The following is a 57145-nucleotide window of genomic DNA, read 5'->3' on the forward strand; positions in this document are numbered from 1 at the left end:
CCGAAGTTCAGCAGCCGCACCTGGTCGGCGGAGAAATCGACCACCCGCGCTCCGCGCAGCAGCTTCCCGACCGACGGCACCACGCCGCGCGGCATCGGCAGCCCGACCCGGCCCGCCCGGCGGATCGCCTGCGACAGCGTGAGCACGCCTTCCGAAGCGACGTTGAACACGCCCGGCCGGTCCTCCAGCGTGGCCATTTCCAGCACTGACAGCGCGTCTGACCCGTGCAGCAACTGCAGGCGGGAGTCGTAGCCGAAGACCGTCGGCACGACCGGCAGCGAGAAGTACCGGGCCAGCACGGTGTCGACCTCGGGGCCGATGATGTTCGCGAACCGCAGCAGGGTGATGGTCAGGTCCGGGCGGCGGCGGGCGAGGCCGCGCACGTAGCCCTCCATCTCGACCGCATCCTTCGCGTAGCCGCTCGACGACGGCGGGATCAGCTCCGAATCCTCGGTGAACACCGCCTGCGAACGCGCGCCCGCGCCGTACACCGCCGCGCTGGACTTCACGACGAGCTTGCGCACCTTCGGCGCGCGCTGGCACGCCGCGAGCAGCCGCATCGTGCCGATGACGTTGACTTCCTTGACCGCCGCGCGCCTGCTCGGCCCGGCCGGATGCGCGGTGCACGAGGTGTGCACGACCGTGTCCACCTCGGCGCTGCTGATGACCTTCGCGATGAGCGGATTGCGGATGTCGGCGCGGACGAACTCGGCGCGGCCCATCCGCTGCTGGATGTCCTTGGCAGGCGGGGCGGTGTCGACGCCGATCACCCGCTCGAGATCCGGATGGGCGCCGAGCCGGGCGAGCAGCTTCCCGCCCAGGTCGCCGGCGACCCCGGTGACGAGCACGATGTTCGAGGCCATGGAACTCCCTGATCGGCAGCAGTGTGCAAGACGGAGTGATCACTCGGGGTGCGCGAACCTGCACTCGCTGGAAGCATCGCGCTGATGCGCCTGCCATGTTACCGGCCCCGGACGCCCTTCTGACCAGGGCTTACCTGGTTTTAACAACGACGTCCGGATTGCGATACGCGCCTCACTCGATCGGGCGTAGGAGAGTCCGAACATGAGTGTGGCCCGTCCAGAGACTGGACGGGCCACGAAACCTCAACCGCGCGGACGGCTTACTTGCCGGCCTTGCGCCGCTGCACGCGCGTACGGCGCAGCAGCTTGCGGTGCTTCTTCTTCGACATGCGCTTGCGGCGCTTCTTGATCACGGAACCCATGGGCGCTCCTCTTGGTCGTCGGTCACGCTGCCCGGCGCAGCGTCCAACGGGTGGAGCGCACAGGCACGAGCGGTTTACCAGGTTACTAGCGTCCCGGCGCGGACCGGTCGGCGGGCATGGTCTGACGCATGCCCGCCGTCGGATCAGCCCACGTCGAAGTACGCGCCCTGCAGATACTCGTGCACCGCTTTTTCCGGCACCCGGAAGGACTTCCCGACTCTGACCGCGGGAAGTTCGCCCGAATGCACCAGGCGGTACACGGTCATCTTCGAGACCCGCATCAGCGTGGCCACTTCGGCGACTGTCAAAAACTGGACCTGCCCTACCGCGGGCAAATCCTCCCTCTTGTTCGGCGACATGTTTACCGCGTCCTTCGACACGTGTCGCGCCACGAGGCTTCCCCACCTGTGGTATCGACACGCACGTGCTCTTCCGAGGGTAGCGGGACAGGTGGGACTCGTGCGACGCCTGTCACCAGGATGGGCCCTCACCAGCGGCTTCGCGTAGCCCGGACGGCGCAGCAGTGTCCGGTTTGCCCGAATAGCCGGAGCGTGCCGCTACGCCATCGACGACACTGAACGGACCAGCGGCCCTGCCGGACCGCCTCTCGGTCACCGCGGCGAAGCACCGCCGCCCGCCCCGAGACGAGCACGACACCTCGGTCCGACAAAGCGAACCACGCCCCAGGAGAGCGATCAGCTCTCGTGCGCCCGCCCCAGCTCCTCCGAACGATCACGGGCAGCCTCGATCGCATCGAGCAGAGCCGCACGCACCCCGTGCTTCTCCAGCTCCCGGATCGCGTTGATGGTGGTCCCGGCCGGGGACGTCACCGCCTCGCGCAGCAGCACCGGGTGGTCCTGGCCCTCGGCCAGCATTTTCGCCGCGCCGACCGCCGACTGGATGATCAGCTGTCCGGCCAGCGCGCGCGGCAGGCCGAGCAGGATGCCCGCGTCGATCATGGCCTCGACCAGGTAGAAGAAGTACGCCGGACCGGATCCGGACAGTGCGGTGACCGCGTCCTGCTGCCGCTCCGGCACCTCGACGACCTGGCCGACGTGCGACAGCAGGTCCTTGACCGTTGCGACGTGCTCAGGCGTCGCGTGCTTGCCGGGTGAGATCGCGCTCATCGCCTCGCCGACCAGCATCGGGGTGTTCGGCATCACGCGGACCACCGGCACTCCCGCAGCGAGCCGGCGTTCGTACAGCGCGGTCGGCAGTCCCGCGCACAGCGAGACGACCAGCGACGCCGTCCCGAGCAGCGGGGCCAGTTCGTCCAGCACCGGCTCGATGTCCTGTGGCTTCACCGCGACCACGAGAATGTCCGCGCGCCGGGCCGCGTCCGCGACGGTCGCCGCTTTCATGCCCGGGTAGCGCGTCTCCAGCTCACGCGCCCGCTCCTCGTACCGCTCGGTGAAGAGCAGGTCGCCTGGCTCGTGGCCGCCGTTGAGCAGGCCCGACAGCAGGGCTTCGCCGATCTTTCCCGCACCCAGCACCGCGATCACACTCATGCGGCCAGCGTGCCAAACGCGGCTCAGCCGCCCGGTGCCGGGGCGAGCGCCAGCTGCCGCACCTGCGCGACGAGCCTGCCCTGCGCGTCCACGACGGTCGCGTCCGAGTCGAACCACGGCTCGTGCACCGAACGCGATTCGACGAGGATCCGCAGCCAGCCGGGGGCCGGACGGGTGCGCAGCAGCGAGGTCATCTGCACGGTCGGGGCCCAGCCGTGCCTGCCCAGGTTCGCCACCACCGGCGGGTTGAGGTCGCCTGCCAGCAGAGCGAAGTACACGTCGGGCTGGCCGGTGCGCGGACGCGCCCACATCCGCAGCCGGGGCGGGTCGCCGGTACGTCCGGACAGGAATCCCGCGGTCGCCGGATCGAGGCGCACGTCGCAGGCGGCAGACAGGTGGAACGGGCCCTCCGGGGTGTCCTTGCCGAGCTGCGGCGCGCTCGACGGCGGTTCGGCGGGCATCTGCGGCAGGTCCGTCCATTCGGAACGGCGCATCGGCAACCGGCCGACCGTGACCCTCGCCTCGACGCAAGCGCGGCCGCGCTGTTCGAGCGACACCGCGACCACCGAAACCCGGCGGCCGACCTTGCGCACGTCCGCGCGCAGCAGCACCGGGCCGAGTGCGGGCGCGTGCAGGAATTCGGTGCTCACCGCGAGCGGATCGACAGTCGCGTCCCCGCGCTCGTGCAACGCGGCGGCGGCGGTTTTCGCCAGCAACGCCACCAGAAACCCGCCGTGCGGATGAGCCCCGATCGACCATTCCGCACGCAACGTCGCGGTGAACGTGCCGTCCCCGAGCGACCGCACTGAGGTGGCCCCGTCGAAGGCGGTCGCGGTGTCGTCGGCCGCGCTCACGGACGACCGGCCACGGCGATACGGCGCGTGGAACCGGGTCCGGCGAAATCTGGAGACGGCGATGGCAACGAGGTCACGCCCGCACTTTACGGTGCGCGGCCGCCTTTGCGAGCCGAGCCGGGCAGGGACCGCCCGGACAGCCGAGCAAGATCACCCGCGGATCATTGCCCCAGATGCAACCGGGCGAACAGCAGTGCTTCGGCCAGCGCCCGGGCCCGCGACGCCGCTCCGGTGGCGTGCCGGGTGTTGACTTCCAGCACTACCTGGCCGGAGAAGCCGTCACTGACCAGCTTCTCCAGCAACTCGGCACACGGCTGCCCGCCATGCCCGGGGATCAGGTGCTCGTCCTTCGGGATCCCTGTCCCGTCCGCCAAATGGACGTGGCTCAACCCCGCCCCCATCCGGTCCGCGAGCGCCAGCGCGTCCATCCGCGCCGCGGCCGAATGCGACAGATCCAAGGTGTAGTGCCGGAATCCGACGTCCGTGGGATCGATCGACGGCCGGAACGCCGACACCCGGGCGTCGCGGGAACCGCCGGGCGGGCGGACCTTGAACATGTTCTCCACCGCGACGTCCACGCCGCTGGCGTCCTCCAGCTCGTCCACCAGATCGCCGAACGCGTCGCCGTACCGGCGCTGCCAGCGAAACGGCGGATGCACCACGACCGTGCGCGCGCCGAGTTCCAGCGCGGCGTCCACGGAGCGGCGCAGGCGCACCTCCGGATCCGGCGACCAGATCCGCTGCGTGATCAGCAGCGAAGGCGAATGGATCGACAGCACCGGCATCCCGGTGCGCCGCGACCAGCGCCGGATCGCCGAGACGTCCTGGCTGATCGGATCCGCCCAGACCATGACCTCGACGCCGTCGTAGCCGAGATCGGCGGCCAGCTCGAAGGCCGCGCCCGCGCGCAGCGGCCACACCGAGGCGGTGCTCAGACCCACGGGGACGGGCGCGCTCTCACTCACGCGCCCATCCTGCCCCAGTGCCCTCGGCGGCGGGCTACTTGGCCACCAGCAACAGCGCCGCGGGCGACACCGTCACCACCAGCCCGACGAGAATCGCCAGCAGGGTCGTCTGCAGGTCCTCGGCGCGGCGGATCTTCCGCACGATCCAGACCAGCGCGACGATCACCAGCAGCGCGCCCACGAGCGCGGCGGGCGCGAGGTTGACCCACAGCCAGTTGAAGCCCAGCCACACAGCGGCGCCGCCGACGACGCCCAGCGCGAGCTGTCCGGCCAGCGTCAGCCACTGCTTGCCCGCGGACACCGCGGGTTCCGGTTCGGCTTCGGCCTCCGGAGCGTCCTCGGCGACGGCTTCCTCGGGGTAGTCGTCGTACTCGTCGCCTTCGGCGTAACCCTCGGCGTGCTCGTAGCCCTCGGCCTGCTCGTACCCGTAGCCGTCGTCGCCCTCGAAATCCGGCTGGCCCTCGGGGTAACCGGACGGCTCGGCGAACTCGCGCTCGTATTCGGCCAGGTCGTCCTCGACCGAGTCCTTGCCGCCCGGCGCGAACGGCATCGGGGCCGGGTAGCCCGCGGTCGGCGGGCCCGCGTCGTAGTCCGCGGCGGCGGGCGGGTACTCGTCCTCGTAGCCGTCGTCGACGTAGTCGTCCTCGGCGTACCCCTCGGCCGGTTCCGGCTCCGCGCCAGCGGGCGGGACGGCCGGCATCATGCCGACCTCGGTGTCTTCCAGCTGTTCCGCCTGACGGCGCTGCCGCCAGCCGGCGAGACCCGCGGGCGGCGCGTCTTCGGCGACGCCATCGGCGGGCGGGCCGTCGATCGCGTCGAACTGCTCGGTGTGCGGCTCCTGCTTCGGCACCGGACGGCGGGCCGGGGCACGCCGCGGCCGATTGGGCGCCGCGGAGGCCGGGAACGCGCCGCTCGCCATCGGGGTCGCGGGCGGTTCCGGGGTGTCGCCGTCGAGACCGTCGAGGCGGGCGGCCAAGCCGCCGTCCTGCGGCGGAGGCGGCGGAGCTTGCGGGGCCGGGCGACGGCGGACCGGCGGCACCGCGCCGCGGGTCTCCTCGTCGGCGGCCTGCGGACGCGGCGGACGGCCGCGCGGCGGAACCGGCATCTGCCCGGATTCCTGCGGCGGCGCGGGCGGGCGGACGTAACCGGAGTCCTGCGGCGCGGCGGGACGCAGGTAGCCAGTGCCCTGCGGACCGGCCGCGGGCGGCGCGGGACGGGCGAACTGGCCCGACTCCTGCGGCGGCGCGGGCGGGCGCACGTAGGCCGAATCCTGCTGGCCGTTGGCGGGCCGCGGGTACTGCCCGGACTCCTGCGGCGGAGCCGGGGGACGCACGTAAGCCGAGTCCTGCTGGCCATTCGGCTGCGGAGCCGGGTACTGCCCGGAGGGCTGGCCGTTCCTCGGCGGCGGCCCGGATTCCTGCGGCGCGGGGTACTGCCCCGAAGGCTGCTGCCCAGGACGCGGGTACTGGCCCGATTCCTGAGGCGCGGGCGGGCCGGGCCGCGGGGCCGCGTCCGGACGGCGGCGGCCGCCGGGGGGACGCGAAGGAGGCGGCGGGGTGCCGCCCTCGGACGCCACCCGGTCGATGATCGCCTGCGGTCCGGTGTCGGTGAGGCCCGAGCGCCGCGGGGCGGCCTCGTCCTCGTCATCGGCCGCCCTGCGCCTGCGTCGCCGTCCGCCGTCGACCTGCTGCCCGTGCTGGGCGAGCAGTTCGGCCACGGTCTTCTGGGGCTGGTCGCCGCCGGTCTGGTCCGTCATACCGTGCTGTCCAAAGCGCGCTCGGGGTTGGTTGTGGTCACTCGGGCACACCTGCCTCCGGAGCCGCGCGCAATCGACACCGTGCAGTGCATGTCCGTCACCTCTTCACCGTGCCTGGTCTTCGTCGGCCAAGTCCAGTCCGCTGCTGTCACCGGTCCTCCCCGCTCGCCGAAACGCCGGCGATCGCGGTCCCAGTTTCGTCCGCGCCGTTGGCGTGGTCCAACCGCCGCAGGATGACGCCCTCTCGCAGCGCCCAGGGGCAAATCTCCAACTCGGTGAGGGAGAGCGCCCGCATCGCGGCCTGCGCCACCAGCGCGCCTGCCACGAGCTGATGCGACCGGCTCCCGCTGACGCCTTCCAGCTGGGCCAGATCCGCGGCGGTCATCCGCGAAATGAAGGCGATGAGCTGGCGAAGGGCAGTGTCGGTGAGCGTACGGCGCACGCGGGGGCCCGCCGCCGAGGGGGCCGCCCCGGTCAGCCGGGCGAGCGAGCGGAACGTCTTGGAAGTCGCCACGACCCGGTCCGGAAGACCCTGTCCGGCGACCTTCTTCGCGAGCCCGGCGAGCTGGTCCTCGAGCCAGGCCGACGTCGCGACGACCTCGGAGCGCGTGGGCGGGTCGTGGCGGAAACGGGTGCGGGTGGTCCGCCCGGCTCCCAGCGGAAGCGACTCCGCCAGTTCGGGCTCCTCGTCGCGGCCCATCGCGACCTCGAACGAACCGCCGCCGATGTCCAGCACCAGCAGTTTCCCGGCCGACCAGCCGTACCACCGGCGCACCGCGAGGAAGGTGAGCCGCGCCTCGTCCTCGCCGGAGAGCACACGCAGGTTGACGCCGGTCTCGGCGCCCACCCTGGCCAGCACCTTCGCCGAATTCTTCGCCTCGCGGACCGCGGACGTCGCGAACGCCAGCACGTCCTCGCAGCCGAGCCGCGCGGCCGCGGCCTTGGCCGATTCGACCGCCCGGACCAGGCCGTCCTCGCCGGGACGGCTCAATTCGCCGGAGCCGGTGAGCTGTTCGGCCAGCCGCAGCATCGTTTTCTCGGAGTGCATCGGGGTCGGGTGGGCGCCACGGTGGGCGTCGACCACGAGCAAGTGGACGGTGTTGGAACCGACGTCGAGTACCCCTAGGCGCACGAGGATTCAGCGTACCGGTCCCAGTGCCAGGTCTCGAAACTGTAACCAACTCCACTCGGATCGACACCAACTCAGCGTGCGCGAACCGGCACGGTGTGCGCTGAAACCCGGACAAAAGCCGTGAAGGACTCCTTGCGGGAATCAGATTCCCGCAAGGAGTCCTTCACGGACGGAGCGAAAGGGCGGCTCAGGTCTCGAACTTGTAGCCGAGCCCGCGCACGGTCACCAGGTGCCGCGGCGAACCCGGGTCCGGCTCGATCTTCGAGCGGAGCCGCTTCACGTGGACGTCGAGCGTCTTGGTGTCGCCGACGTAGTCCGCGCCCCACACCCGGTCGATCAGCTGGCCGCGGGTGAGCACCCGGCCGACGTTGCGCAGCAGGTACTCCAGCAGGTCGAACTCCTTGAGCGGCAACGAAACCTCGCCGCCGTCCACAGTGACCACGTGCCGTTCGACGTCCATCCGCACCGGACCGGCCGACAGCACCAGCGGCGCGAGTTCGCCGTCGCTGCCCGGCTCGCCGCCGCGGCGCAGCACCGCGCGCACCCGCGCGATCAGCTCGCGCGCGGAGTACGGCTTGGTCACGTAGTCGTCGGCGCCGAGTTCCAGCCCGACGACCTTGTCGATCTCGCTGTCGCGCGCAGTCACCATGATCACCGGCACCGCGGAGCGCTGCCGGAGCTGCTTGCAGACGTCGGTGCCGCTCATCCCGGGCAGCATCAGGTCGAGCAGCACGATGTCGGCGCCGTTGCGGTCGAACTCTTCAAGCGCCTGCTGGCCAGTCACCGCGACAGCCGCGGTGAAGCCCTCCTTGCGCAGCAAGAAGGCGAGCGGGTCGGCGAAGGACTCTTCGTCCTCGACTATGAGAACCCTCGTCACAGGTTTCCTCCATGGTCTGGGCTGGAGACTTCCTGCCCGGTTGCCACGAGCCGGGGTGTCCGCTCGGGGGTCTTGTCCGGCCGCGCGGGCGCGGCCTTGCGTGCGGTGTCGGCGGGTTCGGTGCGCACGTGCGCGGGGATGCGCAGGGTGAACGTCGACCCGGTGCCGGGACGGCTCCACAGGCCGACCGAACCGCCGTGGTTGGCCGCGACGTGTTTCACGATCGCCAGTCCGAGCCCGGTGCCGCCGGTGGCGCGCGAACGCGCCTTGTCCGCGCGGTAGAAGCGCTCGAACACGCGCTGCTGCTCGTCCTCGGCGATGCCGATGCCGCGGTCGGTCACCGCGATCTCGACCATGCCGTCGGCGAGCCTGCGCGAGATCGACACCGGGCTGCCCGCCGACGAGTACGCGACGGCGTTCTCCAGCAGGTTCGACAGCGCGGTGACCAGCAGCGTCCGGTCGCCCTCGATGAGCAGGCCGCTCGCCGTGTCGGTGGTGATGGTGATGTCGGCGGATTCCGCGGACAGCGTGGTGCGCCCGAGCGCCTCGCGCACGACGGCGTCGACCTCGACCACGTTGAGGTCCGGCAGCCGTTCGGCGCCCTGGAGGCGGGACAGCGCGATGAGTTCGGTGACGAGCTGGCCGAGCCGGGTGGACTCGCGCAGGATCTTGCCGCCGAAGCGGCGGACCTCCTCGACGTCCTCGGCGGCGTCCAGCACGGCCTCGGTGAGCAGCGCGATCGCGCCGACCGGGGTCTTCAGCTCGTGGCTGACGTTCGCGACGAAATCGCGGCGGACCGCCTCCAGCCGGATCGCCTCGGAGTGGTCGACGGCCTCGACGACGGTGAACCCGTCGCCGAGCGGCCGGACCTCGCCGAGCACCGCCTCGGGCTGGCGGCGGCCGCGGCTCTCCAGCGGCGAGAGGTCGACCTCCATCGGCTCGTCGGTCTCGACCACCTGCTCGGCGGCCTTGCGCGCCCGCGGATCGGCCTGGTTCACCCGAACCAGGCCGAGCTCGTACGCCCGCGGGTTGTGCAGCACGAGGTCGCCGAACCGGTTGAGCACGATGACGCCGTTGTTGGAAGAGCGGATCAGCCGTTCGAGCAGCTCCGCGACGGTGGGGCCGGTAGGCCGGGCCGCCTCGCGCCGGGCGCGCGCCCTGGCCGCGAGGAAACCGGCGACCGCGCCGACGACAAGCGCGCCGATGGCCGTCAGCAGGACAACAGGCGTGGTCACGGGGGAATCGTAAGCATCCCGGTAGCCTTCCGGCCTAGTCCTGGAAGCCCTGTCGTGAGGCGAGTGACACCTGAGGGGTACATATTCGCCTCGGGGTCAGGCCCCGTTCACCCGATCGAGATGTTCCGGCCAAATCGACGCGCTCGGCCTTCAGCGCATTTCAAGGGTCTTGAGGTCCTCGTCGGTCAGTTTGAGCGCTGCCGCGGCGACGTTCTGTTCCAGGTGTGCGGGGTCACTCGTACCGGGGATCGCCAGCACGTGCGGGCCCTGCGCGAGGGTCCACGCCAGCCGCACTTGAGCGTCCGTCGCCTCGTGCCGCCGCGCAACCTCGGCGACCCGCTCGCCCGCGTCGGACTGTCCACTCGCGACCGCGAAGAACGGCACGAACGCCACGCCCTGTTCGCCGCACCGCCGCAGCAGTTCGTCGTCCTCGCGGCGGGCGGAGAGGCCGTACTGGTTTTGCACGCACACCACCGGCGCGATCGCCTGCGCCTCGGCGAGGTGTTCGGCGCTGACGTTGGAAATCCCGAGCTCGCCGATCAGCCCCTCGGTGCGCAATTCGGCCAGTGCGCCGAAGTGCTCGGCGAGCGAGCCGGTGCCGCGGTCGAGACCGGTGCCGATGCGCAGGTTGACCACGTCGATGTGGTCGCGGCCGAGTTCGCGCAGGTTCTGCTCGACCTGGCCGCGCAGTTCGTCGGGACGGGCGAACGGCCGGAACTGGCCGGTTTCGTCGCGGGACGGGCCGACCTTGGTGGTCAGCACGAGGTCGTCGCCGTACGGGGCGAGCGCGGCCTTGATCAACGCGTTGGCCGACCAGGTCGTGCCGAAGTAGAACGCGGCGGTGTCGATGTGGTTCACGCCCAGTTCCACAGCGCGACGCAGCACCGAGATCGCGCGGTCGGCGTCGATCGGCGCGGCCGGGTCGAGCGAACCGCCGAGCCGCATCGAACCGAAGCCGAGCCGGTTGACGGTGCGCGAGCCGAGCTGCCAGGTGCCCGCGGCAGCGGCGGGAAGTGTCGTTTCGGTCATGTCTCCAGCGTGCTTCGCGACCGGCCGCCGCGGCGGGTTTGGCAGCAAGCTGCCAACGCGGGAACACTGGACGACGTGCCCCGAGCCGAGGAAATCGCGAACATCCGCGACGAGCGGGAACTGGTCGAACGCGCCGGCCACCTGCTCGCCGGAGCCGACGAGTTCGCCTGCGCCGCGAACGACTTGCACACCTGGTCCGCGATGCAGAAATTCGCCAGGGAGCTGCCGAAGGAACGGAAACTCCGGGTCCGCAAGGTCTACCTGGCGCGGGTCATGCTCGACCCGGCCGGCGCCGAGCACTTGCGGACGCTGCACGAGCTCGGCGCGGAAGTCCGGATCAGCGACCACGAGATCAACGAGACGATCCTGCTCGACGGCCGCGTCGCCATCCTCGCCGCCGGTCCCGGCTACAACGTCGTGACCGCACCGGATCTGGTGCGCGGCATCTCGTCGCTGTTCGAGGCCGCCTGGCGCTCGTCGACTGCGATGGAGGCGTACGAGACGCGGTTCGCCGAATTGCGGCAGTACACGCCGCAGCTGCTGGACCTGCTGTCTTCCGGTTCCACGGACGAGAAGGCGGCCCGGGCGATGGGCGTCGGGCTGCGGACGTACCGTCGGCGGGTGGCCGAATTGATGGATGTTCTGGGTGCGACGTCGCGGTTCCAAGCGGGTGCTCTCGCGAGGGAGGCGGGCCTGCTGTGAGGCGCGCTGTGCTCGCCGCGGCCTTGCTCACCGCGGGATGCGCCGCGTCCCAGCAAGCCGCGCCGCCCGCGTCTGCTCCCGCTCCCGCGAATGTGGCCTATGTGGACGCCAAGGCGACCAGCGACGCGGTGTCCGGCGTCAAAAAGGCCGTGGAGACGGCGTTCAGCTACGACTCCACGAAACCGGACGAGGTCGCGAAAACCGAGCAGGAGTACCTGACCGGCGGGGCTCGCGCGCAGTTCGACAAGACCTTCGCCGAGGTCCGCACCGAGCCGGTGACCACGCAGACGCAGGTCATCGAGACCGGTCTTGCCGAGCTGACCCCGGAGCACGCGCGGATGCTGGTGGTCGCCGCGCAGCACAGCAAGCGCCCCGACGGAGCCAAGAACCAGAGCGTCGCGCTGATTTTGGTCACCGCGGGCAAGGCGAACGGGCACTGGCAGCTGGAGGATCTGAACTTCGACCCGCGCGGCCAGCTCACCGCCGCCCCGAGCCCCGCGGGCGGCCTCGCCGCGGCCCGCGACGCCGCAGTCGACGCGGCTGTCCGGGACGGCGGGATCCTGATGACCATCGATCCGAAGGACATCGACGGCGGCTACGCGAAGTGGGAAAACGTGGCCGCCGAACCGCTGGCGTCGCAGTTCCGGCTGACCCGGCAGGAGACCATCGACAGCATCCGCAAAACCGGGAAGAAGGCGACCTTCGGCGCGGATTCGACCGCCGCGCTGACCGAACTCAGCCCGGACGGGACGAAGGCGGCGGCGGTGCTGTCGGCGTTGGTAACGACGAGCGGCGGCCAGAACCCGGGGGAAAACCGGCTGCCGGTCCACCTGGACCTCGTCCGGCAGGGCACGGAGTGGAAGGTGTCCGGAATCAAGGCGTTTTCCAGCGAGGGCTCGTGAGCGGCGATCGCGGTTAGAACCGCGACGAACACTCACGACCCCCAACCCGCGCAAGCAGCCCTGCCCGACCCCGCCGGACTGCGGCCTGCCCGGCCGTGCGCGTGAGGGGCATCGCCGGCGAGAACCGGCGACGCCCCTCACGAAAACACAAGCGGCAGAGACCTCAGCGGCCCTGGTTCGCCACCGCGGCGGCGGCTTCCTTCGCCGCCTCCGGGTCGAGGTACTCGCCGCCCGCCTTGACCGGCTTGAGGTCCGCGGTCAGGTCGTAGCGCAGCGGGATGCCGGTCGGGATGTTCAGCGCGGCGATGGCGTCGTCGGAGATCCCGTCGAGGTGCTTGACCAGCGCGCGCAGCGAGTTGCCGTGCGCGGCGACCAGCACGGTGCGGCCGGCCCGCAGGTCGGGGACGATCGCCGACTCCCAGTACGGCAGCAGCCGGGCCACGACGTCCTTCAGGCATTCCGTCAGCGGGGCCTGGTCGCCGAGGTCGGCGTACCGCGCGTCGCCCGCCTGGCTGAACTCGTCCTTCGGGTCGATAGCCGGCGGCGGCGTGTCGTACGAGCGGCGCCAGAGCATGAACTGCTCCTCGCCGAACTCGTCCAGCGTCTGCTTCTTGTTCTTGCCCTGCAGCGCGCCGTAGTGCCGCTCGTTGAGCCGCCAGTCGCGCTTGACCGGGATCCAGTGCCGGTCGGCGGCGTCGAGGGCGATGTTCGCCGTGCTGATCGCCCGGCGCAGCAGCGACGTGTGCACCACGTCCGGCAGCAGCCCCGCCTCGGCGAGCAGCTGCCCGCCCTGGCGGGCTTCGCGCTCGCCGGTCTCCGAAAGGGGCACGTCCACCCAGCCGGTGAACAGGTTTTCCGCGTTCCACGTGCTCTGTCCGTGCCGCAGCAGCACCAGGGTCCCAAGTTCGGCCATGGGCACCAGCCTGCCAGAGCGCGCGAGCGCTGCCAGTAGTGCGTCCACCCCTCTACCCAGAGTGCGTTACCCGGAAGTAACACCTTCACCCGGCACGCAGCCGGGTTGCCGACAAGCAGGCCAAAGAGTGCAAGGCGCTGCACACTGTTATCCCCGTGAGTGAATTTCACTCGAACGGAGTAACCAGTAGTCTTGTGATTACTGGTCGACATCTGACAGGTTGGGCATGTCCCGCTCAGCCGGATTCCACGCACTCCCGGCTGATCACGGGCAGTGACCGCGGCTCGTCTCCCCCCTGCCGAGCCGCGGCCCGCCGGCCCCGTTGGCATCCCCCTCGTCACCGGGTCCAGCAGGCGGGACCTGCAGCGGGACGGCTCGAGATCGCGACTCCCCCCTCCCTCGAGCCGTTCCGCCAGCCCCTCACTCCGCGGGCTTGGCCCGGTGCCGCCGCCGGAACCACCAGAACACCGCGCCCGCCGGAATCCCGAACGCGATCAGGAACGGCAGCGCCGCGCCCAGCACCCGCACCAGCCCGTTGCAGAACGCGACGAACGCGTCCCATCCCCCGGACAGCCCGGAAAAGAAGCCGCCCGCCGGTGCCGCGGGAGCCTCCTGCTTCGTCACCGACAGCGACACGGTCGCCATCGCGACCTGCCCGGCCAGCGAAGCCTGCTGCCGCTCCAGCGATTCCAGCGTGGCCTGCCTGCTGGTCAGCTCGCTCTCAACGGACGCGATTTCGGACACCGATTGCGCCTTCGCCAGCAGCGCGCGCATCCGGTCGACACTCGCCCGCTGGGTCGCCAGCCGCGCGTCCACGTCGACCACCTGCGCGGTGACGTCCTGCGCGCTGATCTCCCGCCGCTTCACCTGGCCGAGGCCGCTGAGCTGGTCGAGCACGCCGTCGAGTTTCTCCGCGGGCACCGCCAGGGTCAGCGACGCGGAATCGTCCGTCGCGCTCTCCTGGCCGGGATATCCGCCCGCACCTGTCGCGATCGCCTTGGCGCGGGACAGGACGTCATCGGTCTTCGGCGTGGTCAGTTCCAGCCGTGCGCTGCGCGCCAGCTTGCGATCGGTCGCGCCGGGCGCGGGCACTGACGCCTGCGCGTTGCCCTGTTTGGGCGCAGCCCCCTCCTGCTGCGGCGCGGATGCGACAGCCGACCTCGCCGAGTCCGCGCTGGTGCCGCCGCTGCATCCGGCCAGCAGCACCAGCGCGGCGCCCGCGAGCACGCATCTCCATCGAGTCCGCATTCCGGTCTCCCTCCAGTCGTCGGCGGTGAGACGAAACGACGGGGGAAAGCCGTTGCACGGAATCGGTTACGACTCGGTCAACCCCGGTTCGTGCCCTCCGGCGGGTTCGGCGAGGTGTTTGAACGCCTGGAGGTTCGCCAGCGATTCGCCGCGCGAGACGCGCCAGTCCCATTCGCGCTTGATCGACGTGGCGAACCCGATTTCCAGCAGGATGTTGAAATCGCCGTCGGCGGCCTCGAGCACCTGGCCGAGGATCTTGTCCAGTTCGGACTCGGTCACCGTCTCCTTGCCGAAGCGGCCGACCAGGTAGATGTCGCCGAGACTGTCCACTGTGTAGTGCACGCCGTAGAGCCGGGCGTTGCGCTGCAACAGGAACCGGTACACATCCTCGTGCCGCTCGTCCGGGCGGCGGCAGACGAACGCCTCCACCGAGAACGCGTGGTCGCCGTCCACGAGCCAGCAGTTCGTCTGCAGCTTCTTGGTTCCCGGCAACGTCACGAAATAACGGCCTTCGCCGCGACGGTCGTACTTGAGCCCACTTGAGTCCAAAGTGGACTTGATAGTCGCGTCAAGGCTCACACTGCCACCTCCGCCCGCAGTTCCAGCGCCTGCCGGAACGCTCTGGTCGCTTGAGCATAGATGTCGAGCAAGGAATCCGTGGTGCGCCGCCAGGAAAACCGCTGCGCGTGCCGCACCGCGTTGGCCGCGAGTTCGGCCCGCCGCTGCGGCCGCAGCGCGACCGCGGCGAGCGCGTCGGCCCATTCCGCCGCGCCGTGCGACGGGACCAGCAGTCCGGACACCCCGTGCGGCACCGCGACCGGCAGCCCGCCGACCTCCGCCGCCACCACCGGCGTCCCGCACGCCTGTGCTTCGAGCGCGACCAAACCGAAGGATTCGTTGTAGCTCGGCACCGCGACGACGTCGGCCGCGCGGAACACCGTGCGCAGCTTCAATCCGGTCTGCGGCGGCAGGAACCGCACCTGCTCGGCAATGCCCAGCGACACCGCCAGTTCACGCAACGCCTGCGGCTGCTCCAGACCGGTGCCGGACGGTCCGCCGACCACCAGAACCACCAGCCGCGACGCCAATTCCGGCCGTCGTCGCAGCATTTCCGCCGCCGCGTGCAACAGCACGTCCGGAGCCTTGAGCGGCTGAATCCGTCCGGCGAAAGCGAGCACAACAGCGTCCGGGGACAGGTTCAGCTCGCGACGCGCGTCCAGCTGCGAGCCGGGTGTGAACCGTTCGAGGTCGACACCCGGCGGCACCGCGTGCACCGCATGAGTGGCGGCCCCGTAGAGATCGACCAGCTGCCGAGCCTCGACCTGCGTGTTCGCGACAAGGCAATCCGCCTCGGCGACCACCTGTTCCTCGCCCATCACACGCGTCCGCGGCTCGGGTTTGTCACCCTCGGCGAGCAGCGCGTTCTTGACCTTGGCCAGCGTGTGCGCGGTGTGCACGAGCGGCACGCCCCACCGGTCGCGAGCGAGCCAGCCGACCTGCCCGGACAGCCAGTAGTGCGAATGGATCAAGTCGTAGTAGCCCGGCTCGTGAAATGCCTCCGCGCGCAGCACGCCCGAGGTGAACGCGCACAGCTGCGCGGGCAGCTCGTCGCGCGCCAGCGGCTCGAACGGCCCGGCCGGCACGTGCCGCACCGTGACACCGGGGGCCAGTTCGGCCAGCGGCGGCTGCTCCGACGAGGTCGCCCTCGTGAAGACCTCGACCTCGATTCCGCGCCGCGCCATCTCCTGCGCGGTCTGGCTGACGTACACGTTCATCCCGCCGGCGTCGCCGGTGCCCGGCTGCTCGAGCGGGGAGGTGTGCACGGACAAGACCGCGATCCGGCGCGGCTCAGCGATGAATCCCTTGAGGGTCACCTGGTCACTCCTGCTACTCGGCTGCGTCCCCGGCGAACCGCCGCAGCACGGAGTTGAAGTCCTCCGGCTCCTCGACGAACGGCAGATGCCCGGCCTCAACGAACCAACGCAGGACCGCCCCCGGAATCTTCCCGGCCGAATACTCTGCCGCCGAAGGATCCACCACCCCGTCGGCCGAGCCGTGCACCACGAGGGTCGGTTTGTCGACCGCGGCAAGCACCTCACCACTGCCGATGTCCCGCCGGAACAGCGCGCCACGCACCGCGGGCGGCACCGAAAGCGAGCTGCCGAGCATCGCCTGGGCGTACGCGCCGGGCACCTTCGGGCTGGCCTGGGCACGGGTGAACTCGACCAGCGCGGGGATCGCCGCCTCAGCGTCGTCCGAGAGCGCCGCGGGCAGCGCGGCCCGCATGATCGGCCCGGTCGCGCCGCCTTCGCGGTTGCGGCCGATCTCGGTGATCGCGCCAACCAGCACAATGCCGCCGAGCCGTGCGGTGCCGTGCTCGCGCAGGTAGTCCGCGATCACCAGCCCGCCGTAGGACCAGCCGACAACGATCGCGTCCGGACCGGCGAAGTCGAGCACCGCGGCGAGATCTCCGGCCCACTGCGCGGGATCGTCGTAACCGTCCGACGGGACGTCGGAGCCGCCGTGCCCGCGCAGGTCCATCGCGACGAGCCGGAACTGCTCGCGCAGCGCCGGGTCGGCCAGCTGAGCGGACCAGGCAGCGGCGGACTGGGCCCAGCCGTGCACGAAGACGATCGGACGCGCGTTCTCCCGGCCCTCGACGCGCAGTGCGATCCGCACGCCGCCGGCCCCGGTTACCTCAGTGTTCACTTCTACTTGTTAGCAGACGGCCAGTGGATCACTTCACGGCCGAGAGCGACTTCCAGGTCGACCAGTCGTAGAACCAGTCCTTGACGTCGGAGTTGGTCGGGCTGCCCAGCCGCGAGCCGGTGACCTCGACCGGGTCGCCGATCATCGCCGTGTCGAAGTAGGCCTTGGCGTCCGCCTCGAGCAGGTTGACGCAGCCGTGCGAGTTGTTCGTCTTGCCGATCGCGGCCGCGTTGTCCTGGTTCTCGTGGATGAACTCGCCGTGGTTGGAGAACCGGCAGGCCCACTTCTTGTTGACGTTGGTGTAGCCGTAGCGGGCGTTGTCGAACACCGCGTGCGGCTCCTTCGACATGATGATGAAGGTGCCGTTCGGAGTGTTGCGCTGGACGTCCGAGTCCAGGCCGTTGGAGCACGGGTAGCTCGCGCTCTCCGCACCGCCGCGGTAGACCTTCATCACATGGTCCGGGGTGTGGATCTTGACCACCTGGTTGCGGCCGATCTTGAACTTGGTGCTGACGTCCGATTTCACGTAGACGCCCCCGCCGAGGTCCACGCCGTACAGGTTCGCCTCGACCTCGACGGTCGTGTTGGCCGGCCAGTACTCCTTGGGCCGCCAGTCCACCTGGTTCGCCGACAGCCAGGCCCACGAGCCCTCGACGTCCTTGCTGGTCTTGACCTTGAGCGCCTTCTCGACCGCGGCCCGGTCCTTCGGGGCGGCCCCGTTGAACTTCACGCTGATCGGCATCGCGACCCCGACCTCGGCGTCGTCGCCGGGGTTCAGCGTGGCGCGCACCGTCTTGGAGGGGCTGACCGTGGCGAACGACCCCTTGAGCTCGGCGGGCCGCTGGTCGGTGCCGGTCGCCTTGGCCGCGTAGTTGTAGGTCTTGCCGTAGCCGAGCGGTTCGGAACTGGTCCAGGACAGGCCGTCGGGGGCGATCTCGCCCTTGATCTCGTCGCCGCCCTCGTTGGTCAGCTTGACCTCGGTGAGCTTGCCTTCGGTGACCTTCACCACCACCGGCTCGCGCACGCTCGCGTCCTTGGCTCCGACTGCCGGGGTCGCGGTGAGCTTCGCCACCGGGGCGACCGGCTTGCCGCCGTTGTCGCCGCTTCCGCCCTGCGGCACCGCGGTGCCGTCGTTGCTGCCGCCCGAGCACGCGGCGGCCAGCGCCGCCGCACTCGCCGCGGCGACGACCTTGAACACCGTACGGCGCTCGATCACGGTCCTACCTCCACTTGTCCCCCGCACCGGCCTCTCCCACGCACAACAGCGCCGGTGAGCGATTCGACGTTACCTGCGAACCGGAAATTCCTCTCCATCCCGCAAGACGTTTCACCCGGTGCCCGGTTGCTGCCGGTTTCTTGTCGATTGGCTCACCCGGGTTACCCCGGGAACCTCACAACGAACAGTTGATCAGCAGCGGTTCCGGGTGAAGCCGCACACCGAACCGGGCTTCGACGCCGTCGCGGACCTCGCGAGCCAGCGCGAGCAGGTCCACGGTGCTGGCCCCGCCGCGGTTGGTCAGCGCGAGAGTGTGCTTGGCAGACAGCGAAACCCGGCCGCCCGGCCCGGGGTACCCCTTGCCGAACCCAGCCCGCTCGATCAGCCACGCGGCGGACAGCTTCACCCCGCCCTTGGCCGGGTACTGCGGGATCTTCCCCTCGGTCGACTCCGCGATCCGGCTCAGCACCGCTGCCGCTTCTTCCTCGGGAACGATCGGATTGGTGAAGAACGAGCCCGCACTCCACGTGTCGTGATCGGCAGGATCGAGCACCATGCCTTTGCCGCGCCGCAGCCCGAGCACCGCTTCCCGGGCTTGCGCGGCGGGGACTTTCGCATCGATTTCGACACCCAGCGTGCGCGCCAACTCGGCGTACCGGACAGGCGCGGACTGCCCGCTCGGGTCGATCCGGAACCGCACGCTCAGCACCACGCCGCGGTCGGTGCCCTTGAGGACGCTGGTGCGGTAAGCGAAGCCGAGTTCGTCAGCCTTGACCGTCCGCACCTCCTTCGCGGCCCGGTCGTACAACTCGACGGAGACGATCGACTCGGCCACCTCGCCGCCGTAGGCCCCCACGTTCTGGATCGGCGTCGCCCCGACCGAACCCGGGATGCCGGAAAGACACTCAAGCCCGCCGAGACCGTTGTCGACCAGCGCGGAGACGAACGCGTCCCACTCCTGCCCGGCGGCCACCTCGACGATGTCACCGTCGCGGGTCCAGCCGGTGTTGGCGATCCGCACGAGAGTGCCCGCGAAGCCGTCGTCGCCGACCACGAGGTTCGATCCGCCGCCGAGCAGCAGGACTGGCTCACCAGCTTCGTCCGCCTCGCGCACCGCAGCGACGAGTTCCGCCGCGGTGGTCGCGGTGACGAATCGGCGAACCGGCCCTCCGAGACGAAGGGTGGTGAAGTCAGCGAGGCGCGCCGGACCAGGCGTTTCAGCGATGTCCACGGCTATTGACGGTACTGCCCGCCCCCGCCCCGCCCCCTGGGACCGTCCGTGCGGCCCACCCTCATCGACTCCGACTCCCCCAGGGTTCCCCTCACGCCCCTCCTCCGCCCACTGCCGGGATGCGCCCCAATGCCACATTGGGTGCGTCCCACGCACCGAACGCCACATTGGGTGCGTCACATGCACCCAACGCCACATTGGGTGCGTCACATGCACCCAATGCCACATTGGGGCGCAAGCCCCAGCCACCGCGAACCGCGCCGGTGCACCCAACCAACGAGGCACCCAGCCCCTCCCCCGCACCCCGATACGAAGCCTCCCTGCGGGCGGCGGGTGCTTGTCAAGGCATCTTTCCCGCCTTGACCAGCACCCGCCGCCCGTCAGCACAATCAAACTTCGGGGTGGTGGCCCACACCCGAGCGCAAATGTCGCCCGCCAAGGCGACGAGCCGAATCACCGGCCCCCAGGCCACCGCCAAGGCAACACGACCTGCGCCGCCCCCTGGCCCCGCCTCACCGGCTCAGCCGCAGCAACCCACCGCCCGTCCGGCAAAGACTCAACCCCGGTAGCCGCCCCGATCTCCGCGGGAGAAGCCGAGAACACCTGCCCCCGCCGCTGCAGCTCCGCAGTCTCCGGCTGGGCCAGGAATCCCGCCTCCACATCAGCCTTGGCAGAATTCCGCTGCGAAGCCCGGGGCGCGGCAATCGCGTCCTCCAATGACAACCCGCGATCGACCCGCCCCAAAACCACCTGCAGCACCGTAGTAATGATCGAAGCGCCCCCGGGCGACCCAGCAGCGAAGAACGGCTTCCCGTCCCGCAAAACCACAGTAGGAGCCATCGACGACCGAGGCCGTTTCCCCGGACCAGGCAGGTTAGGATCGGGAACGCCGGGAGTGACCGGCACGAACGAGAAGTCGGTCAACTCGTTGTTGAGCAGAAACCCACGACCGGGAACAACAATCCCGCTTCCACCCTCCTGCTCGATAGTCAACGTGTAAGCAACGACGTTCCCCCACCGGTCAGCCACAGTCAGGTGAGTGGTGTTCTCCCCTTCATACGGCGTGGGCGCCCCCGTCGGCCCCGCCGCACAAGGCTGCGGATGCCGGGGATCAGCGGGCGCGACCGGACTGGTCGCAGCGTGGTCCTTGGAGATCAGACAAGCCCGGCTGTCCGCGAACTCCTGGCTGAGCAACTCCCGAGCCGGAACATCGACAAAGGCAGGATCCCCGATCCACCGATTCCGGTCGGCGAAGGCAAACCGCGAAGCCTCCAGAAAATACTGCAGATAATCCGCCTTGCCCGCCCCCCGAAGATCGTAATTCTCCAGAATATTCAGAGCCTCGCCCACCGTAAGCCCGCCGGACGAAGGCGCGGGCATCCCGTAGACATCCAGCCCGCGGTACCGCGTATGCGTGGGCACCCGCTCAACAGCCTGATACGCCGCGAGATCGGCAGCAGAAAGCTTCCCCGGCCGAACCTTCAGCGAAGAAGCCGGATCCACCGGCGGCCGCTGCACGGTCCGGGCGATATCCGCCCCGACTTCCCCTCGGTACAGCACATCGGTCCCCCGCCGCGCCAACTGCCCATACGTAGCGGCCAGATCCGGGTTCCGGAACACCGTCCCCGGCGCCGGCGGCTGTCCCCCGGGCAGATACAACGACCGAGTCGAGGGAAACGCAGCGAACCGATCAGCGTTGTGCGCCACCTGATCATGGAACGTCTGATCAACCACGAACCCCTTGCGCGCCAACCGCTCCGCCGGAGCGATCGACTGCGCGAGCGAACGCGTCCCCCACTTGCGCAACGCGTCGCGCCACGTAGCCGGAGTACCGGGCACCCCCACGCTCAACCCGCTGGTGACCGCGTCCGCGAACGGCAACGGTTTGCCGTTCTCCACGAAGAGGTTCTCGTCCGCGGTCTCGGGCGCGGTCTCCCGCCCGTCGAGCGTGTGGACCTTGCCGGTTTTCGCGTCGTAGTACACGAAGAACCCGCCTCCGCCGATGCCGGCCGAGAACGGGTCCGTGACGCCTAGCGCGGCCGCGACGGCGACCGCCGCGTCGACGGCGTTTCCGCCGCCGCGCAGCACCTGCGTGCCGATGGCCGTGGCGTCGGCGTCGATGCTCGACACCGCGCCGAGGTAGCCGGTCGCGACAGGCGATTTGGGAGTGGGAACGGCGGCCGAGGCGCTGGCCGCCCCGGCCGTGGACACCAGAGCGGCCACGGAGAGCACCGCGAGGATTCGCTTTCCGGTCGTGGGCATGCGGGCGAGTCTGCCCCGCGGCGGAACCGGTGTCCACACTCACTTCGAGGCCGCCATCGCCACCGCGGTCAGGGTCGCCAGCCCGCCGACCCCCACCGCCCCGACGACCAGACCGGCGATCGCCGCGACCGAGGCGGCCAGCCGCACCGCCAGCCCGGCGATCCAGCGCAGCACCCGGACCACCGCGATCAGCACGATCAAAGCGAGCACGAGCACCGCAGCCGGCACGCCTTGCCCGCCGCCCTGCGCGGCGGCCAGCACGGTGGTCATATCCGCGCTGCTATCCGCGGTTCGCGCAGGTTCTCCCGCCCGAATTCGCGCATGTTCTCGTACGCCCGCCTGCGCATCTCCTCGCGCGCCCGCACCCGCCTGCGTTCCGAACCCAGCTGCCACACCCAGCGCCAGCCGACCGCTGTCGCGACGACGGAACCAGCGAGGGTCACCAGGAAGGCCTGCCCGACGAGACCGTGGAGCGATTCGAGGCTCAGCAACACCAGCAGCGCCCACACCTGAGCGACGGTGAACGGGATGACCAGAGCTGCCGCGTACACCCCCCGACGCCAGCGAACCGGCTGAGGAGCGGGAAGAAACGGTTCCATGACTGCCTCCCTCGGTGGTGTGTTTCCAGAAAACCCCGGCGGGGCCGGGAAATCTGTGTCAGCTGACACGTTCAGCGGGCGAGCCTGCGCAATTCCGCAAGCCGGTGGATGGTCACCTTCCCGCGGGCGGTGCTGATCACCCCCTGGCGGCGGAGTTCCCGCGTCACCCTTGCCCACGATTCGCGCGAAATCGCTGCCGTCATAGCGAGTTCTGCTTGCGTTCCGGGCACCGCGACTTCGATGTCCGTTCCTCGCCGCACGCCGTGCTGCACCGCGAGCTGCATCAGCTGCGCGGCGACGCGGCGGGTGGCCGTCCCGCCGCCGATGTCGAGCCATTGCCGTCCGACGTCGCGCATCCGGTCGGCGAGGACTTGGAGCAGCGCCCAGGAAATCGCGGCCTCGCGCCGGCACAGCGCGACGAACCGCGCGGCGGGCACGACCAGCACGTCCAGTTCGTCGAGTGCTTGCACGGTCGCCGACCTCCGTCCGCCGTCGATCACGGCCAGTTCGCCGATCACGTCGCCCGCGCCGCGGACGCCGATCACGACCTCGCGCCCGTCCGGCGTCGCGTTGGTGATCCGGACGTGCCCGGCGAGGAGGAGAAGCACGACCGAGGCTCGCTCGCCTTCGCGGCAGAGGACGTCCCCGCGCCGGTAAGCCCTGCGGACGGACAGCTCTTCGAACTTCGCCCGGTCCGCGGCGCCCAGCGCCGGCCAGAACCCGATCGCTTCCACGGCGGTCCCCCCTCCTCGTCGTCGGCCGGACCGGTCAGGCGATCAGTCCCGCTCCCGGCCGGACGGCGTCGGTGGTGCGGACCCAGCCGCGGGTCCGCTGCCCGCCGACGCGCACGTGGAAGGCGTGTGCGAAGGAGCTGCGGTCGATCCCGGCATAGCCGTGCCGGACGACCGACCGGTGGATCGCGTTCGAGACGACGAGCGCGAGCGGCCCCGAGGAGCTGCGCAGCCTGCGTCTCAGGTCAGGGGCGTCGAGGAGGCGGCAGGCGATGTCGATGTCCTCGCCGTAGGGCCCGTGCGCGTCGTAGTGCACCTCGCCGGCGTGCACCGAAACGCGCAGCCGGAAGGCCAGTTCGGGGTCCTGGTCGCCGTGCCGGGCGAGCAGTTCGGTCAGCGCGGGCACCACGCGGGCGAGCAGGACCGTCTTCGGGACCTCGTCGACGGGCCGGACGAGGCACAGCGCCCCGTCGCCCCGGTCCACGAACGGATCCCGGAACTGCTCCGTGATGCCGCCGGCCCGGAACGCCTCGTCGAGCAGGTCGAACAGGACCGAACGGAGCCCGGCCCGAGCCGGGTTCGTACGGGTGGTCGACCCTTCGATGTCGACGACCACGATGGCTCGGTGTACTGGTGCCTGTACTGCTGAGGTGTCCATGACCGCCCCCCTATTTCAGGAAGCTACTGAAATCTAGTAGACTTTCACAGCAGCTACTATAAGGGTGGGCCCGGACTGAAACAATGGTGTCGCGCACACGACATCTTCGGTTCAGGTGCGGGTCTAGTCCGAGATTGGCAACCCCTGAACGCTCGCCGACACTCGACCCCGGCCCGTCCGGCCACCCCGGCGTCCCGGGTGTAGAATCCCCGCCATTCACGCCTGACTGAACTTCACTGAAGGGTCTGAAGTCGTGTCTCAGCCCAATCCCGCGCTCGCCGCTCGCCTGCGTACCCTGCGCAAGGAGAGCTGGTCCGACGTGGTGCTCACCCAGAAGCAGCTCGCCGAGGCCTTCGGCGTGAGCACCGGCCTGCTGTCGTCGTGGGAGAACGTGGCGAAACCGGTGACGCCCCCGCCTCATCGCCTGGAGGCGTACGCGACCTTCTTCGCCACCCGCCGTTCGGTGCAGGGTCCCAATCTTCATCTGCTGGACACAGAGAACCTGACGGACGACGAGCACACCGTCCGCAAGGAGCTGCTCGCGGAGCTGCAGGCACTGCGCGGCGACCTCGACGACCCGCCGGCCCAGCCCGTCTTCGCGCCCTCGAGCCTGTGGCACTTCCCGCCGAACCAGGACATCGTGATCGTCTGCGCGCAGCTGCCGGAGAAGTACCGGATCGCCTACACCGACCCGTCGAGCCCGGACTACGTGAACCTCTACACCTACGCCGACCCGGACGCGCTGCTCGAGCTCTACGGCCACATCCGCGCGTGCAACCCGGCGAGCGACGTCACCTTCCGCACCACCGACCAGAACACGACGCTGTCGGCGGACGAGTACACCGCGCACCTGGTGCTGCTCGGCGGCGTCGACTGGAATCCGCAGACCCGCGCGCTGCTCGACCGGGTCGACGTGCCGGTCCGCCAGATCAGCCGCAAGGGCGACGAGGAGCAGCTGGAAACCGGGTTCGAAGTGACCCGCCCGGACGGCACGACCCAGATGTTCAGCGCCAAACTGCGCAACGGAATCCTGCTCGAAGACGTCGCGCACTTCTACCACGGCGTCAGCCCGCTCAACCGCAAGCGCACCGTGACCGTGTGCAACGGAATGTACGGCCGCGGCACCCTCGGGGCCGTACGAGCGCTGACCGACCGCCGCTTCCGCGATCGCAACCAGGCCTACCTCGACCAGCGCTTCGCGGGCGCGGATTCCTTCAGCATCATCAGCCGGGTCCCGGTCTTCGACAACCAAGGGCTCACCCCTGACTGGACCCTGCCTGAAAACCGGCTGCACGAGTGGCCAGAATCGAGCCTCACATGACCGCGACCGTCGCAGCGCCGGCGCAGCACACGACGCATCAGCGGCTGCTGCATCACGTCGCCGCCGAAGACGCGCCGCAGGCAAGGCTGGACGCGATCGTCGTGCCCAACGGCCGCCCCGCCGCCTACCTCAAGGACGCTTTCCGCGCCGCCCGCGAAGTCGACGCCACGCTTCTGCTGCTGTGCAGCAAGAACGCGCGCGCGACCGACGCGGTGCTCGCCGCGAAGCGCGCCGGGGTGCGAGTCCGCGCGATCGACACCGACGAGGCAGCGGGTCTCGGCGCCGTTCCGCCGTTCGCGACAAGCAGGCTGCTGCAGGCGAAGCGTTTGCTGCGCCGCACCGACACGAGTTTCAAACGCAACCTCGGCGTGCTCGTCGCCGATCTGGCGGGCTGGCAGCGCATCCTGTTCCTCGACGACGACATCCGGCTGTTCCCGAGCAAGGACATCCCGCTTCCGCGGCCCAGCAACCTGCGCGCCGCCGCGGGACTGCTCGACGAGTACGCCGCGGCGGGCCTCGCCAACATCGGGATGCCGGACAACTCCGTGGTGTGCCACGCCTATCGCGAGTCCGGAGGAAAGCAGGACACGTTCGTCGGCGGCGGCGCGCTGGCGGTCGGGCGCGACGCGTTCTCCTCGTTCTTCCCGGACATCTACAACGAGGACTGGTTTTTCCTCCTCAGCGGAACCGGATTGCGCGCCACCGCGGTCACCAGCTTCGCCTACCAGCACGACTACGACCCCTTTCGCAACACTGTGCGCGCCCGGTCGGAGGAACTGGGCGACACGCTCGCCGAGGGGATCTACTGCCTGCTGGACAACGGTCTCGGCATCGCCGACGCGACCGCCGCGTACTGGGCGGGCTTCCTGGAAAGCCGCCGGGCGTTCATCCGCACCACGCTGCGCCAGGTCCAGGACGCGCCGTACCTGACCGGTGGATACGAGGAGCGGATGAGCGCGGCGCTGAAGGCCGCGCACGGCCGCAGCCTGCTGATCGAACCGGACCTGTGCGTGCGGTACCTGCGCGCTTGGCAGCGGGACCGGGACACGTGGGAGACGCATCTGCTGTCGCTGCGCGCGCGGCACGGTTCGACTGGCGACCCCGACGCCGCTTTCGACACGCTGGGGATCGCGGAGATCGTGCACAAGTCCTGAAGGCTCAGCCTTCGCCGCAGGCGCGGCCGGCTAGCGGTGCGGGACGGTCGTCCGGCAGCCGCTTCACCAGTACGTGGCAGCGCTCGGCCTCGGAAATCGTGCGCCCGTCCGGCGAAACGCGCTCGGCGTAGCAGACGACCGTGCCATGGCCCCAGTCGTGGTAGCCGAGGCGGCGGTACAGCCTCGCGGCGCGGGTGTTGTCCGTGCGGACCGCGAGCGCGCCCAGGGCGTGCCCATGGCCGACCAGGTAATCCTCGACCGCACGCACGAGAGCCGCGCCGATGCCGCGATTGCGCGCCTCCGGGGCCACCTCCAGATGGGTCAGCAGCGGGACGCCCGGCAGATGGCCGCGGATCGGCGGTTCCTCGGCGTCCTCGAGCCAGAGGTACACGTCGCCGACCGGCCGCGCGGAGCACCACGCGGCGAACAGGACGCCGAGCCCCTTCGCCTGCCGGGTGAACCGGTCCTCGAAAAACCCCTGGTCGCCGAGGATCTCCGCCAGCGCCGCGAGGTCCGCCTGCTCAGCCGGCCGGATCGAGACGTCGCCCATCAACGCCGACTCCTGTCCGCGGGACCGGGGCACGCGAGCGGCAGGCCCGGGCCGCGGTCCTGATCTTGGCCGCCCGGCCTCAAGGGTAAGTGCGCGCCTGGGAGCCGCGAAGACGGCGAATGCCGCAGCGCGGTCCCGCGAACGGAGCAACCGGCCGCCCCGCGCCGCCGCGCCCCTCCCCCGTTTTCCACGTTTCCCATACACCCCGGGACGAACGGATTCAAACGGAAACCGCGTAGTAGTGCGGAAAACCGCGTCTGTGGCGGAGTTCGGCGCGCAAATGAGCGGTCGACTGGAAGGGATTTAGCGAATTCAGTCGTGCTCGCGGACAAGCGGCAGGCGGGGCCGGCCGTGCGACTGCGGGCGGAAAGCCAGTTGAACGACCGTTTCCGGGCACACCGGGCTTCCGGATACCCCTAAGCTACCGCGTTCCTAGATCAGGTCCAGCGGATCCAGCTGCACCCGCACCGGCTCGACCGCTTTCCGGGCGTCCCGGCGGGCCACCGCGTCGCGCACCACCGTCGCCAGTGCGCGGCCGTCCGGTCGGGCCACCCGCACCAGCGCCCGTTCTCGTTCCGCGTTGCCCTCGTCGTCGTAATCGCCCAGCGGGACCGGGCCGAGCACCTCGCCGCTGCCGGGCAGCGGAAGGTCGTCGAGCACGCTCGCCACCGCGGCCGGGCTCCCCTCGACGCTCGCCATCCGCATCGCGGGCGGGAAACCCAGCTCCCGGCGCTGTTCCAGTTCCTGGCTCGCGTGCCAGCCCGGATCCCAGCGCACCAGTGCCTGCACCACCGCCAGCCCGGCTTCCGCGCCGACGATCACCCGGCCCCCGCCCGACGCCGGGCGGACCAGCGCGCCGGCGGCCATCCAGCGGCGGAGAGTCTCTTCCGCGGCACGCAGATCCTGCCGTCCCAGCAACGCCCAGCCGTCCAGCAGCAGCGCCGCGCCGTAACCGCCTTCGGCGACCGGCTCCGCGCCCGGCGTGCAGACCACCAGCGCCGGACGGCCCGGGACGGTCGCCAGGACTTCGGTCGCGCCGGAGGTCCGGACCGGAACCCCGGGGAAGGCCCGGCCCAGTTCTTCCGCGGTGCGTTTCGCGCCGACCACCACGGCCCGCAACCGGACGGAACCGCAAGCAGGGCACCGGAAAGCGGTCTCCGGGACACCGCACCACCGGCACGCGGGCGGACGCGGGGCGCCGTCCGCCGACCCGCCGGGCAACGCGAGCGGACCGGCGCAGCGACGGCAGTGGGCGGGCGTCCGGCATTGGCCGCACGACAATCCGGGAACGTAACCGCGGCGCGGAACCTGGACCAAGGCCGGCAATCCGGCGGCGAAAGCCTGGCGCGCAGCCTCGAACGCGACCGCGGGCAGCCGGGCGACCCGAGCTGCTTCGTCACGCGCCACGTCGAAGTCCTCGCCGACCGGGGTCACGCGCGGGGCGGCGGCGCGGAGTCCGGCGCGATCGGCCTGGATCTGTTGCGCCCAGCCGGATTCCACCAGCAGCTGCGCTTCGGCGGTCCGGGCGAACCCGCCGACCAGGAACGCCGATTTCGTGGCGTGGGCCCGATCCATCAGCACATCCCGCACGTGCGGGTACGGGGCATGCGGATCCAGGTGCAGATCGTCGCCGTCGTCCCAGACGACGAACAGCCCGGGATCGGCGACGGGCGCGAACATCGCCGCGCGAGTGCCGACCACCACGCGGACCGCGCCGCGCAGCACGGAAAGCCAGCGCCGGTACCGTTCGGCCGGCCCCAACCCGGCGATCAGCGCGGCGACGCCCTGCTCCCCCACCAGTTCGATGCACGCCTCGTGCACCCGCGTGAGGTCGCGGTGGTCCGGGACCACCAGGACCGCGCCCCGGCCTTGGGCGGCCGCGGTGGCGGCCGCTTCGGCGAGGCGGCGCGGCCAGTCTTCGCCGGGCAGGGCTTGCCAGACCGCGTTCGCCTGGCGGGATTCGGCGATCGCTTCCAAGAACGCTTCACCGCGTTGGTAGCGGGACCAGGCGGAGATGTCCGGGGCGTCCGGGGCGGGGGCCGGTTCCGCAGGGGGTTCGCCTTCCGCCTTCGCGTGCCTTGGCGGCAGGGCCAGGCGCAGGACGTCGGAGAGGGTTCCGGCGTAGCGATCGGCTACCGAGCGGCAGACGGCGTGCAGAGAAGGCGGGAGGACGGGTTCGCTCGAGGTGACTCGCTCCAGGTAGGCGAGTTTTCGCTCGTACTCCGTCGTGTCAGTGCGTTCGATGAGGTAGCCGTCGACCAGCTGGCCGGCGAAACGCACCCGGACCCGGCAGCCGGGGACCGCGGATTCGTGCAGTTTTTCCGGGACTTGGTAGTCGAAGGTGCGGTCGAGGTGGGCCAGCGGGATGTCTACGGCGATCTTCGCGACGGGCAGTTCCGGGGCGGGGGTTTGCTGGCCTTTGCGGGAGCGGGCGGGTTTGCGGGCGGGCTTTTTCGCCGGGGTGGCCTTCGGCTCCGGGGTGGAGCGCGAAGGCTCCGGGAGGTCCCATAGGGGGGTGGGTTCGGAGCTGGTCACTTGGAGATCTCTACCAGACGGGGGCGACAAGGCTGTCGTCTCGTAGGGAGAAGGTGCGGCGGGGCACCCCGAACCGTTGAGCGCAGCGGCTGCGGTTTGAGGACATTCGGCCGCCCCCGAAAGCCGTGAAGGGCCCCTTGCGGGAATGAGATTCCCGCAAGGGGCCCTTCACGGACCCAAAGCTCAGCGGGGTCAGGCGCCGGCCAGCGAGCGCAGGGCGTCGGCGCGGGCAGTGCTTTCCCACGGGAGGTTCAGGTCCGGGCGGCCGAAGTGGCCGTACGCCGCGGTGGGGGCGTAGATCGGGCGGAGCAGGTCCAGGTCGCGGATGATCGCGGCGGGACGCAGGTCGAAGACCTCGCTGATGGCCGACTGGATCTTGGTCGGGTCGACTGTTTCGGTGCCGAACGTCTCGACGAACAGGCCCACCGGAGCGGCCTTGCCGATCGCGTACGCGACCTGCACCTCGACCCGTCCGGCCAGGCCCGCGGCGACCACGTTCTTGGCCACCCAGCGCATCGCGTACGCGGCCGAACGGTCCACCTTGGACGGGTCCTTGCCGGAGAACGCGCCGCCGCCGTGGCGGGCCATGCCGCCGTAGGTGTCGACGATGATCTTGCGGCCGGTGAGCCCGGCGTCGCCCATCGGGCCGCCGATCACGAAGCGGCCGGTGGGGTTCACCAGGAGGCGGGTGCTGTCGGTGTCGAGGCCCAGTTCGGCCAGTTCCGGCTCCACGACGTGCTTCTTCACGTCGACCCCGAGCATCTGCTCCAGGTCGATCCCGTCCGCGTGCTGGGTGGAGACCACGACGGTGTCGAGCCGCACCGGCTGTTCGCCCGCGTACTCGATGGTGACCTGGGTCTTGCCGTCGGGACGCAGGTACGGCAGCACGCCGTCCTTGCGGACCGCGGTCAGGCGGCGCGACAGGCGGTGCGCGAGCGCGATCGGGAGCGGCATCAGCTCAGGCGTGTCCGAGCAGGCGTAGCCGAACATCAGGCCCTGGTCGCCCGCGCCCTGGCGGTTGATCTCGTCCTCGTCCGATTCCACGCGCGACTCGTACGCCGTGTCGACGCCCTGGGCGATGTCCGGAGACTGCGAGCCGATCGCGACGTTCACGCCGCAGGAGTTGCCGTCGAAGCCCTTGGCCGACGAGTCGTAGCCGATGCGCAGGATGACGTCCCGCACGATGGTGGGGATGTCCGCGTACGCCTCGGTCGTCACCTCGCCCGCGACATGCACCTGGCCCGTCGTGATCAGGGTCTCGACGGCGACCCGGCTGCGCGGGTCCTTGGTCAGCAGGCCGTCGAGGATCGAGTCGCTGATGGCGTCACAGATCTTGTCGGGGTGGCCTTCAGTCACGGATTCCGACGTGAACAGCCTTTTCGTGGACGCAGACACGACCTCGTCACTTCCCTCGGTCAAGCGATGGCGCCCCACCGGTATTTCAGGCGCTCCTGGCACAGCCCACCCTACCCAGCGGGCCTGTAGCTAGAGTCGACGTTCAATCAACGCTGTTACGGCATCCCACAATGTGGCCGCCAGCCGGGCTTTAGCGCCTTGCGAGATGACCTGCTCAGTGCCGTCCGCGGCGAGCAGCCAGCCCGAATTGTCCTCGGTGCCGAAGGCTTTTCCGTCGCCGACCGCGTTGACCACGAGCAGATCCGCGCCCTTGCGGCGGAGCTTGGCGCGGGCGTGGTCGAGCACGCTGCCGTTCTCGTCGCCGGTTTCCGCGGCGAAACCCACCACGATCTGCCCGGAACGCCGTCCTTGCACCACTTCGGCGAGGATGTCGGCGTTGCGGTCGAGCGTGATGACCGGGTCCGGGCTGTCGTCGGACTTCTTGATCTTGTGGTCGGCCGGCGTCGCGGGCCGGAAATCCGCGACCGCGGCGGCCATCACGACGACATCCGCGTCCGCCGCGGCGGCGTGCACCGCTTTGCGCATTTCCTCGGCGGTGGACACGCGTTGCAGCGTCGCGCCCGCCGGAGACGGCAGTTCGTCGGTGTGCCCGGCGACCAGCGTCACCTCGGCGCCGCGTTGCGCGGCGACCCGGGCGAGCGCGAAGCCCTGTTTGCCCGACGATCGGTTGCCCAGGTAACGGACCGGGTCGAGCGGTTCGCGGGTGCCGCCCGCGGAGATCACCACGCGGAGGCCCTCGAGGTCGCGCGGCAGCGCGCGAGGCTCGGCGAGCAGCAGCCGGGCCAGGTCGACGATCTCGGCAGGGTCGGCGAGCCGTCCCTTGCCGGTGTCGACGCCGGTCAGCCTGCCCGCCGCGGGTTCGGTGACGACCAGGCCGCGCGAGCGCAGCAGCGCCACGTTGTCGCGGGTGGCCGGGTGCTCCCACATCTCGGTGTGCATCGCCGGGAAGAAGGCGACCGGGCACCGGGCGGTGAGCAGGGTGTTCGTCAGGAGGTCGTCGGCGAGCCCGTGCGCGGCCTTGGCCAGCAGGTTCGCGGTCGCCGGGACGACCAGCACGAGGTCGGCCTCTTTGCCGACCCGCACGTGCTGCACCTCGGGCACCTCGGTGAACACCCCGGTGTGCACCGGGTTCCCCGACAGCGCCTCGAAGGTCGCCGCGCCGACGAAGTTCAGCGCGGCCTCGGTGGGCACGACGCGGACGTCGTGCCCGGATTCGGTGAGGCCCCGCAGGACCTCGCACGCCTTGTAGGCGGCGATGCCGCCGCCCACGCCCAGGACGACCCTGGGCTTGGCGTCATTCACCCTCGGTGTGCTCGAGCAGCCCGCCGTGGATCTCGCGCAGCGCGATCGACAGCGGCTTTTCGCGGGGGCCGGGCTCGACCAGCGGGCCGACGTACTCCAGCAGGCCCTCGCCCAGCTGCGCGTAGTAGTCGTTGATCTGCCGGGCCCGCTTGGCCGAGTAGATCACCAGCGCGTACTTCGAGGAGACCTTCTCGAGCAGGTCGTCGATCGGCGGGTTGGTGATGCCTTCGAGCTCTTCCAGCGTCGCCTGTTGCACAGTCACTCGTGGTGCTCCGTATCGTCACATCGATCGGCGGCAGAATCGCCACCGCCGGTAATCAAGTCTAGCAACCGCCGCGCGGCGACCTCGACGTCGGCGTTCACGACCCGTTCGTCGAACTCCCCCGCCGCGGCCAGTTCGCGTTCCGCCTCGGCCAGCCGGGCGGCCACCGCGGCCTCGGTCTCGGTGCCCCGGCCGGTGAGCCTGCCGACCAGTTCTTCCCAGGACGGCGGCATCAGCATGACCAGCCGTGCCTCCGGCATCGCGGCCCGGACCTGGCGCGCGCCCTGCAGTTCGATCTCCAGCACCGCCGGACGGCCGTCCGCCAACGCCTTCTCGACCGGCTCGCGCGGCGTCCCGTACCGGTTGCCCGCGAACTCGGCCCACTCCAGCAGCCGGTTCCCGGCCACCATCCGGTCGAATTCGGCGGAATCCACGAAGTGGTAATGGTTTCCGTCGACCTCGCCCGGCCGCGGCGCCCGCGTCGTCACCGAAACGCTGAAGTACAGGTTCGGCTCGAGCAGGCGCAGCTGTCCCACCACACTCGACTTCCCGACGCCGGAAGGGCCGGAGACGACGGTGAGCCGGGGGCGGGAGAGATCTCCTGCCACCGGCTCACTGCCGCGGTCGGCGCCCCGGGTCACCGGGTAGTCCTGACCGACGCCGCTCACTCGCCGCTGAACTCGGCCAGCAGCGCCTTGCGCTGCCGGTCGCCGAGCCCGCGGAGCCTGCGGCTGGGGGCGATCTCCAGTCGTTCCATCGTCTGCTGGGCGCGCACCTTGCCGACGCCGGGGAGCGCCTCGAGCAAGGCCGAAACCTTCATCTTGCCGAGGACTTCGTTCTCCTCGGCCTGCTTCAGCACGTCGACCAGAGTGGTACCGCCCCGCTTCAGCCGCTCCTTCAGCTCAGCACGGATGCGGCGGGCGGCGGCGGCCTTCTCCAGCGCCGCAGCACGCTGTTCCTCTGTCAGCTGGGGAAGTGCCACGTTTTCCTCCGGTAGTTCTCACATCTGGGTGGGTGACGCGACGGTACCCACCCCTGAGCAGGGGCCACAATGCGGGGGTGGCTGGTGGAGCGCGATTCCGGGGCCTGCTATTGGCCTTTTCCGCGCAGTCCCGCCAACCGGCCGTTCACCTCTTGGGCCGCACGGCGTAACGCCGCCGTGTCCGGGCCGTGGCGCAGCAGGTCGCGCGAAGACGCCGGGAGCAGCCCCGGGAGGCCTTCCCCGAAGACTGCCCGCAAATCCGCCTCGGTTGCCCCCTGCGCCCCGAAACCGGGCGCGAGCACCGGTCCGTTGAGCCGGCTCAGGTCGACTTCCCCAGGAGCCACAGTGGCCCCTACGACCACGCCGACGTCGCCGTACGGCTCAGCACCTGCGTTGTGGTCCGCCGCAGCGTCTACGACGCTCTGAGCGACCGTACGGCCGTCTTCGAGCCGCGCGCGCTGCAACGCGTCCGCTTCCGGGTTGGACGTGCGCGCGAGCACGAAGAGCCCGTTGCCCGCTTCGCTCGCCGCCTTGACCGCCGCGTCGAGGGCGCCGAAGCCGAGGTACGGCGACACGGTGGCCGCGTCGGCGGCGAAAGCCGCCTTTTCGGCCACGTACGCCGCCGTGTAAGCCGCCATGGTGGAGCCGATGTCACCCCGCTTCACGTCGAGCAAGACAAGCGCTCCGGCGTCGTGAGCGACGTCTACGACGCGTTCGAGCACCGCCACGCCGGCGGGCCCGAACGCCTCGAAGAACGCCGACTGCGGCTTCACGATCGCCGCCACCTCGCCCAGCGCCTCCGCGGCGCTGAGCGCGAAGCGTTCGAGCCCGCTCGCGTCGACTGGCAAGCCCCACGCCTCGATCAGGCCCGGATGCGGGTCGATCCCGGCGCACAGCGATCCGCGCGCGGCCACGGCTTCGGCGAGCCGCGCCCCGAACCGGGCGGTCACGACGTCGCCTTCAGCGCCGCCTGGAGGTCCTGGAGGCTGCGCACGCCGATGTCGCCGCGGATAAGCGCTTCGATGCCGTGCACGGCCGCCGCGGCACCCTGCACCGTGGTGACGCACGGAATGTCGCGCGACACCGCGGCAGTCCGGATTTCGTAACCGTCCACGCGCGGTCCGCTGTTTCCGTACGGCGTGTTGATCACCATGTTGACGTCGCCGGCGAGGATCACGTCGACGATGTTCGGCTCGCCGGTGCCCGGGTCCGGTTCGGAGTGCTTGCGCACCACCGAGCAGGCAACCCCGTTGCGCCGCAACACTTCCGCGGTTCCCGAGGTGGCCAGGATCTCGAAGCCGAGGTCGGCCAGCCGCTTCACCGGGAAGACCAGCGAGCGCTTGTCGCGGTTGGCGACGGAGACGAATACCCGGCCCGAAGTGGGAAGGGATCCGTAGGCGCCGCTCTGCGATTTCGCGAATGCTTTCCCGAAGGAGGTGTCGACGCCCATGACTTCGCCGGTGGACTTCATTTCCGGGCCGAGCAGGGAGTCGACGCCGTGTCCTTCGGGGGTGCGGAACCGGTGGAACGGCAGGACGGCTTCCTTGACCGCGACCGGGGAGTCGGCGGGCATCCGGCCGCCGTCGCCCTCGGCGGGCAGCACCCCGGACGCGCGCAGGTCCTTGATCGTCGAGCCGGTCATCACCAGCGCCGCGGCCTTCGCCAGCGGGACGGCGGTGGCCTTGGAGACGAACGGGACGGTGCGGGAGGCGCGCGGGTTGGCTTCCAGGACGTAGAGCACGTCGTCCTTGAGCGCGTACTGCACGTTCAGCAGGCCGCGGACGCCGACGCCGCGGGCGATGGCCTCGGTGGAGGCGCGGACCGCGTCGAGGTCCTGCGCGCCGAGGGTGATCGGCGGCAGCGCGCAGGAGGAGTCGCCGGAGTGGATCCCGGCCTCCTCGATGTGCTCCATCACGCCGCCGAGGTAGAGGTCCTCGCCGTCGAACAGGGCGTCCACGTCGATCTCGATCGCGTCGTCGAGGAACCGGTCCACCAGCACCGGGTGCTCGGGGGTGACCTCGGTGGCGCGGCGGATGTAGCCGGCGAGGGACTCCTCGTCGTAGACGATCTCCATGCCGCGCCCGCCCAGCACGTAGGACGGGCGGACCAGCACCGGGTAGCCGATCTCGTCGGCGATCCGCTTCGCGCCCTCGAACGAGGTCGCCGTCCCGTACTTCGGCGCGGGCAGCCCGGCGGCGGTGAGGACTTCGCCGAACGCGCCGCGGTCCTCGGCGAGGTCGATCGCCTCCGGCGGCGTCCCGACCACCGGCACCCCGGCGTCGGCGAGGCGCTGCGCGAGCCCGAGCGGGGTCTGCCCGCCCAGTTGCACGATCACCCCGGCCACGGTGCCGGACTGCTGTTCGGCGTGCACGACCTCCAGCACGTCCTCGAACGACAGCGGCTCGAAGTACAGCCGGTCGGACGTGTCGTAGTCGGTGGACACGGTTTCCGGGTTGCAGTTGACCATCACGGCCTCGAACCCGGCCTCGCGCAACGCGATCGCCGCGTGCACGCAGGAGTAGTCGAACTCGATGCCCTGCCCGATCCGGTTCGGCCCCGACCCGAGGATCAGCACCTTCGGCTTGTCCGACTGGGCGGCGACCTCCGAGGTCGCGGCGGGGTCGGTCTCGTAGGCCGAGTAGTGGTACGGGGTCTTCGCCGCGAACTCGGCCGCGCAGGTGTCGACCGTCTTGAACACCGGCCGCACCCCCAGCCGGTGCCGCAGCGCCCGCACGCCGTCCTCGCCCGCGAGTTCCGGGCGCAGCGCGGCGATCTGCCGGTCGGACAGGCCGGTGCGCTTGGCGCGGCGCAGCAAGTCGCCGTCGAGCACCGGGGCGTCGCGGACCTCCGCGCCGACCTCGCCGATCAGGGCGACCTGGTCGATGAACCACGGGTCGATGCCCGAGGCCTCGTGGACCTGCTCGACCGTCGCGCCCAGCCGCAGCGCCAGTTCCACCTCGTAGAGGCGGCCTTCGTGCGGCGTGCGCAGCGAGTCCAGAACGGACTCGGCAGTCGCGCCCTCGGGGTCGGGCAGCGTCCAGAACCCGGTCGCCTTCGTCTCGATCGACCGCATCGCTTTCCCGAGAGCTTCGGGGAAACTGCGGCCGAACGACATCGCCTCGCCCACCGACTTCATGGTCGTGGTGAGCGTGGGGTCCGCGCCGGGGAACTTCTCGAACGCGAACCGCGGCATCTTCACCACGACGTAGTCCAGCGTCGGCTCGAACGCCGCCGGGGTCTCGCCGGTGATGTCGTTGCGGATCTCGTCGAGGGTGTAGCCGATCGCCAGCTTCGCCGCGATCTTCGCGATCGGGAAACCGGTCGCCTTCGACGCCAGCGCGGACGAACGGGACACGCGCGGGTTCATCTCGATCACGACCATCCGGCCGTCCTCGGGGTTGAACGCGAACTGGATGTTGCAGCCGCCGGTGTCCACGCCGACCTCGCGCAGCACCGCGATCCCGACGTCGCGCATCACCTGGTACTCGCGGTCGGTCAGCGTCATCGTCGGCGCGACGGTCACCGAGTCGCCGGTGTGCACGCCCATCGCGTCCACGTTCTCGATCGAGCACACGACCACCACGTTGTCGTGCTTGTCGCGCATCAGCTCGAGCTCGTACTCCTTCCAGCCGAGCACGCTCTCCTCGATCAGCACCTCCGTCACCGGAGACTCCGTGAGCCCGGTCGACGCCAGCCGCTCCAGGTCCTCAGGCGTGTGCGCCATGCCCGAACCGAGCCCGCCCATGGTGAACGACGGCCGGATGACGACCGGCAGCCCGAGTTCCTCGACGGTGGCGCGGACCTCGTCCATGTCGTGGCAGACGCGCGAGCGCGGGACGTCCGCGCCGACCGTGCGCACGATGTCCTTGAACTTCTGCCGGTCCTCGCCGCGCTGGATCGCGTCGATGTCCGCGCCGATCAGCTCCACGCCGTACTTCTCCAGCACGCCGCGCTCGTGCAGCGCCACCGCGCAGTTCAGCGCGGTCTGCCCGCCCAGCGTCGCCAGCAGCGCGTCCGGGCGCTCGGCCGCGATGACCTTCTCCACGAAGTCCGGCGTCACCGGCTCGATGTAGGTCGCGTCCGCGAACTCCGGGTCCGTCATGATCGTCGCCGGGTTCGAGTTCACCAGGGACACGCGCAGACCCTCGCTGCGCAGCACCCGGCAGGCCTGCGTGCCCGAGTAGTCGAACTCGGCCGCCTGCCCGATCACGATCGGCCCGGAGCCGATCACCAGCACGTGCTGGATGTCCGTCCTCTTCGGCATCAGGCCTTCTTCTCCATCAAGTCAACGAATTCGTCGAACAGCGGCGCGGCGTCGTGCGGACCCGCCGCCGCTTCGGGGTGGTACTGCACGGAAAACGCGGGCACGTCGAACGCGCGCACGCCCTCCACGGTGTCGTCGTTCGGGCAGTAGTGGCTGATCTGCGCCGCCCCGTACGGGGAATCGAACCGCTGTCCCGGCTCGCCTTCCAAGGCGAAACCGTGGTTCTGCGCGGTGATCGCCACCCGGCCGGTCGCCACGTCGATCACCGGGATGTTGATCCCCCGGTGCCCGTAACGCATCTTGTAGGTGCCCAAACCCAAGGCGCGGCCCAGGATCTGGTTGCCGAAGCAGATGCCGAACAGCGGGATCCGCTGCTCCAGAACGGTTTTCGTCAACGCCGTCGCGTGCGCGGTCGTCGCCGGGTCGCCCGGGCCGTTGGACAGGAACACCCCGTCCGGCTCCAGCGCCAGCAGTTCCTCCGCGCTCGTGCTCGACGGCAGCACGTGCACCTCGATGCCCCGCTGCGTCATCAGCCGCGGCGTGTTCGACTTGATCCCCAAGTCCAGCGCCGCGACCCGGAACCGCCGTTCGCCTTGCGCCGCAACGACATACGGCTTCTCCGTGGAGACCTCGCCCGCGAGGTCCGCGCCCTTCATCGGCGGGCTCGCCAGCACCTCCGCGACCATCTGCTCGTCGCTGCCCAGCGCGTCGCCGGAGAACACCCCGGCGCGCATCGCGCCCTGCTCGCGCAGATGCCGCGTCAAAGTGCGGGTGTCCACTTCGGAAATCCCGACCACGCCCTGGCGCACCAGTTCCTCGTCCAGCGTGCGCTTCGCGCGCCAGCTCGACGGCGTGCGCGCGGGATCCCGCACCACGTAACCGGAAACCCAGATCCGGGCCGATTCGTCGTCCTCGTCGTTCCAGCCCGTGTTGCCGATCTGCGGCGCCGTCTGCACCACGATCTGCCGGTGGTACGACGGATCCGTCAGCGTTTCCTGGTACCCCGTCATGCCGGTGCAGAACACCGCCTCGCCCAGGGTCCGCCCGCGCGCGCCGTACGCAGCGCCGCGGAACACCCGGCCGTCTTCGAGAACCAGGGCGGCGGGGCCGCGAGTGCCGGTGCTCACTGGGCACCTCCCTTGATGTCGTGATCGGAAAGTTCGTTGATCCATTGCGGATAGTCGTCGAGGTCGTCCCCGCGGAACCCGGTGTCCAGCGCGACGTCGCCGAGCTGCCAGGTGATCACCAGCAGCACGTCGGTGCCGGTGACCTTCCCGGCGAGCCGCGAGTCGCGGCGGATCCCGGTGATCGAGCCGCGCGGGATCCAGAAGTCCGGCAGCCCGCCGCGTTCCACGGCGATCCCGTCCGGGTGCAGCCGCCAGACCGCGCCCGACCGCGGGCCCGCGCCGCGCGTGACGACCCGGTCCTGCCAGTTGCCCGCGGTCGTGGTGCCCACGTACACGCCGGTCGATTCGAGCTGGAACTCGCCGGGCTCGGCCGGGATCTCCGGGAACGGCGCGATCCGCGCGCTCTGCGAACGCGCCTTGCGCCGCCAGCCGACCCACATGCCCCACAGGCACAGCAGGAAGAACGCGACGATCCCCAGCGTCAGCAGCAACCGCTCCATCAGCAGATCTTCCCCTCGCGTGCGGTGATCCGCCCGCGCAGCAGGGTCGCCGTCACCACGCCGGGCAACCGCATTCCCTCGTACGGGGTGTTGGCCGCGATGCTGGCCAGTTCGGCCCCGCGCACGGTCCATTCGGCGTCCGGGTCGACCAGCGTCAGGTTCGCCGGTTCGCCCGCTTCGATCGGACGGCCGTGCCCGGCCAGGTTCCCGACCTCCGCGGGCCGCTCGCTCATCACGCGCGCGACGCCGCGCCAGTCGAGCAGACCGGTCTTGACCATCGTCTCGACGACCACCGACAGCGCGGTCTGCAGGCCGAGCATGCCGGGCCGGGCCGCGGCCCACTCGGTGTCCTTGTCCTGCACGGCGTGCGGCGCGTGGTCGGTGGCGACACAGTCCACGACGCCCTCGGCCAGCGCGGCGCGCAGCTTCTCCGCGTCGCCGCCGGTGCGCAGCGGCGGGTTGACCTTGTTGACCGGGTCGTAGGTCTCGAGCCGGTCGTCGGTCAGCAGCAGGTGGTGCGGCGTGACCTCGGCCGACACCTTCGTGCCGCGCTCCTTCGCCCAGCGCAGGACGTCGACCGTGCCCGCGGTGGAGACGTGGCAGACATGCAGCCGCGCGTTCGCGTGCAGCGCCAGAAGGCAGTCGCGCGCGACGATCGACTCCTCCGCCGACGCCGGCCAGCCCGCGTAGCCCAGCCGCGACGCCTGCTCGCCCTCGTGCGCCTGCGCGCCGACGGTGAGCCGCGGTTCCTCGGCGTGCTGGGCGATCACCGCGTCGAGCGCGGACGAGTACTCCAGCGCCCGGCGCATCAGCAGCGGGTCCGCGACGCACACGCCGTCGTCGGAGAAGACCCGCACCGCCGCGGTGCCCTTGGCCATCGTGCCCAGTTCGGCGAGCTTCTCGCCCTTGAGCCCGACGGTGACCGCGCCGACCGGATGGACGTCGACCAGGCCGACCTCCTGCCCGCGCCGCCACACGTGGTCGGTGACGAGCGCGTTGTCGGCGACCGGATCGGTGTTGGCCATGGCGAACACCGCGGTGTAGCCGCCCAGCGCGGCCGCCGCGGAGCCGGTGTCGATGGTCTCGGTGTCTTCGCGGCCCGGCTCGCGCAGGTGCGTGTGCAGGTCGACGAACCCGGGCAGGAGGACCTGGCCCTTGGCGTCGAGCACCTCGGTGCCCTCGGGAACGTTCACCTCGCCGATGGCGGCGATCACGCCGTCCTCGATCAGGACGTCCACCGGCTCGCCCTCGCCGTACGGGCGGGCACCCTTGATCACGATGCTCACGCGGCAGCTCCTTCACTGGCCAGGAGGTGGTAGAGGACCGCCATGCGCACATGCACGCCGTTGCGGACCTGTTCGGTAATGGCTGAGGAGGGGGAATCCGCGACCGCGGAGGCGATCTCCATGCCGCGCAGCATCGGACCGGGGTGCAGTACGACCGCGTGGTCCGGCAGCAGCGCCTGACGGCGCTCGGAGAGCCCGTAAGAGATCGAATATTCGCGCGCGGAGGGGAAAAAGCCCCCGTGCATGCGCTCGGCCTGGACGCGCAGCATCATCACCGCATCGACGGCGGGCAACTCGGCGTCGAGGTCGTGCGAGACCGTGACCGGCAGCTTCTCCACGCCGACCGGCAGCAGCGTCGGAGGCGCGACGAGCACCACCTCCGCGCCGAGGGTGCTGAGCAGGTGGATGTTCGACCGCGCGACCCGGCTGTGCAGGACGTCGCCGACGATGGCGATCCGCCGGTCCTTCAGGGAACCGAGGCGTTCGCGCAGCGTCGCCGCGTCCAGCAGCGCCTGTGTGGGGTGCTCGTGCATGCCGTCGCCCGCGTTGACCACCGCGGTGCCCGGACCGGCGAGCCAGCCGGACAGCCGGTGCGCGGCCCCCGAGGCGGGGTGCCGGATGATCACGCAGTCTGCGCCCGCGGCGGCCAGCGTGAGCGCGGTGTCCCGCAGCGATTCGCCCTTGTTCACCGAGGAACTGGACGCCGAGACGTTGATCACGTCCGCGCTCATCCACTTCCCGGCGATCTCGAACGAGACCCGGGTGCGCGTCGAGTTTTCGTAGAACAGCGTGATCACGGTGCGGCCGCGCAGCGTCGGCAGCTTCTTGACCTCGCGGCCGAGCAGCGTGTGCTTCAGCTCGTCGGCGGTGTCGAGCACGGCGGTCGCGGTGTCCGCGTCGAGCCCGTCGGTGGCGAGCAGGTGCTTCACCGGGTTTCTCCTTCCGGCGCGCGCAGCAGCACCGCGTCCCGGCCGTCGGTTTCGGACAGCAGCACGGAGACGCCCTCGGCGCGCGCGGTGGGCACGTTCTTGCCGACGTAGTCGGCGCGGATCGGCAGCTCGCGGTGGCCGCGGTCGACGAGCACGGCGAGCTGGACGGCACGCGGGCGGCCGTGGTCGCGCAGGGCGTCGAGGGCTGCGCGGATGGTGCGGCCGGAGAACAGGACGTCGTCGACGAGGATGACGACCCGGTTGTCGATCCCGCCCGGCGGCAGCTGCGTCTGCTCGAGCGCGCGCGGCGGACGGCGGCGGAGATCGTCGCGGTACAGGGTGATGTCGAGGGCGCCGTGCGGCGGCGCGACCCCGGCGAACTCGCCGATCTTCCCGGCGAGGCGCGCGGCCAGCGGAGTGCCGCGCGTGGGGATGCCCAGCAGCACCGGGTACTGCTCGGGCGGACCGGCTCCGAGAGCGGTCTTCTCGATGACCTGGTGGGCCATCCTCGCGATCGTGCGCGCGACATCACCGGCGGACAGCAGCTCGCGCTCTCCCGCCGGCTCCGCCGCGCCACGCGGACGTGACGACAAGGCGGACCTCCTTCCCCGCCTCTCTGGACGGGTCCTTAAAGGACGTCGGCAACCGGCTGCTGCCGGAAACCGCACCGACAGTAGCAGGAGCGGTCAATCAGTCTTCCGGGTGGTACGCGCACGGCCGCCACCTGCGCGGACCGACCTTCTGCTTGACCTGGTGACAACTATGCGTAACCATTACTCTGAGTATTCGACTCGAGGAGTCCCCGGCTCCGGTCCTCCCGGCCGGGCAGGGGCGATGAAACGGAGAACCACCAGATGGGCGATTACGCCAAGGCGCTCGGGGCCAAGCTCCGCGGGATCCGCCAGCAGCAAGGCCTGTCCCTGCACGGGGTCGAGCAGAAGTCCGGCGGACGCTGGAAGGCCGTCGTGGTCGGCTCGTACGAGCGCGGCGACCGGGCGGTCACCGTCCAGAAGCTGGCCGAGCTGGCGGACTTCTACGGCGTGCCGGTGGTCGAACTGCTGCCGGAGGGCCGGGTCCCCTCGGGAGCCGAGCCCGCCACGAAGATCGTGATCAACCTGGAGCGGCTCCAGCAGCTCCCCGCGGAAAAGGTCGGCCCGCTCGCCCGGTACGCGGCCACGATCCAGAGCCAGCGCGGCGACTACAACGGCAAGGTGCTCTCCATCCGCACCGAGGACCTGCGCTCGCTCGCCATCATCTACGACATGACCCCCGGCGAGCTGACCGAGCAGCTCATCGACTGGGGCGTCCTCCCGCCGGAAGCCCGCCCGTCCAAAGAGGACTGAGCACTGATGGCGGCAGCGGCCGTGCACGACGCGGCGGGCTTCCCGCACCCGGGGAACCGGGAACGCCCGCCGCGCTTCGGGTGAGTCTCCGGCCGCGAATCCCGGCCCGCCGGATCCGGTCGGCCTCGGTTGATCCAGGGTGCCCGGGACCGCTGACCTGCCTTGTTCTGCCTTGCGACGCGCCTGGCCACAGCCGGTGACTTCGCTGGAATTGCCTGGGTTTTCCGCGCTGAGAATCGGATTTCTTCCGGATTCCGGCGCATTTTCTGTGGTGCGCCCCAGAGCGCCGGGGGTTCTTCCGCCCCGGCCGCTTCCCCGCTCCGAGCTTCGGATGCCGAGCGGATTCCCTTGTCCGGCTTGAAGTTCCGCGCCGAGCGCCTGCTCGCTCCCGGCCGCGAAACCCGGACCGCCGATGTCAAGCGACTTCCCCGCAGCGCGGCTCTCTCGCGCCGAGCATTTCCCCCGCTCGCAGCCACAAAACCCGAACCATCAGCGCAACAATCCCGCACCGGCATTCCCGCGTCGCAAACCTGAACTACCAGCGCAAAGCAACTCCCCGAGCAGCGCGACAGTCCGGCACCGAGCATTCCCCGCGCGTGGCCGCAAACCTGAACTGTCAGCATGAAGCGACCTTCGCGGCAGTCTCGCCCCGAGCATTTCCCCCGCTCACAACGGGTTTTCCGCCCCGGGCACGCTCTCCCGACAGCGGCGCCCGTCTGGTCTCGCCGCTCCCCCAGGCAACGAATTCCGCTCCGGCAGCGGTTAAGTCCCCGTTCAGCCATCGGAAACCGTTGCCCCGTCGCGGATTTCGCAGCCCCCGGCCGCGATCACCGCATTGGGGCCCGCTCAGCAGGACTGCTTACTCACCGCAGCGAATCCGGGAGCCCGTCACCCCAACCGCGCCGGATCGCCGCGCCATCGCCCGGATTCTCCGGCCGCGAATGGCGCCCGCCGACCGGATCCGATTCCGCTCGGTGATCAATTTTCTCCCGGACGCCCCTCGCACCGGCCGCCGGGGCCCGGCGGTGACCCGATCAGGCAGCGGCCATTCAGGTGGCCGCTTTCCCCCAGCCGGGTTACCTCTGACTACCGAGCCGCCAGGGCGGCGAGGACTACAGGACCGCGCGCAGCCGGTCGGCGATCGTGCCGATACGGCCGAGCACGCCGTTGATGAACCGCGGCGAGTCGTCCGTCGAAAGTTCCTTCGCGAGGCCGACCGCTTCGTCGATCGCGACCGCGTCGGGGACGTCCGCCGACCACAGCATCTCGTACACGCCGACGCGCAGGACCGCCAAGTCGACCGGCGGCATCCGCTCGAGGGTCCAGCCCTGCGAGTGCTCCGCGAGAAGTTCGTCGATCCGCTCGCGGTGGGCCGTGACGCCCTCCACGACGGTGATCGTGTAGTCCGCGACCGGGTCGAGGCCGACCGCGCCGACCCGGTCGGCCAGCAGCGTGACCGGGTCGGCGGACCGCTGGGCGGCCTCGTACAGCATCTCGACCGCGCGCCGGCGCGCCTGGCGCCTGCTGATCGCGCCGCCGCGGTTCGGGTGCGGGGGAAGCTTGTCCGCCATCAGCTGGAGACGCGGCCGAGGTAACGGCCGTCGCGGGTGTCGACCTTGATCTTCTCGCCGGTCGAGAGGAACAGCGGGACCTGGATCTCCGCGCCGGTCTCGAGCGTCGCCGGCTTGGTGCCGCCGGTGGAACGGTCGCCCTGGAGGCCGGGGTCGGTGTGCTGGATGACCAGCTCGACCGAGGTCGGCAGCTCGACGTACAGCGGCTCGTTCTCGTGCACCGCGACCTGGACCTCGGTGTTCTCGAGCATGTAGTTCGCGTTGTCGCCGACGGTCTCGGCGGGCACCGTGATCTGGTCGTAGGTGTCGCCGTCCATGAAGACGAAGTCCGCGCCGTCCTTGTACAGGTACGTCATGTTCCGGCGGTCCACCGTGGCCGTCTCGACCTTCGTGCCCGCGTTGAAGGTCTTGTCGACGACCTTCCCGGTCAGGACGTGCTTGAGCGTGGTGCGCACGAACGCGCCGCCCTTGCCCGGCTTGACGTGCTGGAACGCGGTGACGCTCCACAGCTGGCCGTCCAGGTTGAGGACGAGTCCGTTCTTCAGGTCGTTGGTGGTGGCCACGAGTCTTCAGGTCTCCTGTGTTCGATCTCTTCGGCCGCGGCCGTCAGACGGCCACGAGGTCCTTGGTGCTCAGGGTGAGGAGTTCGGGTCCGGAGTCCCGCACGACGAGCGTGTCCTCGATGCGCACGCCACCGCGCCCCGCGAGGTACACGCCGGGCTCGACGGTGACCGCCATACCGGCGGACAGTGTACCGACGCCCGCGGCGGCGAGACTCGGTGCCTCATGCACTTCCAGCCCGACGCCGTGGCCGAGACCGTGCGCGAACTGCTCTCCGTACCCGGCGCCGGCGATCACCGAGCGGGCCGCGGCGTCCACTTCGGACACCACAGCGCCGGGCCGGACGGCCTCGGCGCCCGCCGCCTGCGCGCGGTGCACCAGGTCGTAGATCTCGCGCTGCCAGTCCGCCGGTTCGCCGATGACGACCATGCGGGTCATGTCCGAGTGGTAGCCGTCGACCGTGGCGCCGAAGTCGAATTTCACGAAGTCGCCGCGGCTCAGCTCCGCCCCGGTCGGACGGTGGTGCGGAATCGCCGAGTTCGGCCCGGCGGCGACGATGGATTCGAAGGAGATCCCGGACGAACCGTGCTCCAGCATCCGGTTCTCCAGGTCGCGGGCCACTTCCAGTTCGGTCCGGCCCGGCCGCACTCCGCCGGCCTCGATCAAGGCGGCGAGCGCGCGGTCGGCGGCGGCGCACGCGGCGCGCAGGGCCGCGATCTCGACCTCGTCCTTGACCACCCGCAACTGCTCGACCAGCCCCGGCGTGCGGACCAGTTCGACCCGGTCGAAGCGCACCTTGAGGTGCTCGTGCTCCTCGACGCTCACGTGCTGGCTCTCGAACCCGGTCCGGCCGTAGCCCTGCTCCGCCGCGTGCACCGCGAGCGCGCGGGCGCTGGCGCGGTCGAGCACGCGCTCCAGGTCGGGCACCTCCGACTCCGACTGGGTCGTGTAGCGCCCGTCGGTGCAGAACAGGGTCTTCGCGTCGCCGTCCGCGTGCAGCAGCAGCGCGGCGTTCGACCCGGTGAACCCGGTCAGGTAGCGGATGTTGAGCAGATCGGTGACCAGCAGCGCGTCGACCCCGTTCTCGTGGAGCAGGGCAGCGGCCGCGGCGCGGCGGTGAGCGTGGATTTCCGGCACGCGACCAGCTTAACCAGCGGCTTCCGGCCGTCCCCGCGGCCGCGGTTCGAGGACGGCCTACTGGCGGTTAACTTCGGCGCGCCTACACTCCGTCCATGCTGGGTGCCTGGTTGACGCGCGGGCTGGTCATGGCGGTCGTGCACGCCGCCGCGATGACGCTGCTCGCCAAGTGGTCCGTGTTCCACCCGACCGGCCAGACGCTGTTCACGTCGCTCACCATCGCCGTACTGGTCGGCCTGGCGGCGCTGTGGAGCGCGATCGACGGCTGGCGCGGCCTGCGCGACAGAGGGCGCGCGTGGTTCATCGCCTCGCTGGTCGCGGGCGTGTGCTCGGGCATCCTGTACGTGATCGGGCGGGCGATTTTCGTCGACCAGACCGGGGTTTCCGAGCTGGGAGCGGCGCTCACCGGAGGAGCGGCGTTCTCCGCGCTGCTGGTGCTGGTGCCCGCCGGGCTGGGCCTGTTCGTCGGCGGCCGGATGCGGCGTCCGGCGGAGAATTCCGACGAGGATTCCGCCGCACCGGAACCGGACGACGAGGACGAGGACGGCGCCGGCAGCCGTTCCGGCGAACTCGAACTCCCGCCGAGCCCGGCCCCGCGGACCGCTCCGAAGCCTTCGCCGGTCAGCCGCCCAGCGGCAAACCGCGCGCGGCGCCGTCCCACTGTTGCGGGTCGATCTCCTGCACCCCGGAACCGTTGAGCGGCACGATCGTCGTGTCCGGCAAGCCGTAAAGCTGCCCGTCGAGCACGATGCCGTAACCGCGGCCGTACGCGTGCACGATGGTGGCCCCCGAGCGCAGGCGGGTTTTCACCGGCGCTTCCGGCACCTGCGGCAACGGCCGGTCGACCAGTTCCCCGGCAAGCACCGCGGCGACTGACCGCCGGTCGATCCGGATCCGCTCGCCGCGGCGGTAGAGGTCGATCATGCGGTCCGGGGACGGCATCGCGACGCCGTCGAAGGTCGCCATGCTGCGCGAGGGGGTCGAGCAGCCGCCCGCGCCTTTCACGTCGAGCCCGAAGTGCTTCAGCCCGGTCGGCGCGCCCGTCGGGCCGATCTCGGTGGCGCGCACGACGTCCAGCGAAACCAGATCGCACGGGTCGCTGACCGACGTCGGCGCGTGCCCGTCCGGACGGCGGACTAGGCCGGGGCCTTCCTTCCACGCGCCCGGGATCACGACCGGTTTGTACGGCTGCATCGTGAAATCGCGGTCCCAGAAGGTGATCGTGGTGCCCTCGGCGGTTTCGTGCGCGATGGCGAAGGCGGAGAGCGCGCCGACCCACTCCAGGTCCACGCTGAACGCGTCGACCACAGACCGGGTCCGCGGCGCGGCAGTCGTCGCGGTGGGCTCGAACCCCTTCTCCCCCAACGCTTCCACCCCCTCGCGGAACGCCGGGTCGTGCGCCCGGACGACGAACTGCCCCGCCCCGTTCCAGCCCGCCGCGCGGCCGGTGGTGTCGGTGAACATGAGGTAGTACCAGCCGTCGAGGAAGACCACCGAGGGCTGGCCGGCGCCGTAGACGTTGGCGCGGTGGACGTCGTGGGACGCGCCGAGAATCGGTTTGCCGCCGTTCGAACGGGTCCAGTGGATGCCGTCCGGGCTGGTGGCCATGCCGATCGCGTTGCCGAGCGCGTGGTCGCCCGCAGCCCCGGTGTAGTACATGAAGTAGGTGCCGCCGACGCGCAGCACGGACGGGTCGCAGGTGTGCATGCCGTCGAAGTTCCCGGGCGCGCCGGACAGGACCGCCGGGGGCGCGCCGCCACCCGGCCCGGTGAAGGGTCCGTCGGCCGAGGGACCCTCGGCGTAGAGGATGTCGTCGCCCGGCGGCGGGGCGCTGCTGTACTGGCTGCACCACCAGATCCGGGTGCGGCCGTTCTCGACCATCACGGTGGGGCCGTAGTTGTAGGACGCGTCCGCGGCCCCGGCCGCCACGACGCCCCCGCCCTGCCTGCTGGCCCCCGCGGCGAGCGCGACGTCCGCCGCCCGAGGCGGATCCTTGGGCGGTTGCGGCGCACCGCCCGCGATGCCGCCGTGCCCCGTGCCCTCGGCTTGCGGCTGGGCCATCGTCTGGCTGCACCCGGAAACGAGGGAACCGGCGATCAGCAGCGAGAGCAGCTGACGCACGGGTCGCCGACCCCCACGACGAAACGGGTGCATGATCGCCGAGTGTAGCGACAGCGGCACCGGATGGGTGAACCACATCGGGCATCTGCCGGTCAAGCGGCGGGTTTACCGGAGGCTTGCTTTTCGGTTGGTGCGCGGCGATCCGGCGCGACGGTCCGCGTCTCCGCCGGTCTCGTGAGTGGCGGCGCCGGTTCTAACCGGCACGAACACTCACGACCCCCGGGGCTGCCGCCCTCACCCCCAGCCCCAGCGGCCGCACCCTGGCGTGATGCCGGAAAGCCCGCCGCGGCACCGGAACCGCCCGGCAGCAGCGTCTAACGCGAGGTCAGGACGCGTGCGCGGCGATCCAGCGCAGCGCCAGGGCGTAACCATCCACGCCGAGGCCGACGATCACCCCGGTCGCGATGTCGGAAAGCACGCTGTGGTGCCGGAATTCCTCGCGCTTGTGCACATTGCTGATGTGCAGCTCGATCAGCGGCGCGGTGAGCTGGGCGGCGGCGTCGCGGACGGCGATCGAGTAGTGCGTCCACGCGCCGGCGTTCAGCACGACCGGGGCGCCCGCGTCGGCGGCCTCGTGCAGCCAGCCGACCATTGCGCCCTCGTGGTCGGTCTGGCGGACCTCGACGTCGAGGCCCAGCTCCTGGCCGGTCGCGACGCACAGGTGCGCGAGGTCGTCGTGCGTGGTGGAGCCGTAGACGTCCGGCTCGCGTTTGCCTAGGCGGCCGAGGTTGGGGCCGTTGAACACGAACGTCTTCACAGCAGCACGCTCCCGCCGTTTTCGGTGGACTCGGCCGCGATCGCCGAGTACGCGGCGGCGAGCAGCGACGGGTCGGGGCCCTCCAGCCTGCCGGGTTTGGCCAGGCCGTCGAGGACGACGAACCGCAGCACGCCGGAGCGGGTTTTCTTGTCGCCCTTCATGGTTTCCAGCAGCTGGGGCAGCGCGTCCGCGTCGTAGGCGGTCGGCAGGCCGATCAGCTTGAGCACCGAGGCGTGCCGGTCGGCGGTGGCGTCGTCGAGACGTCCGGCCAGCCGGGCCAGTTCCGCCGCGAACACCAGGCCGACGCTGACCGCCGCGCCGTGGCGCCAGCGGTAGCGCTCGCGGCGTTCGATGGCGTGGCCGAGGGTGTGGCCGTAGTTGAGGATTTCGCGCAGGTCGGATTCGCGCAGGTCAGCGGCGACGACGTCGGCCTTCACCTGGATCGAGCGGCGGACCAGTTCGGCGAGCACGTCGCCCGCCGGGTCGAGCGCCTGCGCCGGGTCGGCCTCGATCAGTTCGAGGATCCGCGGGTCGGCGATGAAGCCGGTCTTGACGATCTCGGCCATTCCGGCGACGAGTTCGTTGCGCGGCAAGGATTCCAGCGTCGCGAGGTCGACCAGGACGGCGGAGGGCTCGTGGAAGACGCCGACGAGGTTCTTGCCCGCTTCGGTGTTGATGCCGGTCTTCCCGCCGACGGCCGCGTCGACCATGCCGAGCAGCGTCGTCGGCACGTTCACCAGCCGGACGCCGCGCATCCAGGTGCCCGCGACGAACCCGGCGAGGTCGGTGACCGCCCCGCCGCCGAGCGCGACGACCACGCCGCGCCGGTCCAGCCCGATCCGGCCGAGGACCTCCCAGCAGAAGCTGGCGACCGAGAAGGCCTTGCCGTCCTCCGCGTCGGGAATCTCGACGCGGTGCGCGTCGAGCCCGGCCGCGGCCAGCTCGTCGCGAACAGCCTCGGCGGTGGCGGTGAGCGTCGGCGGGTGGATCAGCGCGACCTTCGACGCGTCGGCGAGCTGCTCGGTGAGTTCGCCGAGCAGGCCGCGTCCCACGAGCACGTCGTACGGCTGCGCGGTGGCGACCCGGATCCGGACGGGCGGGGTGGCGGACACGGTTCTCCTCACTGCTCCCGGGCCCGGTGGTCCTGGAGCGGGGTTTGCGGTCCGTGAGGGGCCCCTGCGGGATTCAGAGTCCCGCGGGGTTCCCCTCACGGACTTGAGCGGGCGCGGGCGGCCGGTGGCGGGTCACGGTTCGCGGACCCGGTCGGGTTCGAGGGCGGCGACGGCGGCCGCGACGACCTCTTCGGGCGTGCGCTTGTCGGTCTCGATCTCGACGGTCGCCACCTCGCGGTACACCGGCAGCCGCTGGTCGAGCAGAGCTTTGAAGGTGGCGCGCGGGTTGATGCCCGCGAGCAGCGGGCGCGCGCTGGACATGCCAGTGCGCTGGACGCCCGCCGCGAGCCCGACGTTCAGGAAGACCACCGTGTGGTCCTGAAGCCGCGCGCGGGTCCCGGGGGTGAGCGGGGCGCCGCCGCCGAGGGAGAGGACGCCGTCGTGTTCGGCGAGGGCGGTGGCGACCGCTTCCTCCTCGATCGCGCGGAACGCGGGTTCGCCGTCGTCGGCGAAGATGTCCGAGATGGCGCGTCCGGCGCGGGCGACGATGTCGTCGTCGGTGTCGCGGAAGGACACGCCGAGCGCGGCGGCCAGCAGCGGGCCGACCGTGCTCTTGCCCGAGCCCGGCGGTCCGACGACGACCGCGCGCGGGCTCACCAGCGCTCCTCGAGCGCCTTCAAGTACGACTGCGCGTTGCGCCGGGTCTCGGCCAGCGAGTCGCCGCCGAACTTCTCCAGTGCCGCGTCCGCGACGACCAGCGCCACGACCGACTCCAGCACCACGCCCGCGCGAGGCACCGCGCACACGTCGGAACGCTGGTGGATCGCCACGGCGGGCTCGCCGGTCCGGACGTCCACTGTGGACAGCGCCTTGGGCACGGTCGAGATCGGCTTCATCGCGACGCGCACCCGCAACGGCTCGCCGTTGGTGATGCCGCCCTCGAGCCCGCCCGCGCGGTTCGACCGGCGCGTGACGCCGACCGGTCCGGTGCCGCGGTCGATCTCGTCGTGCGCTTGGCTGCCCCACCGGCGGGCGGTGGTGAAGCCGTCGCCGACCTCGACGCCCTTCATCGCCTGCACGCCCATGAGCGCGCCGGCGAGCCGCGCGTCGAGACGGCGGTCCCAGTGCACGTGCGAGCCGAGGCCCGGGGGCAGGCCGTAGACGATCACCTCGATCACGCCGCCGACGGTGTCGCCCGCCTTCCGCACCGCGTCGACCTCGGCGACCATCGCCTCGGTCCCTTCGGCCGAGAACGCCCGCACCGGGCTCTCGTCGATCGCCGCGAGGTCGCCCGGCTGCGGGAGCGGGCCGTCGGGAGCGTCGGCGCCGCCGATGGAGACGACGTGGCTCAGCACCTCGGCCCCGAGCAGCTGCCGCAGGAAGTTCCGCGCGACCGTGCCGAGCGCGGTCCGCGAGGCCGTCTCGCGGGCGCTGGCGCGCTCGAGGACGGGACGGGCCTCGTCGAAGCCGTACTTCTGCATGCCGGGAAGGTCGGCGTGCCCCGGGCGGGGCCGGGTCAGCGGCTCGTTGCGGGCGAGCCCGGCGAGCTCGGCCTCGTCGACCGGATCGGCCGCCATGACCTTCTCCCACTTGGGCCACTCGGCGTTCTCGATCTGGACGGCGATCGGGCCGCCCTGGGTGACCCCGTGCCGGACCCCGCCGAGAAACTGGACCTGGTCGGTCTCGAAGCCCATCCGGGGGCTGCGGCCGAACCCGAGCCGGCGCCGCGCGAGCTGCGCGGAGAGGTCCGAGGTCGTCACCTCCACCCCGGCAGGCAGCCCTTCGAGCACAGCGGCGAGGGCGGGTCCGTGCGATTCTCCAGCGGTGATCCAGCGCAGCACCGGCCAATCCTGTCACGGCGTGTCCGGCGGCCTGGCAGAGCCCCTGGCCTCAGGTGATGCCCGTTCCAGCGGCTGGGAAGACCGCGCACGCCCAGGTGGCCAGAACCAAGCCCGGGCCGTAGGGAACGCGGAGGGGGCCGGCGCGGGTCCGGGGGCGGGCCGGGCCGGGCGGAGGTGCGGCGGGGGCGGGCTTCGGCGGGACCGCGGTGCCGGTTGGAGTAGGGGCCGGACCGGGCAGCGCGGGAACGGGGTTGGTCGGCGGAACGGACGAGACAGGCCCCGGCGGCAACGCGGCACCGGTTGACGTGAAGGCCGGACCAGACGGCGCGGGAACGGGGTCGGTCAGCGCGGGAACAGGGCTGCTCGGCGGCGCGGACGAGACAGGCCCCGGCGGCAACGCGGCACCAGTTGACGTGGGGGCCGGACCAGACGGCGCGGCAACCGGACCGGGCAGCGCGGGAACGGAGGCGGTCGGCGTGGGAACAGGGTTGGTCGGCGGCGCGGACGAGACAGGCCCCGGCGGGAACGCGGCACCCGTTGACGTGGGGGCCGGACCAGACGGCGCGGCAACCGGACCGGGCAGCGCGGGAACGGAGGCGGTCGGCGTGGGAACAGGGTTGGTCGGCGGCGCGGACGAGGCAGGCCCCGGGAGGACCGCAGCATCGATCGGCGCAGCAACGGGAGCAGACGGCGCGGGAGTGGGGTCGGTCGGCGCGGAGGGGGCGGTTGCCGGAGCAGAGGACGGGGCGGGACTGGCTGTCTCGTGCGCACGGGCGAGGTCCGGCTGGGCGAGACTGGCCGCTAAGGGGTCGGATTGGCTCGGTGTGGGCTCGTGGAGTTCTCCTTCGGCTGCCGAGCGGAGCGAGGGTGCGACGGTCCGGTCGGTGACGGATGAGGGTGAAGCAAGCCGGGCAGAAGACCTCGTCTGGCGGATCCGGCGCAGCAGCCACATCGGTACGACACCCGCCAGGCTCGCCAGCGCTGCCAGGACGGCAGCCACCGCGGGGGCCAGTCCGCCGACTGCGCCCAGGACGGCGCCGCATGACCCGGCCAGCTTCACGTCACCGGGGCCGAGGCCGCCCGCCGACAACCTGTGGACGATCAGGTGTGTCCCGCCGAACAGCAGGCATCCCAGGAGAGCACCGACCGCCAACCGCCAGCCTCCGCCGCTCAGGGCGGCGAGGGTGAGGGTCAGGGCGACGGCCGGGTAGGCGGGCAGGGTGAGGATGTCCGGGAGGCGGCGGTGCCGGGCGTCAGCCAAGGCGAGGGGCACGCCCAGTACCGAGACCAGCCACGCCACGGGCAGCCACCAAGCCGGAAGCGCGCCCGCGTCGGCGCGGCACGCGGCCACTGCTGCGGCCGCGACGGCAGCGGTCATGCCGATCGCCGCGGAGACCGGGGCACCGGCTTTCTTCGTCATCATCAGCAGCACGGGGACCACCGCCCCGGCTGCGAGCACTGCTGTCAGAACCATGCGCCCAGCCTGTCGAAAACGCCTGGACCAGGGCAAACAAATCACGGTGCGAGGGGACCCCTCGTGCGCGACACGCCGGAAGGTTCACTCGGCGGAGGCACTTTCAGCCGGGGGAAGAAGCGAGGAAAGCTCGCCGGTATCCGGTCGGATTGACGCCTCGCAAGCGTTTGAAAGCCGAACTGAACCCGAACGCGTCCGAGTACCCCACCGCGCAGGCCACCTCCGCGATCGGCATCGACGGCTGTTCGGTCAGAAGGTCCGCGGCCAGGGTCATCCGCCATCGGGTCAGGTACGTCATCGGCGGCTCGCCGACCAGGTCCGCGAAGCGTTTGGCCAGCGTGGACCGCGAAACTCCGGCCCGCGCGGCCAGCGTGACGACCGTCCACGGGGCCGCCGGATCCGCGTGCAGCAGCCGGAGAGCGGCGCCCACCACCGGGTCCCGCTGGGCCGTCCACCACGGCGGCGGGGTGCCGCCTGGACGGTCGAACCAGTCGCGCAGCAGGCAGACCAGCATCCAGTCCAAGAGACGGTCCAGGACGATCTGCTGGCCCGGCGCGTCGACGGCCAGTTCGGCGGCCAGGTGGTCCAGCACCGGGTCCTCCGCGGCCGAGGAGGGCGGCCGGACGACTATTGGCAGGGCATCCAGCAGCGCGGACATCCGGCCGCGGCTGCGCACTGGGTACGCGCCGACGATCAGGTTCGTTTCGCCGTGGAACGGGTCGTTCCAGCCAAGGTGGTGCTGGGCGCCGCCCTGATCGGGAGTGGCGCAGAACTCGCCGCATTCGACGGGGACGGCGGTGGTGTCCAGGCTGTCCACGAAGGAGAACGGCCCGCGGACGAGGACGGTCTCGCGGGCGCGCAGCAGTTCGGGCGGATGGTCCTCCGGCACGATCCAGCCCTCGCCGCTCAACAGCGTGCACAGGGTCAGCGGCGCACTGTCCACGAACCGGAGCGACCACGGAGCGGACAGGGCCGTGCAGCCGAACAACGAGCCGTGCGCCCGGACCCCGCGGATCAAATCGCTGAACGCGTCCACTCGCCCGAGGTTAGACGAATGGACAGGCAATCCGGCGTATCGTCTATGGGATCGTCCGGGCACACCCGGTTGAATCGCAGCCATGAGCACCCTCACCGACCACGATCTCGAGTTCCTCCGCCGTCCTCTGCACGGCTTCCTGACCGTCGCCGCCGGACCGCGGCCGCCGCGGCCCCGGCCGGTGTGGTTCGAGGCCACTGACGAGGGCACGATCCAGCTGTTCACGTCCCCGGACTCGGTCAAGATCCGCCAGTTGCGCGAGGATCCGCGCGCGTCGATCGTCGTCGCGGCTCCGGTCGGGGAACCGGAGCGCTGGGTGTCCGTCGCCGGGCGCGTCACGATCGAGGCCGACGGCGGGCACGACCTCGCCCGCAGGCTCGCCGAACGGTACTGGGACCTCAGCACCGAGGAAGGCGCCGCCGGCGCGAAGATCCTGCGAGACCTCCCCCAGGTCCGGGTCGTCATCCACCCGGAGAAGGTGCACCGCTACGCGTTCTGAGCCGTCCGCGCGCGGATCGCCTGCACCAGCAGCACCAGACCGGAGATCACGCAGACCGCTTCGGTGATCACGCCCCAGTATTCGTACTGGCTGTTGAACTGGTCGTGCACGCCGTAGAAGCCCACCGTCACCGACAGCAGGTAGGCCAGCAGCGTCACGCCGCCGAAGCCCAGCGTGAGAAACGCCGGGAGCCAATGCCGCCAGGCGAGCAAGGCGATCGCGATCGCCACGCCGGCGACGCCGTTCACCAGGAAGAGCGGCCCGACCACGGGGATGTCCGCGTAGCCGCTGCCCCAGTACAGGGAGAAGTGGATCGCCGCCGAGCCAGCCAGGCCCGCCGCACCCAGCACACGCATCCAAGTGGTCACCACGGCGTCTCCTTCCGCGCGGAATACCGGATACGGACTACACGCACGGGCGACCGCGGCGGTTCACCGGCGCCCGGAAGGGCCCCGGTTCGTTGCACAGGGCATGACTGCCGAACTTCACTCCCGCCGTTCCGTCCTCGTCTCCGGGGCGGCCGTCGCGGGGACCGCCGCCGTCGCTCTCACCGCCTGCGGGAGCGGCGACGGCGGATCCGGACAGGCCGCGCACAAGCCGGGCGGCAAGGTGATCGCACTGGCGGAAGTGCCGGTGGGCCAAGCGAAATCCGCGAAAACCCCGGACGGGCAGGAAGTGCTCGTGGCACAGCCCGCGAAGGGGACGGTCGCCTGTTTCAGCGCCGTCTGCACGCACCAGGGCTGCACGGTGAATCCGCCGGAGAACGGCCAGGCGAGCTGTCCGTGCCACGGTTCGGTGTTCGACGCGCTGACCGGCGAGGTGAAGAAGGGGCCGGCGAGCCAGCCATTGTCCAAAGTGGCCGTGAAGATCGAGAACGGCGAGGTCGTCACGGCGTGACCGGAATCGCCCTTTGTGGACAGTCACGGTCCACAAAGGGCGTTCGGATCAATCGTTCCAGGTGAACAGCTCGCCGGCGGCGGCGACCGTGCGGCCGCCTTCGAGGCCGGCGAGGACGTCGGCGGACGCGTCGAGCCCGACGACCGGGACGATCGGCGAGTAGCCCTTGGCGGCGACCGCTTCGGGGTCCCAGCCCACGATCGGCTGGCCGGCCCGCACCTTTTCGCCCTTGACGACGTGCAGGGTGAACCCCTCGCCCTTCTCCTTGACCGTGTCGATGCCGAGGTGCACGAGCACCGCGCGGCCGTCCTCAGTGGCCACGACGTACGCGTGCGGGTGCAGCGTCACCACGGTCCCGTCGACCGGCGCGACCGCGTCGGCGCGGCCGCCGGACGGCTTGACCGCGATGCCAGGGCCCACCATCGCCTCGGCGAACACCGGATCCGGCACCTCGGTGATCGCGACGACCTCGCCCGCGACCGGGCTCAGGATCGGCAGGCTCACATCAAGTCCTCGATGTCGCTGGCGATGGTGTCCGCCTCCGGGCCGACGATGACCTGGACCGCCGAGCCCATCTTCACGACGCCCATCGCGCCGGCCGACTTCAGTGCGGCTTCGTCCACCAAGGACATGTCCTCGATCTCGCACCGCAGCCGCGTGATGCAGCCCTCGATCTCGACGAGATTGTCCGCGCCGCCGAGCGCCGCGAGAATCTTTTCCGGCCTGTCATCCGCCATCGCGGCCTCCTCGTATCCCGTTGGTTTTCCACTCGGAACAGGTGCGCTCCGCCACCATTACTACGCCGTTTGCCACGTTGCCGGGCGAGCCCGGCCACGAACGGATAACGGTGGTTGACACCTGCTCGCGCTGCGGAGCATCCTGCCCCATCAGATCATTGGTCTAGACCGGAACGTACCAATCTTCCGGCGCGGACGCGAGCACCGGCCCCGGTGCGCGAGAAGCGAGGGAGGGTGACACCGAGATGAGTGCGGCCGCGCACATTCCGCCGTCCGACCCCGCCGACCGCGTGGTCAACGGGCCGACCCCGAAGCACGCCCAGCTGCGGGAGATCCTGCGCCGCCTGGTGGAGCGCGAGCTCCCGCCGGGCTCGCCGATCCCGTCCGAGCGAGAGCTCGCGCAGCACTACGGCGTTTCGAGGCTCACCGTCCGCTCGGCGATCGGGAAGCTCGTCGAGGAAGGACTGCTGGCCCGGGTCAGGGGCAAGGGCACCTTCACCGCCGCCCGGCGGATGGAACTGCAGGTGTACCTGATGTCGTTCACCGACGACATGCGCCGGCGCGGGCTCACCCCGACCACCGAAGTGATCTCGACCTCGACCGAGGTCCCGCCGGTGACTTCGGCGCACGCGCTCGGCCTGTCCGAGGGCGTGCCCGCGCACCGGCTCGTGCGGCTGCG

59 protein-coding genes (2 of these 59 only partly in view) are annotated in these 57145 nt (G+C 70.8%); 9 read left to right on the forward strand and 50 right to left on the reverse strand.

Features of this window, described 5'->3' with window-relative positions:
* The 11 genes from H4281_RS08945 to H4281_RS08995 form a co-directional block, all read right to left on the reverse strand.
* On the reverse strand, window positions 1-863 hold the 5' portion of the coding sequence (locus tag H4281_RS08945; protein ID WP_182890414.1) for an NAD-dependent epimerase/dehydratase family protein. Its footprint begins 184 nt before the window's first position; 863 of the gene's 1047 nt are visible here — the first part of the coding sequence; its start codon is at window positions 861-863; its stop codon lies off the left edge, out of view.
* Between the two features lie 260 nt (window positions 864-1123).
* Window positions 1124-1225, reverse strand: a complete 102-nt coding sequence (locus tag H4281_RS08950) for a 30S ribosomal protein bS22 (protein ID WP_007030867.1) — start codon at window positions 1223-1225, stop codon at window positions 1124-1126.
* Between the two features lie 143 nt (window positions 1226-1368).
* The gene (locus H4281_RS08955) at window positions 1369-1584 is read right to left on the reverse strand and encodes a helix-turn-helix domain-containing protein (protein WP_033291067.1); all 216 of its coding nucleotides are present in this window, start codon (window positions 1582-1584) and stop codon (window positions 1369-1371) included.
* A gap of 336 nt (window positions 1585-1920) precedes the next feature.
* Window positions 1921-2733, reverse strand: a complete 813-nt coding sequence (gene proC, locus H4281_RS08960) for a pyrroline-5-carboxylate reductase (RefSeq protein WP_182890415.1) — start codon at window positions 2731-2733, stop codon at window positions 1921-1923.
* Window positions 2734-2756: 23 nt separating this feature from the next.
* On the reverse strand, window positions 2757-3587 hold the full coding sequence (locus H4281_RS08965) for a thioesterase family protein (protein ID WP_182890416.1): 831 nt from the start codon (window positions 3585-3587) through the stop codon (window positions 2757-2759).
* A gap of 161 nt (window positions 3588-3748) precedes the next feature.
* Window positions 3749-4552, reverse strand: coding sequence for a sugar phosphate isomerase/epimerase family protein (locus tag H4281_RS08970; RefSeq protein ID WP_182890417.1), 804 nt, complete (start codon window positions 4550-4552; stop codon window positions 3749-3751).
* A gap of 34 nt (window positions 4553-4586) precedes the next feature.
* Entirely contained in the window at window positions 4587-6308 is a 1722-nt protein-coding gene (locus H4281_RS45175; protein ID WP_220506945.1) for an Rv0497 family membrane protein, read from the reverse strand.
* 148 nt (window positions 6309-6456) lie between these two features.
* Window positions 6457-7440: a Ppx/GppA family phosphatase gene (locus H4281_RS08980; protein WP_182890418.1), complete on the reverse strand. Its 984-nt coding sequence runs from the start codon at window positions 7438-7440 to the stop codon at window positions 6457-6459.
* 187 nt (window positions 7441-7627) lie between these two features.
* A complete protein-coding gene (locus H4281_RS08985; RefSeq protein ID WP_009071942.1) occupies window positions 7628-8317 on the reverse strand; it encodes a response regulator in 690 nt (229 codons plus the stop codon).
* A complete protein-coding gene (locus H4281_RS08990) occupies window positions 8314-9552 on the reverse strand; it encodes a sensor histidine kinase (RefSeq protein WP_182890419.1) in 1239 nt (412 codons plus the stop codon). Before H4281_RS08990 ends, H4281_RS08985 begins: the two co-directional genes overlap by 4 nt.
* Before the next feature lie 150 nt (window positions 9553-9702).
* Window positions 9703-10581, reverse strand: a complete 879-nt coding sequence (locus H4281_RS08995) for an oxidoreductase (protein WP_182890420.1) — start codon at window positions 10579-10581, stop codon at window positions 9703-9705.
* A 75-nt stretch (window positions 10582-10656) separates the two neighbouring features.
* On the opposite strand from H4281_RS08995, the gene H4281_RS09000 reads away from it, so the two are divergent.
* Window positions 10657-11283, forward strand: a complete 627-nt coding sequence (locus tag H4281_RS09000) for a response regulator transcription factor (RefSeq protein WP_182890421.1) — start codon at window positions 10657-10659, stop codon at window positions 11281-11283.
* Window positions 11280-12185, forward strand: coding sequence for a hypothetical protein (locus H4281_RS09005; protein WP_182890422.1), 906 nt, complete (start codon window positions 11280-11282; stop codon window positions 12183-12185). The genes H4281_RS09000 and H4281_RS09005 overlap by 4 nt, the downstream gene beginning before the upstream one ends.
* Before the next feature lie 163 nt (window positions 12186-12348).
* On the opposite strand, the gene H4281_RS09010 is transcribed toward H4281_RS09005, so the two are convergent.
* The 12 genes from H4281_RS09010 to H4281_RS09065 all read right to left on the reverse strand — a co-directional run bounded on the left by H4281_RS09010 (window position 12349) and on the right by H4281_RS09065 (window position 23752).
* On the reverse strand, window positions 12349-13098 hold the full coding sequence (locus tag H4281_RS09010) for a phosphoglyceromutase (RefSeq protein WP_182890423.1): 750 nt from the start codon (window positions 13096-13098) through the stop codon (window positions 12349-12351).
* A 420-nt stretch (window positions 13099-13518) separates the two neighbouring features.
* Complete coding sequence (locus H4281_RS09015) at window positions 13519-14346, reverse strand: DUF4349 domain-containing protein (protein WP_182890424.1); 828 nt, start codon at window positions 14344-14346, stop codon at window positions 13519-13521.
* A 66-nt stretch (window positions 14347-14412) separates the two neighbouring features.
* The gene (locus tag H4281_RS09020; protein ID WP_009071931.1) at window positions 14413-14925 is read right to left on the reverse strand and encodes a type III secretion system chaperone family protein; all 513 of its coding nucleotides are present in this window, start codon (window positions 14923-14925) and stop codon (window positions 14413-14415) included.
* On the reverse strand, window positions 14922-16220 hold the full coding sequence (gene mshA, locus H4281_RS09025) for a D-inositol-3-phosphate glycosyltransferase (RefSeq protein WP_182890425.1): 1299 nt from the start codon (window positions 16218-16220) through the stop codon (window positions 14922-14924). Before mshA ends, H4281_RS09020 begins: the two co-directional genes overlap by 4 nt.
* Window positions 16221-16233: 13 nt before the next feature.
* Window positions 16234-17055, reverse strand: coding sequence for an alpha/beta fold hydrolase (locus H4281_RS09030; protein ID WP_182890426.1), 822 nt, complete (start codon window positions 17053-17055; stop codon window positions 16234-16236).
* 28 nt (window positions 17056-17083) lie between these two features.
* Window positions 17084-18271 (reverse strand): L,D-transpeptidase, encoded by a 1188-nt coding sequence (locus H4281_RS09035; RefSeq protein WP_182890427.1) that lies wholly within the window; start codon window positions 18269-18271, stop codon window positions 17084-17086.
* A 175-nt stretch (window positions 18272-18446) separates the two neighbouring features.
* A complete protein-coding gene (locus tag H4281_RS09040; RefSeq protein WP_182890428.1) occupies window positions 18447-19502 on the reverse strand; it encodes a UDP-N-acetylmuramate dehydrogenase in 1056 nt (351 codons plus the stop codon).
* 453 nt (window positions 19503-19955) lie between these two features.
* On the reverse strand, window positions 19956-21764 hold the full coding sequence (gene ggt / locus H4281_RS09045) for a gamma-glutamyltransferase (RefSeq protein WP_182890429.1): 1809 nt from the start codon (window positions 21762-21764) through the stop codon (window positions 19956-19958).
* 39 nt (window positions 21765-21803) lie between these two features.
* On the reverse strand, window positions 21804-22034 hold the full coding sequence (locus tag H4281_RS09050; protein ID WP_182890430.1) for a hypothetical protein: 231 nt from the start codon (window positions 22032-22034) through the stop codon (window positions 21804-21806).
* Window positions 22031-22363, reverse strand: coding sequence for a hypothetical protein (locus H4281_RS09055; protein ID WP_237598801.1), 333 nt, complete (start codon window positions 22361-22363; stop codon window positions 22031-22033). Before H4281_RS09055 ends, H4281_RS09050 begins: the two co-directional genes overlap by 4 nt.
* 71 nt (window positions 22364-22434) lie before the next feature.
* Window positions 22435-23097 carry a Crp/Fnr family transcriptional regulator gene (locus tag H4281_RS09060; protein WP_182890431.1) on the reverse strand — a complete coding sequence of 221 codons (663 nt, stop codon included), beginning with the start codon at window positions 23095-23097 and terminating at the stop codon, window positions 22435-22437.
* Window positions 23098-23131: 34 nt separating this feature from the next.
* Window positions 23132-23752, reverse strand: coding sequence for a hypothetical protein (locus H4281_RS09065; protein ID WP_182890432.1), 621 nt, complete (start codon window positions 23750-23752; stop codon window positions 23132-23134).
* A gap of 253 nt (window positions 23753-24005) precedes the next feature.
* Here H4281_RS09065 and H4281_RS09070 point away from each other — a divergent pair, with 253 nt between their 5' ends.
* Entirely contained in the window at window positions 24006-25073 is a 1068-nt protein-coding gene (locus tag H4281_RS09070; RefSeq protein WP_182890433.1) for a helix-turn-helix domain-containing protein, read from the forward strand.
* Window positions 25070-26227, forward strand: a complete 1158-nt coding sequence (locus H4281_RS09075; RefSeq protein WP_182890434.1) for a hypothetical protein — start codon at window positions 25070-25072, stop codon at window positions 26225-26227. The genes H4281_RS09070 and H4281_RS09075 overlap by 4 nt, the downstream gene beginning before the upstream one ends.
* 4 nt (window positions 26228-26231) lie before the next feature.
* Here the strand turns inward: H4281_RS09075 and H4281_RS09080 are convergent, their stop codons facing one another.
* From H4281_RS09080 to pyrR, 14 genes are all read right to left on the reverse strand, one after another.
* Entirely contained in the window at window positions 26232-26777 is a 546-nt protein-coding gene (locus H4281_RS09080) for a GNAT family N-acetyltransferase (protein ID WP_182890435.1), read from the reverse strand.
* Between the two features lie 432 nt (window positions 26778-27209).
* Window positions 27210-29312, reverse strand: a complete 2103-nt coding sequence (locus tag H4281_RS09085) for a primosomal protein N' (RefSeq protein WP_182890436.1) — start codon at window positions 29310-29312, stop codon at window positions 27210-27212.
* Window positions 29313-29504: 192 nt separating this feature from the next.
* A complete protein-coding gene (gene metK / locus H4281_RS09090) occupies window positions 29505-30707 on the reverse strand; it encodes a methionine adenosyltransferase (RefSeq protein ID WP_182890437.1) in 1203 nt (400 codons plus the stop codon).
* Window positions 30708-30797: 90 nt separating this feature from the next.
* Window positions 30798-32030, reverse strand: coding sequence for a bifunctional phosphopantothenoylcysteine decarboxylase/phosphopantothenate--cysteine ligase CoaBC (gene coaBC, locus H4281_RS09095; RefSeq protein ID WP_182890438.1), 1233 nt, complete (start codon window positions 32028-32030; stop codon window positions 30798-30800).
* Entirely contained in the window at window positions 32023-32292 is a 270-nt protein-coding gene (gene rpoZ / locus H4281_RS09100) for a DNA-directed RNA polymerase subunit omega (protein WP_020658117.1), read from the reverse strand. Before rpoZ ends, coaBC begins: the two co-directional genes overlap by 8 nt.
* Entirely contained in the window at window positions 32289-32960 is a 672-nt protein-coding gene (gmk, locus tag H4281_RS09105; protein WP_182890439.1) for a guanylate kinase, read from the reverse strand. Before gmk ends, rpoZ begins: the two co-directional genes overlap by 4 nt.
* Window positions 32957-33274, reverse strand: a complete 318-nt coding sequence (gene mihF / locus H4281_RS09110) for an integration host factor, actinobacterial type (RefSeq protein ID WP_003096398.1) — start codon at window positions 33272-33274, stop codon at window positions 32957-32959. Before mihF ends, gmk begins: the two co-directional genes overlap by 4 nt.
* Before the next feature lie 107 nt (window positions 33275-33381).
* A complete protein-coding gene (pyrF, locus tag H4281_RS09115; protein ID WP_182890440.1) occupies window positions 33382-34224 on the reverse strand; it encodes an orotidine-5'-phosphate decarboxylase in 843 nt (280 codons plus the stop codon).
* Entirely contained in the window at window positions 34221-37538 is a 3318-nt protein-coding gene (gene carB / locus H4281_RS09120; RefSeq protein WP_182890441.1) for a carbamoyl-phosphate synthase large subunit, read from the reverse strand. The genes pyrF and carB overlap by 4 nt, the downstream gene beginning before the upstream one ends.
* Window positions 37538-38710 carry a glutamine-hydrolyzing carbamoyl-phosphate synthase small subunit gene (gene carA, locus H4281_RS09125; protein WP_220506947.1) on the reverse strand — a complete coding sequence of 391 codons (1173 nt, stop codon included), beginning with the start codon at window positions 38708-38710 and terminating at the stop codon, window positions 37538-37540. Before carA ends, carB begins: the two co-directional genes overlap by 1 nt.
* Entirely contained in the window at window positions 38662-39165 is a 504-nt protein-coding gene (locus H4281_RS09130; RefSeq protein ID WP_182890443.1) for a PH-like domain-containing protein, read from the reverse strand. Before H4281_RS09130 ends, carA begins: the two co-directional genes overlap by 49 nt.
* The gene (locus tag H4281_RS09135; RefSeq protein ID WP_182890444.1) at window positions 39165-40451 is read right to left on the reverse strand and encodes a dihydroorotase; all 1287 of its coding nucleotides are present in this window, start codon (window positions 40449-40451) and stop codon (window positions 39165-39167) included. Before H4281_RS09135 ends, H4281_RS09130 begins: the two co-directional genes overlap by 1 nt.
* On the reverse strand, window positions 40448-41380 hold the full coding sequence (locus H4281_RS09140) for an aspartate carbamoyltransferase catalytic subunit (protein ID WP_037818941.1): 933 nt from the start codon (window positions 41378-41380) through the stop codon (window positions 40448-40450). Before H4281_RS09140 ends, H4281_RS09135 begins: the two co-directional genes overlap by 4 nt.
* Window positions 41377-41973, reverse strand: coding sequence for a bifunctional pyr operon transcriptional regulator/uracil phosphoribosyltransferase PyrR (pyrR, locus tag H4281_RS09145; protein ID WP_116203800.1), 597 nt, complete (start codon window positions 41971-41973; stop codon window positions 41377-41379). Before pyrR ends, H4281_RS09140 begins: the two co-directional genes overlap by 4 nt.
* 261 nt (window positions 41974-42234) lie before the next feature.
* Between pyrR and bldD the strand changes: the two genes are divergently transcribed.
* Entirely contained in the window at window positions 42235-42723 is a 489-nt protein-coding gene (bldD, locus tag H4281_RS09150; RefSeq protein ID WP_003096372.1) for a transcriptional regulator BldD, read from the forward strand.
* Between the two features lie 1112 nt (window positions 42724-43835).
* On the opposite strand, the gene nusB is transcribed toward bldD, so the two are convergent.
* Genes nusB through H4281_RS09165 form a run of 3 tightly spaced genes read right to left on the reverse strand, consistent with a single transcriptional unit; the run spans window position 43836 to window position 45992 of the window.
* A complete protein-coding gene (gene nusB, locus H4281_RS09155; RefSeq protein WP_182890445.1) occupies window positions 43836-44294 on the reverse strand; it encodes a transcription antitermination factor NusB in 459 nt (152 codons plus the stop codon).
* Window positions 44294-44857, reverse strand: coding sequence for an elongation factor P (gene efp / locus H4281_RS09160; protein WP_009075786.1), 564 nt, complete (start codon window positions 44855-44857; stop codon window positions 44294-44296). The genes nusB and efp overlap by 1 nt, the downstream gene beginning before the upstream one ends.
* 43 nt (window positions 44858-44900) lie before the next feature.
* On the reverse strand, window positions 44901-45992 hold the full coding sequence (locus H4281_RS09165) for a M24 family metallopeptidase (RefSeq protein ID WP_182890446.1): 1092 nt from the start codon (window positions 45990-45992) through the stop codon (window positions 44901-44903).
* Window positions 45993-46087: 95 nt separating this feature from the next.
* Here H4281_RS09165 and H4281_RS09170 point away from each other — a divergent pair, with 95 nt between their 5' ends.
* On the forward strand, window positions 46088-46690 hold the full coding sequence (locus H4281_RS09170; protein ID WP_182890447.1) for a B-4DMT family transporter: 603 nt from the start codon (window positions 46088-46090) through the stop codon (window positions 46688-46690).
* Here the strand turns inward: H4281_RS09170 and H4281_RS09175 are convergent.
* From H4281_RS09175 to H4281_RS09205, 7 genes are all read right to left on the reverse strand, one after another.
* On the reverse strand, window positions 46614-48104 hold the full coding sequence (locus H4281_RS09175; RefSeq protein WP_220507033.1) for a glycoside hydrolase family protein: 1491 nt from the start codon (window positions 48102-48104) through the stop codon (window positions 46614-46616). The two genes, H4281_RS09170 and H4281_RS09175, sit on opposite strands and share 77 nt — an antisense overlap.
* 334 nt (window positions 48105-48438) lie before the next feature.
* Window positions 48439-48870: a type II 3-dehydroquinate dehydratase gene (gene aroQ / locus H4281_RS09180; protein WP_182890449.1), complete on the reverse strand. Its 432-nt coding sequence runs from the start codon at window positions 48868-48870 to the stop codon at window positions 48439-48441.
* Window positions 48867-49982: a 3-dehydroquinate synthase gene (gene aroB / locus H4281_RS09185; RefSeq protein ID WP_182890450.1), complete on the reverse strand. Its 1116-nt coding sequence runs from the start codon at window positions 49980-49982 to the stop codon at window positions 48867-48869. Before aroB ends, aroQ begins: the two co-directional genes overlap by 4 nt.
* A gap of 132 nt (window positions 49983-50114) precedes the next feature.
* The gene (locus H4281_RS09190) at window positions 50115-50639 is read right to left on the reverse strand and encodes a shikimate kinase (protein ID WP_182890451.1); all 525 of its coding nucleotides are present in this window, start codon (window positions 50637-50639) and stop codon (window positions 50115-50117) included.
* On the reverse strand, window positions 50636-51823 hold the full coding sequence (gene aroC, locus H4281_RS09195; protein ID WP_182890452.1) for a chorismate synthase: 1188 nt from the start codon (window positions 51821-51823) through the stop codon (window positions 50636-50638). Before aroC ends, H4281_RS09190 begins: the two co-directional genes overlap by 4 nt.
* A gap of 49 nt (window positions 51824-51872) precedes the next feature.
* Window positions 51873-53297: a prepilin peptidase gene (locus tag H4281_RS45515; protein ID WP_246411617.1), complete on the reverse strand. Its 1425-nt coding sequence runs from the start codon at window positions 53295-53297 to the stop codon at window positions 51873-51875.
* Between the two features lie 103 nt (window positions 53298-53400).
* Complete coding sequence (locus tag H4281_RS09205; RefSeq protein ID WP_182890453.1) at window positions 53401-54333, reverse strand: AraC family transcriptional regulator; 933 nt, start codon at window positions 54331-54333, stop codon at window positions 53401-53403.
* A gap of 82 nt (window positions 54334-54415) precedes the next feature.
* Here H4281_RS09205 and H4281_RS09210 point away from each other — a divergent pair, with 82 nt between their 5' ends.
* Window positions 54416-54832 (forward strand): pyridoxamine 5'-phosphate oxidase family protein, encoded by a 417-nt coding sequence (locus tag H4281_RS09210; protein WP_182890454.1) that lies wholly within the window; start codon window positions 54416-54418, stop codon window positions 54830-54832.
* Here H4281_RS09210 and H4281_RS09215 read toward each other — a convergent pair.
* Entirely contained in the window at window positions 54820-55200 is a 381-nt protein-coding gene (locus H4281_RS09215) for a hypothetical protein (protein ID WP_182890455.1), read from the reverse strand. The two genes, H4281_RS09210 and H4281_RS09215, sit on opposite strands and share 13 nt — an antisense overlap.
* A gap of 103 nt (window positions 55201-55303) precedes the next feature.
* On the opposite strand from H4281_RS09215, the gene H4281_RS09220 reads away from it, so the two are divergent.
* Entirely contained in the window at window positions 55304-55729 is a 426-nt protein-coding gene (locus H4281_RS09220; protein ID WP_182890456.1) for a Rieske (2Fe-2S) protein, read from the forward strand.
* Between the two features lie 48 nt (window positions 55730-55777).
* On the opposite strand, the gene H4281_RS09225 is transcribed toward H4281_RS09220, so the two are convergent.
* Together H4281_RS09225 and H4281_RS09230 are read right to left on the reverse strand one after the other, a co-directional pair.
* Window positions 55778-56233: a PTS sugar transporter subunit IIA gene (locus tag H4281_RS09225; RefSeq protein WP_182890457.1), complete on the reverse strand. Its 456-nt coding sequence runs from the start codon at window positions 56231-56233 to the stop codon at window positions 55778-55780.
* A complete protein-coding gene (locus H4281_RS09230) occupies window positions 56230-56466 on the reverse strand; it encodes a PTS sugar transporter subunit IIB (protein ID WP_037818963.1) in 237 nt (78 codons plus the stop codon). The genes H4281_RS09225 and H4281_RS09230 overlap by 4 nt, the downstream gene beginning before the upstream one ends.
* Before the next feature lie 245 nt (window positions 56467-56711).
* On the opposite strand from H4281_RS09230, the gene H4281_RS09235 reads away from it, so the two are divergent.
* Window positions 56712-57145, forward strand: partial view of a GntR family transcriptional regulator gene (locus tag H4281_RS09235; protein WP_182890458.1) — the 5' portion only. The gene runs 364 nt beyond the window's last position; the window shows 434 of its 798 coding nt (coding positions 1-434); the start codon lies at window positions 56712-56714; the stop codon falls past the right edge of the window.

It is taken from the genome of Amycolatopsis dendrobii (assembly GCF_014145675.1).
GTDB lineage: Bacteria > Actinomycetota > Actinomycetes > Mycobacteriales > Pseudonocardiaceae > Amycolatopsis > Amycolatopsis dendrobii.

Coding starts and splice junctions, on each gene's coding strand:
- H4281_RS09050 (WP_182890430.1), bottom strand. CDS start 22,034: ATGACCACCGTGCTGGCCGCCGCGCAGGGCGGCGGGCAAGGCGTGCCG.
- H4281_RS09080 (WP_182890435.1), bottom strand. CDS start 26,777: ATGGGCGACGTCTCGATCCGGCCGGCTGAGCAGGCGGACCTCGCGGCG.
- H4281_RS09230 (WP_037818963.1), bottom strand. CDS start 56,466: ATGGCGGATGACAGGCCGGAAAAGATTCTCGCGGCGCTCGGCGGCGCG.
- H4281_RS45515 (WP_246411617.1), bottom strand. CDS start 53,297: ATGGTTCTGACAGCAGTGCTCGCAGCCGGGGCGGTGGTCCCCGTGCTG.
- H4281_RS09170 (WP_182890447.1), top strand. CDS start 46,088: ATGCTGGGTGCCTGGTTGACGCGCGGGCTGGTCATGGCGGTCGTGCAC.
- H4281_RS45175 (WP_220506945.1), bottom strand. CDS start 6,308: ATGACGGACCAGACCGGCGGCGACCAGCCCCAGAAGACCGTGGCCGAA.
- H4281_RS09065 (WP_182890432.1), bottom strand. CDS start 23,752: ATGGACACCTCAGCAGTACAGGCACCAGTACACCGAGCCATCGTGGTC.
- ggt (WP_182890429.1), bottom strand. CDS start 21,764: ATGCCCACGACCGGAAAGCGAATCCTCGCGGTGCTCTCCGTGGCCGCT.
- H4281_RS09220 (WP_182890456.1), top strand. CDS start 55,304: ATGACTGCCGAACTTCACTCCCGCCGTTCCGTCCTCGTCTCCGGGGCG.
- H4281_RS09210 (WP_182890454.1), top strand. CDS start 54,416: ATGAGCACCCTCACCGACCACGATCTCGAGTTCCTCCGCCGTCCTCTG.
- H4281_RS08950 (WP_007030867.1), bottom strand. CDS start 1,225: ATGGGTTCCGTGATCAAGAAGCGCCGCAAGCGCATGTCGAAGAAGAAG.
- bldD (WP_003096372.1), top strand. CDS start 42,235: ATGGGCGATTACGCCAAGGCGCTCGGGGCCAAGCTCCGCGGGATCCGC.
- H4281_RS08995 (WP_182890420.1), bottom strand. CDS start 10,581: ATGACCGAAACGACACTTCCCGCCGCTGCCGCGGGCACCTGGCAGCTC.
- H4281_RS09130 (WP_182890443.1), bottom strand. CDS start 39,165: ATGGAGCGGTTGCTGCTGACGCTGGGGATCGTCGCGTTCTTCCTGCTG.
- carB (WP_182890441.1), bottom strand. CDS start 37,538: ATGCCGAAGAGGACGGACATCCAGCACGTGCTGGTGATCGGCTCCGGG.
- proC (WP_182890415.1), bottom strand. CDS start 2,733: ATGAGTGTGATCGCGGTGCTGGGTGCGGGAAAGATCGGCGAAGCCCTG.
- H4281_RS09075 (WP_182890434.1), top strand. CDS start 25,070: ATGACCGCGACCGTCGCAGCGCCGGCGCAGCACACGACGCATCAGCGG.
- H4281_RS09015 (WP_182890424.1), bottom strand. CDS start 14,346: ATGCGGACTCGATGGAGATGCGTGCTCGCGGGCGCCGCGCTGGTGCTG.
- nusB (WP_182890445.1), bottom strand. CDS start 44,294: ATGGCGGACAAGCTTCCCCCGCACCCGAACCGCGGCGGCGCGATCAGC.
- carA (WP_220506947.1), bottom strand. CDS start 38,710: ATGGATCAACGAACTTTCCGATCACGACATCAAGGGAGGTGCCCAGTG.
- H4281_RS09010 (WP_182890423.1), bottom strand. CDS start 13,098: ATGGCCGAACTTGGGACCCTGGTGCTGCTGCGGCACGGACAGAGCACG.
- H4281_RS09055 (WP_237598801.1), bottom strand. CDS start 22,363: ATGGAACCGTTTCTTCCCGCTCCTCAGCCGGTTCGCTGGCGTCGGGGG.
- H4281_RS08955 (WP_033291067.1), bottom strand. CDS start 1,584: ATGTCGCCGAACAAGAGGGAGGATTTGCCCGCGGTAGGGCAGGTCCAG.